Genomic DNA, 53,198 nt, shown 5'->3' with positions numbered 1-53,198 from the left:
CCGCAGAAGCCGCAGAAGCCGCAGAAGCCGCAGAAGCCGCAGAAGCCGCAGAAGCCGCAGAAGCCGCAGAAGCCGCAGAAGCCGCAGAAGCCGCAGAAGCCGCAGAAGCCGCAGAAGCCGCAGAAGCCGCAGAAGCTGCGGAACCAGAAGCTGAAGCCCCGGCAGCACCCGCGAAGTCCTCCCGCGCGAAGGCCGCCGTTGCGGGCGAGCACGCCGCGCCCGCGAAACCCATGCGTGCGGCGCGCGCCGGCGTGAAGGTGAAGGCCGCGGAGCCGGCCGACGCGAAGAAGGCGCCGGCTGCCGCCAAGACGGCGGCGCGCCGCTCGCGCGCGGCATCGACGCCCACCTCCACGCGGGCCGCGGGCACGACGGCCACGCGCCGCCGCGCGACGCGCAGCGCGGGCGAGTAACGAAGCCCGTTCCCGTGTCACCCCGCACGCGCCGCATCCCCACCGATGCGGCGCGTCGCTTTGAGGCCGACACATCGGCAGCCAGATCGGCAACTGCATTCGCGGCCATCACCGGCCGTCTTCCACTGCGAGGTCAGCCATGCATACTCCTCCTGAACGGCCGCTTGCCGGCATGCGCGCGCTCGTCACCGGCGTGGCGAACGCCGATTCGATCGCTTACGGCTGCGCCCGCGCGTTCGCCGATCTCGGTGCGCAACTCGCCGTCACCTATCTCAACGACAAGGCCAAGCCCTACGTCGAGCCGCTCGCCAACGAACTGGGCGCGCAATTGCTGCTGCCATTGAACGTCGAGGAAGACGGCCAGCTCGACGCCGTGTTCGACGCCGTGCGCGATACGTGGGGATCGCTCGACATCGTGCTGCACTCCATCGCCTATGCCCCGAAAGAGGATCTGCAGGGCGGCCTGCTCGCTTCGTCGGCGCAGGGCTTCGCGTATGCGATGGACGTGTCGTGCCACTCGTTCATCCGCATGGCGAAGCGCGCCGTCCCGCTCATGCCGCACGGCGGCACGCTCTTCGCGATGAGCTACGACGGCGCGAACCGCGTCGTGCCCAGCTACAACCTGATGGGCCCGGTGAAAGCGGCGCTCGAAGCGTCGTGCCGCTATCTCGCGTACGAACTCGGACCGATCGGCATCCGCGTGCACGCGATCTCGCCCGGGCCGCTCAAGACGCGCGCGGCCTCGGGGCTGCCCGACTTCGACCGCATGCTCGCTGAGGCCGTGGAGCGCGCGCCGCTCGGCGAACTCGTCGACATCATGGACGTGGGCTACGCCACCGCGTATCTCGCCACGCGCTACGCCCGCCGCATGAGCGGCAACACCGTGTACATCGACGGTGGCGCGCACATCATGGCTTAGCACGAAAGCCGCAAAGCAAAGCTCGCATCGGTATAAGCCGTGCGCCCCGGCTCGCTAGAATCGAGCGTTCGGTCTGCTTACGAAAATCATGCAGGCAGGCCGAAACGCCTTTCAACGACAGACGGGGATCACCATGGCAGGGTTGGGACGCACGGCGCGCTGGTTCGGCGCGGGCATCATCGCATTGAGCGCGGCGGCGGCGCATGCAGAAACGTCGCTGCTGAACGTCTCGTACGACGTGACGCGCGAGTTGTACAAGGACATCAACGCGAGCTTCATCGCCGACTACCAGAAGAAGACCGGCGAGACCCTGGCGATCAAGCAGTCGCACGGGGCGTCGAGCGCGCAGGCGCTCTCGGTGCTGCAAGGACTGCAAGCCGACGTCGTGACGATGAACCAGCCCAACGACATCGACCTGCTCGCGCAGCAGGGTCATCTCGTGCCCGCCAGCTGGCGCACGCGCCTGCCCGACGCGAGCGCGCCCTACACGACGACGATGGTGTTCCTCGTGCGCAAGGGCAACCCCAAACACATCAAGGACTGGGACGATCTCGCCAAGCCTGGCGTACAGGTCGTGATCGCCAACCCGAAGACGTCGGGCAACGGACGCTACGCGTATCTGGCCGCATGGGGCTACCGCAAGCAGCAGGGCGCAAGCGACGCCCAGGCGCTCGACTTCGAACGCGCGCTGCTGAAGAACGTGCCGGTGCTGGACGCGGGTGGCCGGGGCGCCACGACGACCTTCACGCAGCGCGGCATCGGCGACGTGCTCGTGACCTTCGAAAACGAAGTGGCGCTCATCGATACGGGTGTGGGGGCGAAGGACTTCGAAGCCGTCTATCCCTCGGTGAGCCTGCTGGCGGAGCCGCCGGTGACGATCGTCGACAAGGTCGTGGACAAGCGCGGCACGCGCAAGAGCGCGCAGGCGTATCTCGACTATCTGTATTCACCCGCCGCGCAGGAGATCATCGCGCAGCATCACCTGCGTCCGCGCGATGCCGCGGTGCTCGCGAAGCACGCAAGCGAGTTCAAGCCGATCAAGACCTTCACGGTCGAGCAGGTGTTCGGCAGCTGGCAGAACGCGCAGGCGACGCATTTCGCCGATGGCGGCACGTTCGATCAGATCGTCGCGAACCGCAATTGATCCGGGCGGCACGTAAGGACAGCGCATAAAACAAAAGCGCCTCGCAATTGGCGAGGCGCTTTGCATTTCTCAGGCTATGGGTTTAGTACCAGCCGCGACGGCCATGCCATTCGTTGCGGCCGTACCAGCGGCGGCCGTCCCAGTAGCGGTCGCCGTGCCAGCCGATCACGACAGCCGGCGCGTAGGCCACGCGCACGGGCGGCGCGACGTAGACCGGGCGCGGCGCGACATAAACAGGCTGCGGCGCGACATACACCGGCGCGGGAGCCACATAAACCGGAGCGGGCACGCCGACGTTCAGGCCGACCACCACGCCGGCCATCGCGGTTTGCGAGGCGGCCAGGACGAGCGCTCCAGCACCCAGCGCGGCAAAGAGTTTGGTTTTCATTTTGAGCCCCTTCGGTTGAAGATTCGATGGCTTCAATGTAGCCGGGCGCTCGCCGGCTTGAGTTACCAAACTGCAACAAACTGCGCGCGAATTTTACGGGCGGTAATGGGAGGAAAGGGCGCTCGCCCGCCTGTCGCGGGCTTCCCGCATGTTTGGCGCAGGCGGGCCTGTTTCAATTCGTGATCGTGAGGGCAGGCCTGTCAACGAACGGCGCGCCGGGCGCGGAAGCCCGGCGCGGTTCCAGCCGTTACTGCACCGCGACGCTCGCGAAGTTCTGGCGTCCGAACGGGCTCACCTGATAGCCGCTCACGGTTGTGCGCGTGATGGCGGAGGCGGTCGGGTAGCCGAGCGGAATCCACAGCGCCTGGTCGCGGATGATCTGCTGGGCGGCTTCGTAGAGCTTCACGCGCTTCGCCTGGTCGGCGGTGGCCTTGCCTTCGGCGATCAGCTTGTCGAGCTGCGGGTCGCAAAAGCGCGCGAAGTTGATGCCCGACTGCACCGCATTGCAGCTGAAGAGCGGCGAGAGATAGTTGTCAGGGTCGCCGTTGTCGCCGGCCCAGCCCATGAAGAGCGTGTCGTGCTGGCCCTGCTTTGCCTGCTTGATCAGCTCGCCCCACTCGATCACCTTGATCTCGGCCTTCACGCCGATCTTCGCGAAATCGGCCTGCAACAGCTCCGCACCCGCGCGCGGGTTCGGGTTCAGCACGCTGCCGTTCGGACGCACCCAGATCGTCGTCGCGAAGCCGTTGGGGAAGCCCGCGTCGGCGAGCAGCTGCTTCGCCTTCGCCGGGTCATACGGATACGGCTGGATCGATTTGTCGTAGCCCCAGGTGATGGGCGGCCAGGGGTTGGTCGCGGGCGTGGCGGTGTTGTCGAAAATCGCCTTCAGGTACGTCGTGCGGTCGAACGCCATGTTCAGCGCCTGGCGCACCTTCTGGTTGTCGAGCGGCTTCTTCTGCGTATTGAGCGCGACGAACGCCGTCATGAACGCGGGCGTCTCCACCACCTTGAGCGACTTGTCGTCCTTCGCGGCGGCCACGTCCTGGGGCTTGGGCGAGAGCGCGATCTGGCATTCGCCGGCCTTCACCTTCTGCGCGCGCACGGCGGCGTCGGGCGTGATCGCGTAGATCAGGCGGTCCACCTTCGGCTTCGGCCCCCAGTAGGTCGGGTTCACGTCGTAGCGGATCACCGCGTCCTTCGTGTAGCTCTTGAGCACGAACGGGCCCGTGCCCACCGGCTTCGCGTTGAGGTCGACCTGCTTGCCGGCCTTGAGCAGCTGGTCGGCGTACTCGGCGGAGTAGATCGACGCGAAGCCCATCGTGAGGATCGAGAGGAAGGTGGCGTTCGGCTCGTTGAGCTCGAACTTCACCGTGTTCGCGTCGACCTTCGTGACCGCCTTCACGAGCTTCACGAGGCCCATCGACTGCGCGTGCGGGAAGCCGCTCGCGCCGGCCACCTTGTGCCACGGATTGTTCGCGTCGAGCATGCGGTCGAACGTGAAGACCACGTCGTCGGCGCTGAGCGTGCGCGTGGGCTTGAACCATTCGGTCGTCTGGAACGCCACGTCGGGCCGCAGATGGAACGTGTAGGTCAGGCCGTCGGCGCTCACTTCCCACTTGTCCGCGAGCGCGGGCACGACCTTCTTCTGCGTCTCGTCATAGGCCACGAGCGAATTGAAGATGACGTCGGCGGACGCGTTGGTCGTGACGAGCGAGTTGAACTGCACGACGTCGAAGCCGTCGGGACTCGACTCGGTGCAGACCGTCAGCGGTTTGGCGAGCGCGGGCGTGGCCGCGAACGCGGCGCCAAGCGCGGCCGCGAGCACGAAAGCAGGCACGAGCGTGCGCGCGGAGGGCGAGGTGAAGCGCATGGGATCTCCGTGGTTCTTCGGTGGCGGGCGGCGCCCCGTTTTGTTCGATTCAGGAGAGGCGAGAAGGCTCAGAAGGGCGCCCGGACGAGCCAAGCTTATCGAAGGGAAATTGCCGAGACAACAATTTAATCGACATACCCATATGGCATGGGGGCGCCGCGCGGTGAGCCGGGGCGGCTCAGTGGCTCGCCGTGCGCGGCTTGCGCGGCGCCTTTTCGAACACGCGGTCGTAGACCCAGCGCGGCAGCGCGCGCAGCATCGTGGCGGCCACGCGCATCGGCCAGGGGAACACCGCGAACGACGTGCCGCGCGCGATCGCTTGCGCGGTCTTCGCGGCGAACTGGTCCGCGTCCATCAGGAAGGGCATGCGGTAGGGGTTCTTCGCCGTCATCGGCGTGCGGATGTAGCCGGGCGCGATGGTGACCACGGGCACGCCGAACGGACGCATTTCCACGCGCAGCGCTTCGAGATAGGCGAGCGCCGCGGCCTTCGAGGCGCTGTAGGCGCCCGAGCCGGGCAACCCGCGCACGCCGGCCACGCTCGCGATGCCCACGAGCGTGCCGCGCCTTGCCTGCGCCATGGCCGAGGCGAACGGCTCGAAGGTGGCGACCATGCCGAAGTAGTTGGTGTCCATCACGTCGCGGAACGTGGCGAGATCGCCTTCGCCCGTCAGCACGCCGCGGCTCACGCCCGCATTGGCGATCACGATGTCGGGCATGCCGTGCCGGGCGATGAAGTCGCGCGCGGCGGCGGCGAGCGCATCGGCGTCGCGCACGTCGGCGGGATAGATCGAGACGGGGTGGCCGGGGTGGGACTGCCGGAAGCCGGCAAGGGCCTCGCCGCGGCGCGCGACGAGCCCGAGGACGGCGCCCTGCCGCGCGTATTCGGCAGCGAGCGCGGCGCCAATGCCGCTCGACGCGCCGGTGATGAAGACCTTCAGTGGCGCGTCTTGCATGGCGCGGTTCCTCACATCTTCTTCGCGCGGATCTGCGAGATGATGTAGTCCATCACCTGTGCCGTGCCCGGCAGTGCCTTGTCTTCCGGACCCTGGACCATGGCCGGGCCGGTCTCGTACTTGCCCTGGATCGCGATGGTCGGCACGCCGTCGATCTTGTAGGCATCGAGCAGGGCCTTGTCGCGCTGCAGCGCGCTCTGCGTCGAGAACGAGTTGTACGCTTCCATGTACTTCTTCGCATCCACGCCTTGCGTGGCAAGAAACTTCGCCTGGTCTTCCGGCGTGAGCAGGTAGTTCTTGTTCACGTGGATTTCGTGGAACACGACCGGCGTGAGCTTCTGGGCGAGGCCGAGCGCGTCGAGCGCGTAGTACATCTTCGAGTGCGGGATGAAATCGTCACGGAACGCCACCGGCACGCGCTTGAACACGACGTCCGGGCCCTGCTTCTTGATCCATGCCTCGAGATACGGGTCGAACGCGTTGCAGTGCGGGCAGCCGTACCAGAAGAACTCGATCACTTCGATCTTGCCTGCGGGCACGTCGAGCGCCTGGGGGGCCTTCAGGACCGTGTAGTCCTTGCCGGCCACGGGTGCCGCGGCCGAGGCGTGGGCCACACCGGCGATCAGCGAAAGCGAGAGAAAAAGCGTACCGAGAAGTCGTTTCATGGCGTTGGAATCCACTGTTCTTGGACCGGCGGCGGCCGGTTGTCTGCCGCAGGACGCCGTTGGCGCGAACCAGGCGCGTGCGGGTGCTGCGCGGGTATTGCTTGTTGATGGACGCCGCGCCGCGCGCCGCGGCCAGGCCTCACGCGAACGCCGCGCTGCTGCGGCTTCGGCGGGCGGGCGCGCGGTACGCGGCGCGGACGACGATTACTGCTTCGTGAAGCGGATGACGGCCGTATCGATACCGGCGTCGGACAGGCGCTGACGCGTCGAGTTCATGTCGTCGAACTTCGTGAACGGACCGATGCGCACGCGGAAATAGGTCACGCCGCCGGCGTCGCGCTGCGTCACCTTCGATTCGAACCCCTGGAACGCGAGGCGCGCACGCTGCTGCTCGGCGTCGCCGGACGTCTTGTACGCGCCCACCTGCAGGAAATAGCCGGTGTTGGCGTCGCCCGGTGCGGGCGCGTCGCTGCCGGGCTTGGCGCCCGGGGGCGTCGGCACCGCGTTGGCGGGCTTCTGCGGCTGGTTGTTCGCGAGGATCTGCGCCGGGTTGCTCGTCGAGTTGCTGGCCGACTGCGGCTTCTTCGCGATCGCTGTGCCGCTCGTGACGTTTTCACCGGTCGACGGTTGCGGCGCGACGGCCACGCCGTTGTTGGTGGCGTTGCTGTTCGAGCCCGAGGGCGGCACTTCCACGATCTGCGGCTCTTCGAGCATGCCAGAGGACTGCGACTGGTTCGTGGTCTGGCCTGGCGCCGTGTTGGGCGGCGTGCTTTGCGCGGCTTGCGGCACCGGCTGCCCCGGCGACTTGCCCTGCAGCGCGCGGTTCGGGTCGACCTGCTCGTTGTTCTGGCCGACGTCGGAAGCGGCCGGCGGCGCGACCTTCGAGACGAACGGCGTGGGCGCGCGCGTGATGTACAGCGCCACCACCACCGCGATCGCAAGGCCGACGATCAGGCCCAGCACGATGCCGAGAAAGGTTCCCCCGGACTGCTTCGACTGCTGTTTTGTAGTGCGGCGCGGTTTTGCCATCGTCTGAATCACCTGCAAACAAGAGAATCCTGGAATGGCCGTCCGCGCGAGGCGGCGGCCCCAAACAAGCTGCTGCGCGCGGGTCTCGCGCGTCTCGTTACATGCGCTCCGGCGCGGACACGCCGATCACGGCGAGGCCGTTCGCGAGCACCCGGCGCGTGGCCGCGAGGAGGGCGATGCGGGCGTCGCGTTCGGCGACGTCATCGACGAGAACGCGTTCGGCATTGTAGAACGAGTGAAACTCAGCGGCGAGTTCGCGCAGGTAGAACGCCACCGCGTGCGGCGCGAGTTCGCTGGCCGCATGCGTGAGCATGTCGGGGAATTCACCGAGTTTCGCGATGAGCGCGAGCGCGCGCTCGCTCGCAAGCGGCGCGAGATCGACCTTGGGCAGCGCGGCCGGATCGCCGCCGAACTTGCCCTGCCAGTCGCCGAGAATCGACGAGATGCGCGCATGCGCGTACTGCACGTAGTACACCGGGTTCTCGTCGTTTTCCTTCAACGCGAGGTCGATGTCGAACACGAATTCGGTGTCGGCCTTGCGCGAGATGAGGAAAAAGCGCACGGCGTCGCGGCCGCGGCGGATGGTCGCCTCGTCGAGCAGGTCGGGCGAGACTTCGCTGCCCGGGTTCGCGCCGCCAGACCATTCGATCAGGTCGCGCACCGTCACGTAGCTGCCCGCGCGCTTGGAGATCTTCACCTCCTGGCCGTCGCGCATCACCGTGACCATCTTGTGCAGCACGTAGTCGGGATAGCCCTTCGGAATGCCGATGCCGAGCGCCTGCAGGCCCGCGCGCACGCGGGCGATGGTGCCGTGGTGATCGGAGCCCTGGATGTTGATGACCTTCGTGAAGCCGCGCTCCCACTTCGTGACGTGGTAGGCCACATCGGGCAGGAAGTAGGTGTAGGTGCCGTCGGACTTGCGCATCACGCGGTCCTTGTCGTCGCCGTAGTCGGTGGTCTTGAGCCACAGCGCGCCTTCCTGCTCGTAGGTCTGTCCCGACGCGACCAGCGCCTCGACGGTCTTCTCGACGCGGCCTTCCGTGTACAGCGACGACTCGAGGTAGTAGCGGTCGAACTTCACGCCGAACGCCTGCAGGTCGAGATCCTGCTCGTGGCGCAGATAGGCCACGGCGAAACGGCGGATCGCTTCGAGGTTCTCGGGGTCCTTCTCGCCCGTCACGGGCTCGCCGTCCTTGGCCGCGACCGTTTCGCCCGCAAGGTAGTCGCGCGCGATGTCGGCGATGTATTCGCCGTTGTAGGCCGCTTCCGGCCATTCCGCGTCGCCGGGCTTGAAGCCGCGCGCGCGTGCCTGGGTGGAGACGGCGAGGTTGCCGATCTGCACGCCCGCGTCGTTGTAGTAGAACTCGCGGTGCACGTCATAGCCCTGCGAGCCGAGCACGTTCGAGATGGCGTCGCCGAGTGCGGCCTGGCGGCCGTGGCCCACGTGCAGCGGGCCCGTGGGGTTGGCGGAGACGAATTCGACGAGCACGTGCTTGCCGGCTTCGCGCTGCGAGCGGCCGAATGCCTCGCCCTGCTCGAACACGGCGCCGATCACGGCACGCTTGGCGCTGGCGGTCAGACGCAGGTTGATGAAGCCGGGGCCGGCCACTTCGGCCGCCTCGACGAGGCCTGCGGCCTCGGGCTGGGCGAGCACGGTGTCGACGATCTGCTGGGCGAGCTGGCGCGGATTCGCGCGCATGGGCTTGGCGAGCTGCATCGCGACGTTGCAGGCGACGTCGCCGTGGGCGGCGACCTTCGGGCGCTCGAGCGTGATCGCGGGCACGACGAATGCGGCTTCGCTCGCGCCTTCGGTGGCCTTCGCCACCTGGGCTACGGCTTGCGCGAGCAGGGTCTCCAGGGTGTGTTTCTGTGCGGGCAGCATGCTGGTTGCAAGTCCTGTGCGGGTAATGGGATGCGGGGCCGGCGCCTGGGGGCGTAACCGGGGGCATGGCCCCTGGCTTGCCGGCGCTGACCGCCAAATACGGTAAGGGCGCCAGCCTCGCGGCGGGCCACCTGCCATGCGCCAATGCACGGGGGGCCTCGTTGCGGCAGGCGGCGTGGCGGCGTACCTGACGCCAGAACGTCCGGGCGCCGCACCCTGCGGGTAATTCCGTCCTGAGGGATTTTAGCAGGTGCTAATATGTGAAATGAGGTAGCGCGACAGGGACCGCCTTGGCCCATCTGGCTTCGCAGGCCGGAACGTCACGCGCAGATCCAAAAAATCATAAAGGGAACAGACATGCTGGTTACTTTTAAATGCCACGCGGCGCCTGACGTCACGATGCTGGAGAACCTCGCACAGTACCTTCTCGGCATCATCGGCAAGCGGCTTGGCCCGCGCGGCGTGATTACCCACGACGAACTCGATACCGCCATCACCAAGCTCGAAGCGGCCATCGCCACGGACAAGAAAGAGCGCCACGAGCAGGAAGGCCACTTTCACGAAGGCGAGGATGACCACATGCATCACGAACTGCCGGTCGGCCTCGCGCAGCGCGCCTTTCCTTTCCTCGATATGCTGCGCGCCGCGAAGAAGGAAGACAACGACGTTTTGTGGGGCATTTGAGGTCCGTGCCTGAGGCCCGTGTTTGACGTCCTTGCGCGACGTGACTGGGCAGCGAGCGCGGTGTCGCGCCTGGCTGCCCGCCAATTCGACGTTCCAAAAGCAAAGAGCCCGCAATGTTGCGGGCTCTTTGCTTTTGTACACCGTCGGCTCACCTTACTGGCTGGCGGCCGCCGGTTCGGCAGCGGAAGCCTCCGGCTTCATCTTCTTTTTCTTCGGCTTCTTCACGTGCTTTTCGGTGGGCGCCGAATACGACGTCGCCGGGCTTGCCTGCTCCGGCGCGGCCGGCTGGGCGAACGACGGCTGCGCAAGCGCCGCGACGCCGAAGGCGGTCAACATCAACATCAGCTTCTTCATACGATTTCTCCGTCGAGGTTGCTTCGATTTTGCGTTTTAAGGATTTGCTGATGATCGAGCCGGCGCGGCGTTGCCGCATGGGGCCGGGTGTCATGCAGGTGATACCGGGTCTTGCCGGGCCATCTTACAAAGCCGAAAAATCGCGCGCGCGTAATCTTCACCTTGCCGGATGGCGTATGTCGGGCGGCGACAACAGGGGGTAGCGCGACGGGAGAAAGCGCGCCGCCCGCGGCGGCGCGCCGTGCGGCTTAGAGCTGCGGCGCGAGTGCGCGGCGGGCGTCTTCGTCGGAGAGCGACATACGCTTTGCATAGTCGGCGAGCTGGTCCTGGCCGATCTTGCCCACCGAGAAATAGGTGCTGTCCGGGTGCGCGAGATAGAAGCCCGACACGCTCGCGGCCGGCAGCATGGCGAGCGATTCCGTCACGCTCATGCCCACCTCGCCCGCCTGCAGGAAGTCGAACATGTCGCGCTTCACGAGGTGATCCGGGCAGGCCGGGTAGCCGGGCGCGGGGCGAATGCCCGCGTACTTTTCGGCGATCAGCGCGTCGTTGTCGAGCGTTTCGCTCGCCGCATAGCCCCACAGGTCGCGGCGCACGCGTGCGTGCAACGCTTCGGCGAACGCTTCCGCGAAGCGGTCCGCGAGCGCCTTGAGCATGATCGCGCTGTAGTCGTCGTGGTCCTTCTCGAACTGCGCTTCCTTCACGTCCACGCCAATGCCCGCGGTCACCGCGAACATGCCGATATAGTCCGCCACGCCCGAGTCCTTCGGCGCGATGAAGTCGGCGAGCGAGCGGTTCGGACGCATCACGCCGTCCACCACGGGGCGCACCGACTGCTGGCGCAGGTTGCGCCACGTGAGCGCGACTTCGCTGCGCGACTCGTCGGTGTAGATCTCGATGTCGTCGTCGTTCACCGTGTTCGCGGGCAGCAGTGCGATCACGCCGTTGGCCTGCAGCCAGCGGCCCTGAATCAGGCGCGAAAGCATCGACTTCGCGTCGGAAAACACGCGGCGCGCCGACTCGCCCACGATCTCGTCGTTGAGGATCTGCGGATAGGGACCGGCGAGATCCCACGTCTGGAAGAACGGACCCCAGTCGATGTAATGCGCGAGTTCGTTCAAGTCGAAGTTCTTGAACAGGCGGCGGCCGATGAACTTCGGCTTCACGGGCTGGAAGTTCGCCCAGTCGATCTTCGTCTTGTTCGCGCGCGCTTCTTCGAGCGTCACGAGCGGCGTGGCCTTCTTGTTGGCGTGCTGGTCGCGAATGCGCTCGTAGTCGGCCTTGAGTTCGTCGAGGTACTTCGCTGCACCTTCATCGGAAAGCAGGCTCGACGCGACCGACACCGAACGCGAAGCGTCCGGCACGTACACGACCGGACCTTCGTAGTGCGGCGCAATCTTCACGGCCGTATGCACACGCGAGGTGGTCGCGCCGCCGATCAAGAGCGGAATCTTCTTGATGCGGAAGTAGTCGTCGCGCTGCATTTCGCTCGCAACGTACGCCATTTCCTCGAGCGACGGCGTAATGAGCCCCGAGAGGCCGACGATATCCGCGCCTTCGACCTTGGCCTTCGCGAGGATCTCGTTGCACGGGACCATCACGCCCATGTTGACCACTTCGAAGTTATTGCACTGGAGCACCACCGAGACGATGTTCTTGCCGATGTCGTGCACGTCGCCCTTCACGGTCGCGATGACGATCTTGCCCTTCGCGCGCACGTCGGCGCCCGATTCGGCGAGCAGGCGCTTTTCTTCCTCGATGAACGGAATCAGGTGCGCCACGGCCTGCTTCATCACGCGCGCCGATTTCACGACCTGCGGGAGGAACATCTTGCCCTGGCCGAACAGGTCGCCGACGATGTTCATGCCGTCCATGAGCGGGCCTTCGATCACGTTGATCGGCCGGCCGCCGCCGCCCATGATCTTCTCGCGCGCTTCTTCGGTGTCCTCGACAATGAAGTTCGTGATGCCGTGCACGAGTGCATGCGCAAGACGCTTTTCCACGGCCTGGTTGCGCCACTCGAGGTTCTCTTCCTTCTTCGCGGCGCCGGTCTTGAACTTGTCGGCGATTTCGAGCAGACGGTCGGTGCCGTCGGCGCGGCGGTTGAGCACCACGTCTTCCACGCGCTCGCGCAGCTCGGCGTCGAGGTCGGCGTACACGCCGAGCTGGCCCGCGTTGACGATGCCCATGTCCATGCCCGCCTGAATGGCGTGGTAGAGGAACACGGTGTGGATTGCCTCGCGCACCGGGTCGTTGCCGCGGAACGAGAACGACACGTTCGACACGCCGCCGCTGATCTTCGCGAAGGGCAGGTTCTGCTTGATCCAGCGCGTGGCGTTGATGAAGTCCACCGCGTAGTTGTTGTGCTCCTCGATGCCCGTGGCCACCGCGAAGATGTTCGGGTCGAAGATGATGTCCTCGGGCGGGAAGCCGACTTCGTTTACGAGGATGTCGTAGGAGCGCTTGCAGATCTCGGTCTTGCGCGCGAACGTGTCGGCCTGGCCCTGCTCGTCGAACGCCATCACCACGCTCGCCGCGCCGTAGCGGCGAATCAGCTTCGCGTGATGCACGAACTGCTCCTTGCCTTCCTTGAGCGAGATCGAGTTGACGATGGCCTTGCCCTGCACGCACTGCAGGCCCGCCTCGATCACGTCCCACTTCGACGAGTCGATCATGATCGGCACGCGCGCGATGTCGGGCTCGGAGGCGATCAGGTTCATGAAGCGCACCATCGCCGCCTTCGAGTCGAGCATGGCTTCGTCCATGTTGACGTCGATGACCTGCGCGCCGTTTTCGACCTGCTGGCGCGCCACCGCGAGCGCCTCGTCGAACTGGCCGTTGAGAATCATCCGCGCGAAGGCCTTCGAGCCGGTCACGTTGGTGCGCTCGCCCACGTTGATGAACAGCGTGCCTTCCGTCACGTTGAAGGGTTCGAGGCCGGAAAGGCGCAGGGTATGGTCAGTCATGGCGTGGGACCGGATCGTAGGGTGTGGGAGCGGGACTCGGAAGCGGCGATCGAATGTGGCGTCAGGCGGCGTCGCGATACTGGCCGGGCCAGCGGCGCGGCTTGATCTCAGCGAGTGCCCTGGCGATGGCCGCGATGTGCTCGGGCGTCGTGCCGCAGCAGCCGCCCGCCACGTTCACGAGGCCGGCGCTCGCGAATTCCTTGAGCAGTGCCGAGGTATCGGCGGGCGTTTCGTCGAAGCCCGTGTCGCTCATCGGGTTCGGCAGGCCCGCGTTCGGGTAGCACGAGACGTAGGTGTCGCAGAGCTTCGCAAGCTCGGCGATGTACGGGCGCATGAGCGCCGCGCCCAGCGCGCAGTTGAGGCCGAACGTGAGCGGCTTCGCGTGGCGCAGCGAGTTCCAGAACGCTTCGACGGTCTGGCCCGAGAGAATGCGGCCCGAGGCGTCGGTGACAGTGCCCGAGATCATGATCGGCAGATTCTCGCCCGTGTCTTCGAAGAGCTGGTCGAGCGCGAACAGGGCGGCCTTGGCGTTGAGCGTGTCGAAGATCGTCTCGACGAGGAACAGGTCGCAGCCGCCGTCCATGAGCGCCTTCGCCTGCTCGTAGTACGCATGGCGCAGCTCTTCGAACGTCACGTTGCGCGCGCCCGGATCGTTCACGTCGGGCGAGATGCTCGCCGTTTTCGGCGTCGGCCCGATCGCGCCCGCGGCGAAGCGCGGCTTGTCCGGCGTCGAATACTTTTCGCACGCGGCGCGCGCGAGCTTCGCCGACTCGACGTTCATCTCGATGGCGAGATCGCCCATGCCGTAGTCGTCCTGGGCCACCGTGGTCGCGCCGAACGTGTTGGTCTCGATGATGTCCGCGCCCGCCGCGAGATACTGCTCGTGAATCTCGCTGATGATCTGCGGCTGCGTGAGCGAGAGCAGTTCGTTGTTGCCCTTGATATCGCGCGGGTAGTCCTTGAAGCGTTCGACGCCGCCTTTACCTCGATAGGCGGCTTCGTCGAGCTTGTAGCGCTGGATCATCGTGCCCATCGCGCCGTCGAGGATCACGATGCGCGAGGCGAGCAGCGCGGGAAGCGCTGCGCCGCGCGTGTATTTGGCGTCCCCGGCGGGGCGCGAGGCAAGGGCTGCGGGCTGGTTCATGGATCGCGAGCGGGCGTGGTGCCGGTTGAACTGGGAAACTCCACATTGTAGCCGCTGCGGCAACCCGCCGCTGCGGGCGGCGTCGCGTGCCGGCAACCGCTGTGGCGCGCGCCGGACGGCCAAAAGAAAACCCCGCCCGGCAAGCCGGACGGGGTTTCGTGTGAAGGACGCTGCGCGTTGAGTGCCGCGGGGTGCGCTAGCGTCAGTGAAGCACGACGGGTTGCTGCATGAGGCTGTCGAACTGTCCGAGGAATTCGTCGACTTCGTCGAGCGACTGGTCTTCGTCCATCAGCTTTTGCACGTCTTCGCGAAAACGTGCCGCCATCACGCCGTCGATGAAGATCTCGCGGCGCGCGTTTTTGTCGACGATCTCGTAGCCGCCTGCGCGCATCGCGCTGTGGCCGTCCTGCGGTGGGAACTCGACGACGCAATAGTTGGGACTGTTGTAGATCATTTGCATGGCGACACTCCTTTTTCCTGTGCTCCCTGACCTTCTCAGGTCAATACATGGAGCGTTCGTTCTGGAATTCAAGGGGTGGGTCCCGCATCACCTCTTATGTGGACTGCTCTCCCTTTTTACTTCACTTCTCAACTGTGTCTGCTGCCACTGCCATGATGCTTTTACTTCGAACTACTTAGACCAACTGCTTGAGAAACGTTTCTAGCAAAGCGGTGAAACGGTGCGACTCCTCTACCGGGGCCAGATGCGCGGCATCGAGCACCACGAAATGCGACCCTTCTATCGCGCTTGCAAGGGCCTGCGTCATGGCCATCGGCGTGCCGCTGTCGTGGCGGCCCGCGACTGCGAGCGTCGGCACGCGCAGTTGCGCGAGCCTCTTGTGCACGTCGAAATCGCGTAGCGCCTCGCAGGCCATCGCATAGCCTTCTGAAGGGGTCCGTAATAAAACGTCACAAATGCGCTCGACAGTCGGCGCATGCGCGTGCCGGAAGTCGGCGGTGAACCAGCGTGCCATCGTCGCGTCGACGAGCGCCCCGAGACCCTCGTTGCGTACTGTGGCGGCGCGATCATTCCATGTTTCGCGTGCTTGTAGCGGCGTATGGCTCGCGGTGTCGCAAAGCGTGAGCGTCGTCACGCGTTCCGGATAATCGAGCGCGAACTGCTGCGCGATCATGCCGCCCATCGACATACCGACGAGATGCGCATGCTCGATGCCAGTGGCGTCGAAAAGCGCATCGAGGTCGGCGGCGAGATCTGCGAAGCCGAAGGGCTCGCTCGCGACGGCGCTCGCGCCGTGGCCGCGCACGTCATAGCGCAGCACGCTGTGGCGATGGCGGAAATGTCCGGCGAGCGTGTCCCACACGCCAAGGTCGCCGCCCAGTTGGTGAATGAACGCCAGCGCGGGCCCACCGCTCCTGTCGTCGAAGACATAGTGCGTATCGATGCCGTTGACAGTCACTTGCATGGGTTCCTCCTTCGCCTTCCAGGCTGGGAGTCAAGCCGTTTGCGAGGTACTGCATGCACGCGATGCTGGTGGAGCAATCCGCGCGCCTGGAGCGCGCAGACGATGCGCGATGCGATGTTCGTTAGCTTGTGTGTCGCGTCCCTGTTTGCTGCGCTGTTTATTGTGCCGTGCCGATTTTGTCCGTCTTGTGCAGCGTTGTATCGGTTTGTTCGTGCTGGTCCGTTTGTTGGTCCGTTCGCTGGTCCGTTGTCTGCGCGCCGTGTCGTGCTGCCGTGTTTCGTCTGCTTGTTCTTTGGCCCTTCGTGCTGCGCGCGATGCCTTGCGATCCTTGACGCATGGCTCGAGTCCAGTATGCGCTATTCCGCGAATTTGTGTTGCGAAGCGGGCCGTTCGGATCGCGCGCTGCGTGCGCTTGCGCGCTCAGGGATGCTCGGGCGCCGGGCCCGGCGAAGCGGGCGACGGTGGCGCGTCGCCGGTGGACGGTGGCGGCGGTGCTTCGGCTGGCGTTTCTGTCTGCATATTGGCGGGCGGCGCCGGCTGCGCCGACGGTTGCGGTTGCGGTTGCGACGCAGCGGGCGCAGAAGCCGGCGCCGCTTCCGGCGTTGCGGATTGTGCCGAGGTTGTGTCGGATGCGGCGCCGGGCGTCGTGGCGGTCGCGGCCGCTGCGGAGTCGGGCGCCGGCGCGGGCGCGTTCGATGTGTCCGGCACCGTGAGCGCGCCACGCCACACCAGTTCGAACTGGTTGCCATTCGGTTCGGTTTGCACGAGGCGCACGGGCAACCAGCCGAGCGACTGCGTGAGCCACACGTCGATGCGCCGCTTGTCGCCCTCGCGGCGCGGCAGACGCATGAAGTGGCGCGCCGTGACGTAGCCATGATCCGTGCTCACGGTTTCGTCGCCGATCGTGGTGATGGGCCAGGTCTCGCCGCTGTCGTTGTCCGCGACATAGAACTCGCGCGTGACGCCGGGCTTGTACGCATCGGGGTCGCCGCGCACGAGGCTCGCGAGCTGCATCACCATGCTGAAGCGGTCCTGCGCGCCATCGGGCAGCGCAAGCGAATTGGGTGTGCGCGTGAACACGATCTGGTTGTCGGTGCGGTTGAAAACCGTCACGTCCGAAGGACGATGGCCGCGCTTTTCGATGTACTGATCGGGCGCGAGGCCGAAGGCGTCCACGCGGCCCTTGCTCGTCCAGCTGAACTCGCCGACGAAGGGCAGCGGCACACGCACGATCATCTCGTAGCGCTGCCCGTCGCTCGACCAGTGGATCGTGCCGGGCTGATTGCGCACGCCGTTATAGAAGGTGTCGTACTGCAGCTCGCCCGATGGGGGCACCGAAAACTTCAGTCCATGCGAGGCCTGCGTGGCTTGCGCCGAAGGCTGCTTGCCGTTGCCCGGCGCAGTGCTGGCTGTCCCGCTGGTGCCGGCGGCGCTCGCGCTGGCTGGCGATGCGGCTGCGGGCGCGGACGCCGCCTGCGTATCCGGCGGCGAGGCCGGCGCTTTGGGATGCGGTTTGGGCGGCGTCACCGCGTGCAGCGTATGCGGCTCGGCGGGCCTGGGCGCCGGTTTGGGCGCGGCATGCGCGGGCGCCGCCGCGGGGCCCGCGGGCTTGGCCTCGCGCTCGATGCGCTCGGGTTTGAGCAGCGCCACTTGCACCGGCACACGCACATGCGCGACAGGCGGCGGCGCGCCGTGATGCCGCTCGAACCATTCGGCCGCGAGCCAATGCAGCGCCGTGACCGCGACGAACACACCGACCCAGCGCCACGCGCGCAAGCGCTGCGGCGTGCGTGAGTCGGTGTCGAGGCGGCGTGCCTCGCGCGGGGCGGCGGGAGTGGACATCGGTGGTTCGTGGGTCGGTATCGGTCGTACGTTAATGTGACACAACCCGCCGGGTGCCTGCAGAAACGCGGACGCGCACGAGCGGGGTCACATGTGTGCCGGCCCAGACATACAGCCCTCAGCGCGGCGTTGGACTGTACCCCAATTCGTACGACAATTTTTCGGCGCATGCGCGCAGCGCGGTGTCCACGGCGCCGTTCCAGGCGATATCGAACGCGCCTTCGTGACCGAGCGCGATGAGCCCGAGCGCGAGTTCGCCGCTCGCGTCGAAGACAGGCGTGCAGAACGCGTGGATGGTCGGCAGCAACATGCCCTCCACGCGGGCTGCACCATGCTCGCGAACTTCGGCGAGCGCCAGTTCGAGCGCTTCGGCCGTACGCGGCGTCGAGCCGTACGAGTAGTGCTGCGCGCCCGCGAGTTCGCGCTCGATCATCGGGGCGGTCTTGCTGCGCGGCAGGTAGGCGGCGAACAGCAGGCCGGTGGCGGAACTGAGCATCGGCATGACGTCGCCGAGCTTGAGCGATGCTTTCGCGGGGTGGCTCGACTCCAGCCAGTGCACGACGGTCGGCCCCTGGTTGCCCCACACGGCGATGCCCACGGTGATGTCGAGCGTGTCGCGCAATTCGGTGAGCGCGAGGCGCGCGAGCTTGACGCCGTCCACGCGCGCGAGGCGCGCGAGTCCGAGCTGCAACGCGAAGCCGCCCAGTTCGTAGCGCCCCGAGAGCGGGTCCTGCGCGACCACGCCGAGGCGCATGAAGCTCACGAGATAGCGGTGCGCCTTCGCCGGGCTCATGCCCGCGCGCTGCGCGAGGTCGCGCAGCATCATCGCGCGCGGCTCGCTGGTGAGCACTTCGAGCAGGCGAAAACCCACTTCGATCGACTGGATGCCCGAGCGCAGTTTTTCTTCGCCGGCTTCGGCGCCTTCCGCAGCGTCGGCGGTGTCGAGGGTGTCGGCGAGATCGTCGGCGTTCGTGGCGTCTGGGGCGCTCGCGCGCGGCGAGGCGGATCGGACGGTTGGCGGCATGGATGCGTTGTGGTGTTCAAACGTACGGCGACTGAGGGCATGTGGCGCGCCCGCTTGGGGCCCGCCGATTCACCATCGTAGAATACATTTCCCTTATCGTCACTCACGTCTGATTCCATGAAACTTGCCACGCTGAAGGACGGCACCCGCGACGGCCAGCTGATCGTCGTTTCCCGCGACCTGCGCAGCGCCGCCATCGCCGACGCGATCGCACCCACGCTGCAGCGCGTGCTCGACGACTGGCGCTTCTACGCGCCGCAGCTCGCCGAGCTGTACGACGCGCTCAACTACGGGCGCGCGCGCAACGCGTTCAGCTTCGACGCGCGCGATTGCATGGCGCCGCTGCCGCGTGCGTACCAATGGGCAGATGGCTCGTCGTACGTGAATCACGTCGAACTCGTGCGGCGCGCGCGCGGCGCCGAGATGCCCGCCGAATTCTGGACCGACCCGCTCATGTACCAGGGCGGCAGCGACGACTTCATCGGGCCGTGCGACGACATCGTGTGCGCGTCCGAGGCGTTCGGCATCGACTTCGAGGCCGAAGTGGCCGTCGTGACCGGCGACGTGCCGATGGGCGCGAGCCCCGACGAGGCGCTGCGGGCCGTGCGCCTTGTCACGCTCGTCAACGACGTCTCGCTGCGCAATCTCATTCCCGCGGAACTCGCGAAGGGCTTCGGCTTTTTCCAGAGCAAGCCGGCCAGCGCATTCGCGCCGGTGATGGTCACGCCCGACGAGCTCGGCGAGCACTGGCGCGGAGGGCGCGTGCACCTGCCGCTTATCGTGCACTGGAACGGCAGGAAGGTCGGCCAGCCCGATGCCGGCACGGACATGGTGTTCCACTTCGGCCAGCTGATCGCGCACGCCGCGAAGACGCGCAATCTGCGCGCGGGCGCCATCGTGGGTTCGGGCACGGTCTCGAACAAGGATGCAAAGCGCGGCTACTGCTGCATTGCCGAGAAGCGCTGCCTCGAAATGATCGAAAGCGGGCAGGCGAGCACCGAATTCATGAAGTTCGGCGACAGCGTGAAGATCGAGATGCTCGACGAAGCGGGCAAGTCGATTTTCGGCGCGATCGATCAGGCTGTGGCGTCGCTGCACGGCGAGCAGTGACACACAAACGCTGAAGGGTTTCGCCGGATGCCGCGCGCCACGCGTGCGGCTACACTGGCGAACGCCCTTTTTCTGCGAGGGCATCGGGCAGACCAGTCAAGGTACGAGCCGTAGAAGCACGCAGCATCCGAACGTAAAACGACAAGGAGACACCGTGAACGCTTCTCGCCCCAGCCGTCTTGCTGTACGCATCGCCCTGCTTTTCAGCATCTGTGCGCCCACGCTAGCGCTCGCGCAGGTCAAGATCGGCCTCGTGCTTTCGCTCACGGGCCCGGCCGCCTCGCTCGGCATTCCCGCGCGCGATACCGCCGCGATGTTCCCCACCGAGATCGCGGGCCAGAAAGTCCAGTACATCGTGCTCGACGACGCCTCCGACACGACCCAGGCCGTGCAGGACACGAAGAAGCTCATCGACGAACAGCACGTCGATGCGATCATCGGCTCGTCGATCACACCGAACTCGCTCGCGATGCTCGACGTGATCGCGCAGGGCGAGACGCCCACCATCTCGCTCGCGTCGTCGGCGAAGATCATCGAGCCCGTCGACGACAAGCGCCACTGGATGTTCAAGACGCCGCAAACCGACGCGATGATGGCCGGCGCGATCATGGATCACGCAGCCGCGCACAACGTGAAGACGCTCGCCTATATCGGCCAGGCCGACGCGCTCGGCGAGACCTTCTATGCCGAGATCGCGAAGGCCGCGCAGCAGCACGACATCAAGCTCGTCGCGAACGAGCGCTTCAATCGCACCGATCCGGGCGTGACGGGGCAGGTGCTCAAGATCGTCGCGGCGCACCCCGATGCCGTCGTGGTGGGCGCGGCCGGCACGCCCGCCGCGCTGCCGCCCAAGGCGCTCAGGGAGCGCGGCTACAAGGGCGTCGTCTATCACAACCACGGCGTGGGCAACCGCGACTTCCTGCGCGTGTGCGGCGCCGACTGCAACGGCACCTTCCTGCCCGCAAGCCCGGTGCTCGTGGCCGCGCAGTTGCCCGAGGACCAGCCCGGCCGGCGCCACGCGCTCGACTATATTTCGCGTTACGAGACACGCAACGGCGCGGGCACCGTGTCGGCGTTCGGCGCATATACGTGGGACGCGGGGCTCTTGCTGCAGAACGCGATACCCGTTGCGCTCAAGTCGGCTGCGCCCGGCACGCCCGCGTTTCGCCACGCGCTGCGCGACGCACTCGAAGCGACGCACGGGCAGCATGACACCAATGGCGTCGTCAACATGAGCGCCACCGATCACCTCGGCCTCGACGCGCGAGCACGCGTGATGGTCGAGATCCGCGATGGCAAGTGGGCATATCAGCCGCATTGACGAGGCGCACTGCCAGCGCATTTACGTAATCAGCAATGCGAAGCAAAGGAGGTCCGCCCATGAACGATCCTTTTTACGCCCGCTATCACGCGCTGCGCGTGCGGCGGCACGAGCACGGCATCGTCGAGATCGTGATGAGCGGCGAGGGCACGAACAAGAGCAGTCTCGCGACCGCCGACGCCAACATGCACCGCGAACTCGCCGAGATCTGGCGCGACGTGGACCGCGATCCCGACGCGCGCGTCGCCGTGATTCGCGGCGAGGGCAAGGGCTTTTCGGCGGGCGGCGACCTGCAGCTCGTCGAGGACATGGCCACGCATTTCGACGTGCGCGCGCGCGTGTGGCGCGAGGCGCGCGACCTCGTCTACAACGTGATCAATTGCGGCAAGCCGATCGTCTCGGCCATGCACGGTCCGGCGGTGGGCGCGGGGCTCGTCGCGGGACTGCTGGCCGACATTTCCATCGCCACCAAAACGGCGCGCATCATCGATGGCCATACGCGCCTGGGCGTCGCGGCGGGGGACCACGCGGCGATCGTCTGGCCGCTGTTGTGCGGCATGGCGAAGGCGAAGTACTACCTGCTGCTGTGCGAGCCGGTGAGCGGCGAGGAGGCGGAGCGCATCGGCCTCGTCTCGCTCGCCGTGGGCGAGAACGACCTGCTGCCGAAGGCGTTCGAAGTGGCGAAGCGCCTCGCCAACGGTTCGCAAACCGCGGTGCGCTGGACCAAGTACGCGCTCAACAACTGGCTGCGCATGGCGGGGCCGAACTTCGACACGTCGCTTGCGCTCGAATTCATGGGCTTCGCGGGACCCGACGTGCGCGAGGGCGTGCAGTCGCTGCGCGAGCGGCGCGCGCCGCAGTTTCCGGGCGGCGATCCGTTCTGACGCATTTTGGTTCGTGCTTTGTGCCGATTTCTGCTTTTACGCGCGCTATCATCGAAGAGATCGTTTCGAGCCGCCCACGCGCGCGCATTTGACCACCTATCTATGCGAGGGAGTACCGCATGACCGACTCAGCAGGCACCATGCCGCCGTTCCCGGGTTTTCCAGGCTTTCCGCCCGCCGAAATGCTCGACCAGATGTGGGGGATGATGCGCCTCACGCCGTTCGGCGGCGCGTTTCCGGGCGGCGAACCGGGCGTGGCGCAAGCCTTTGGCCCGCCGCTTTCGATGATGACAGACATGATGACGCCGCTCACCAACATCGAGGAGCTCGACAAGCGCATTACCGATCTGCGCGCCGTCGAGCAGTGGCTCAAACTCAATCTCGGCATGTTGCAATCCGCCATCCAGGCGCTCGAGGTACAGCGCGCCACGCTCACCACGCTGCGTGCGTTCAGCGCGTTCGCGCAGGCGCAGATGACCCCGACGCACGCCGAATCCGAAGCGCCGAGAGCGGGCGCCGCACGCGAGCGGGCCGCCGAACCGGAGGCCGCGAACGCAGGCGCTGCGTCCGAGGGTGCGGCTGCCGCGCCGCCGGGTTTCGACGCCGCTTCGTGGTGGAATCTCGTGCAGGCGCAGTTCAACCAGCTCGCGCAATTCGCGATGGCGCAGCCCGCGGCCGCGGCGCAGGCCGCGCAAGCGGCGGCGGAAGCGGTGAACGAGGCGCAGGCGAAGACCGAAGCCGCCACGGCCAAACGCAGCAGCACCGCCAAGCGGAGCAGCAACACCGGCAACGCCAGCAACGGCAATGGCAACAGCGGCGGCGCGGGCCGCAGCGCGCCGCGCGGCGCGAAGAAGGCGCCGGCGCAGCCGGAATAGGGCGCGCCGCGTCACGTCACGAAGAACCGTCGCACGGGACGGACGCAACAGCAAGGCAACAGAAGGCCGACTGCGGGACAAAAGCGAAACCAGCAACGGGGAGCGTCGGCATCATGCGGCTTGCGCTCGTGATGATGGGCGGCGGCGCGCGGGCGGCCTACCAGGCCGGCGCCTTGCGCGCGCTTGCCGAACTGGCCGGCCAGGCCGCGCCGGCGCGCCGCGCCATGCCCTTCACGGTGATTTGCGGCACCTCGGCGGGCGCGATCAATGTCACTTCGATCGCCAGCCACGCCGACCAGTTCGCGCACGGCGCGCACGCTGCGCCGCGCACCTTGTTCGACAGCACGCCGCTCGCGCGGATGCTCCCGCACGCGCTCAATTTCCATCGCATCGAGCAGATGCTCGATGAGCGGCTGCTCTACGCCCTCGCCGTCACGGCGTTGATCGAGCTGGGTTACCGCGACACGCTCGCGCAAGGCGATGTTCTTTTGACTTGGCTCAAAGCTCCGACAGACGGCGCGAGCACCGATTTTGGGGCGCGGCGGAACTGAAACACCGGCATGCTATTATTGTGTAAGGTTTTTCTGGTCATTTGTGGGAGTTGCGGGCGGCGTTGCGGCGCTTCGCCGCGCAGGTTCCACGGCCTTGACGGGCGGGCTGTTTGCCCATTGAAAAATCAGCCAGCGAGGTGTGTCAAAAGGACGTCGACGTGGGGTGCTAGAGTGCGGCATTGTGTCGCAAAGGCCCGCGGCGATGGCTTGCACGCCTCGCGGGTATCGGTGGTGATCAGCGGTATCAGGCGGCCGGGTTCGAGGAACGGAGCAGCTACCCAGAATCCACGACGGCGCCTTCATTCCGGTTGGCTGGATTGTCGTGGGGCAACGCGTGTTGCGTTCGCCGGTCTGCGATTGCGTCCAGAGGGCCGGATACCGCGTAAAATTAAATGCTTTTTGCCTGCGCGGCCGCGTTGTATGCGGGCACGCGGCACGCTACGAATTCGTCATGCGCGCGTTTTGCGCAGATCAGGGGCGGGACTATGAACACGATGCTTTATCCGGAACTTTACAAATCGCTCGAATCGGTCCGATGGGACATGGAAAAGGACATTCCCTGGGACAAGTTCGATGCGTCGCTCCTTACCGATGAGCAGGCCGCGACCATCAAGATGAACGCGATCACCGAATGGTCGGCGCTGCCGGCCACGGAAATGTTCCTGCGCGACAACCATCACGACAGCGACTTTTCGGCGTTCATGAGCGTGTGGTTCTTCGAGGAGCAAAAGCATTCGCTCGTGCTCATGGAATACCTGCGCCGCTTCAAGCCGGAAATGGTGCCGACCGAAGAAGAGCTGCACGCCGTGCGCTTCGAGTTCGATCCGGCGCCGCCGCTCGAAACGCTCATGCTGCACTTCTGCGGCGAAATCCGCCTGAACCACTGGTATCGCCGTGCCGCCGAATGGCACACGGAGCCGGTCATCAAGGCCATCTACGAAACGATTTCGCGCGACGAAGCGCGTCACGGCGGCGCTTATCTGCGTTACATGAAGAAGGCGCTCAACAATTTCGGCGACGTCGCGCGTGCGGCGTTTGCAAAGATCGGCGTGCTGATGGCTTCGGCGCGCCGCACCGAAAAGCCGCTGCACCCCACGAACCTGCACGTGAACCAGGCGCTGTTCCCGCGCGACACCGTGCAGTCGCGCCTGCCCGACCCGGAATGGCTCGAGCGCTGGCTCGACGAGCAGATCCGCTTCGACGACGGCTGGGAAAAGAAGGTGATCGAGCGCATTCTGCACAACCTCTCGATCCTGTTCGAGCGCACGTTCACCACGGCACAGGAGCTGAACCGCTATCGCAAGGAAGTAGTGCAGCGCCTGCAAGCCGAGCAAGGCACGCAACTGCCGGCCTGACGCGCCGGGACATCTCGCGTGCGTGCCTGGTGGCGCGCCGCGACCGGGACGGCCCGAAGCGCTTCTCGCGTGACGGGCCGTTTTCATTGGCGCGCGTCTCAACGGCTTGCCCCATGCGGCTTGACCCATGCGGCTTGCCCGATGCGATCCGCGCCCATTTTTTATCCGAGCCTCATTCCATGCCCGCTTCCTTCGAACGCAAGATCATGACCCGCGAGGCGCTCGCGCAACTGCGCGCCTCGCTGCCCGGCCCGGTGGTGTTCACCAATGGCGTCTTCGACATCCTGCACCGCGGACACGTCACCTATCTCGCCGATGCGAAGGCGCTGGGCGCCACGCTGATCGTCGGCGTGAACAGCGACGCTTCGGTGAAGATGCTCGGCAAGGGCGACGACCGCCCCATCAACAACGAGAACGACCGCATGGCGCTGCTGGCGGCGCTGGAGAGCGTGGACTGGGTCGTGCAGTTCGGCGAGCAGACGCCCGTCGAGCTGATCGGGGCCTTGCGCCCCGATATTCTCGTGAAGGGCGGCGACTACGACATGGACGCGCTGCCCGAGTCGGCGCTGGTGCGCGGCTGGGGCGGCCGGGCGCTCGCGATCGCTTTCGAGCACGACCGCTCCACGACGAAGCTGCTGCAGAAAGTGCGCGCGCAGGAAGGATCGAAGTAAGTTCTGACGACCGTCCGCACCGTGCGGCGGACGATGCAAAACCGGCCGCAGGCCGGGCCGCCCAAGGTTTGGGCGTGCCCAGCCTGCGGCCGGTTGCGTTTGAAGCGTGGCTTACTGCGTGAGGGTCGACGCCTGCACCGACGGATCCGCCACCGGGCCGCCGACGGTCGGCACGTCGGCCGACTCGGAGGGCCGGATTGCCTTCACAACCAGCCGCTCGGGGTGGATCTGCCGGTTCAGGTGCTGGGTTTCGCGCGTACCCGACGAGGGCGTCGGGCCGAACACGCCGCCAATGGCGGCAAAGGCCAGCCCGTTGGCGAGAATCAGAATGGCGATCAGCCAGCGCAGCATCGTGTGAAGCTCCTTCGAAATCGTTCGTTCAGGTTCAGGGCCAGATGTGGGCGGCGCGTGGGCCGCGCGCGTCTCAGGACTGCGCCGCGATGAGCGCGAGGCCCGACAGCACCAGTGCATCGTGGCGAGTATGCGGCACCTTGAGCGCCGCTGTCACTTCGGCCGCCGCGCCGCCGCTCACCACGAGCCGCACCGGCATCCTCCACGCATCCTGCAGATCGGCCCAGGCGCGCTCGATGAGCGCGGCCTGCGCGAGCGCACAGCCCGCCGAGATCGAGCTTCGCGTGTCGGTGGCGAAGGCGATGCCGGGGTGAGCAGCATTCGCCATGCCGCCGGCGACCACGGGCAGTTGCGCGGTGTGCTCGCCGAGCGAGCGCATCATGAGCGTGAAACCGGGCGCGATCATGCCGCCGACGAACGTGCCGTCGGCGCGCAGCGCTTCGAGCGTGGTGGCCGTGCCGAATGTCGCGATCAGGAGCGGCTCGTCCGGATACGCGGCGTGCGCGCCGATCATGCCGGCCCAGCGGTCGCTGCCGAGCGCGTCGGGCGTGGCATAGCTGTTCGTCACGCCGCACTGCTGCGCGCAGGCCCGCACCACGGTGCGCGAGAGGCCGGGCCAGTGCGCCTCCACCAGCGCGCCGAGGCGTTCGCCGACTGCCGCGCCCGCGACGTTCGAGATCCACGCGCCGGCGGGCCGGGGCAGCGTCGCCCAGTCTTCGCTTCCGGTTTGGCGTGCGGCCTTGGTGGATTGCGCATCGTCGTCGCGCACATGATCCATCGTTCCCGCGTGCAGGCGCGACCCGTCTGGCGCGACGAGCGCCCATTTGATCCGGCTGTTGCCTGCGTCGATCAGGAGGAAGGGGCCGCGGCTCATGCACCGCTGTCCGCGAGCCGCAGCGACACGTCGCCGGCCGTGACGGTCTCGCGCCCGCCCGGCGTATCGAGGAGCAACTGGCCGCGCTCGTCCACGCCGGCCGCCGTGCCGCGCAGCAGCTCCTTGCCTTGCTCGTAGATGGCGACCTCGCGGCCTGCGTACGCGTGGCACGCATTCCAGCGCGCCTGGAAGGGCGCAAAGCCCGCCGCGCCGAAGCGTTGCAGCGCGGCTTCGAGCGCGTTGAGTTCGGCGGCGAGCGTGTCGGTGAGGTTGGCGTTCGGCCACGCGCGCGACAGCGCCGTGGGCGTCGTGCCGGGCACGACCGCCGCGCTGCCGCCCGCGGCGTTGAGCGCCTCGACGCTGGCGGCGAGCGCATCTTCGCCGCGCACGTTCGTACCGATGCCGATCACGACCGCCGTGGCGTCGGCGGTGGTCCAGGCGGTCTCCACGAGGATGCCCACCAGCTTGTCGCCTTCGAGCAGCACGTCGTTGGGCCATTTGAGCGCGATTTGTCCGGGCGCGGTCACGGGCAGCGTACGCAGGCCGTCCACCAGCGCCGAGCCGACGGCGAGGCTCAAGCCCGCGAGCCCTTCGATGGGGCGCGGCAGCACGCAGCCGATCGAGAACAGCAGCGCGTCGCCGGGCTGCGCGACCCAGGTGCGGCCGCGCCGGCCCCGGCCGGCCGTCTGCAGATAGGCCACGCGCACGATCGGGCGGGCGAGCGCGTCGCGCTGTTGCGGCAGCGCCTTCAGGCGCGCCATGAGGTCGGCGTTGGTCGAGCCGGTTTCCTCGACGATCTCGATGGGCCAGTCGTGTGCGGCCGGGCCGAACAACGTGATCGCGCGGTTGCGGTCGATGCGCCAGTCGCCGGCGCTCGGAGTCTCGGGGGTGGGGGGCGTCGCGTTCATGTCTCATATTGTAGTGGCTGGGGCGCGGGTAGCAGCCCGCCACGCTGGTTTCGACCCGAAATGTGGGCAATCCACATGCCACCCACAGGCGGCCCACAGGTTATCCACGGAATCGTCCACAGGGTCGAAGGTGCCCGAAGGGATCGGAAGCTGACAATCACCACGCCGATTTCCGCGCAATTTGCCTAATCTTTGGGCAATTCACAGGCCGCCCACAGGCAGTCCACAAGTTATCCAGAGGGTTGCCCACAGTTCGCCTCGTGTCTGAAAGCCAACCGTGCGCTTTCGGACCGACGAAACGGGGCGCGTTCGCTACAATGTTTGCTCACCCCGTCCGTCGAGTGCTTACCCTTGAATCAAGACACGCCGCCCGGCCTTGAAGTCTCGGCCGGCACCCACGGAAAGACCGTGCGCCTGTCTGGCCAGTGGACAGCGCTCGCGCTCGCGCGCGACCGCGATCAGGGCGGCGCCGCGCGCCGTCTGCGTGCGCTCGCCGAAGAGCGCATCGGCGAATGGGACCTCTCGGGCGTGGAGCGCATGGACCACGTAGGCGGCCAGGCGCTCTGGCGCGTCTGGGGCCACAAGCTGCCCACCGACCTCGTCGACCTCACGCAAACGCAGCGCGACATCTTCGAGCGCATCGCGCTGCTCGACTCCGTGCGCGAGCCGGCGGAGCGCATCGTGCGCATCGATCCGGTCACCCAGCTCGGGCTCGCGATTTTCTCGTTCTTCGACCACCTGTACGGCGGCATCGCCATGTTCGGCCGCGTGATCCTCGATCTGCTGCTCGTGGTGCGCAAGCCCAGGGTCACGCCGTGGATCGAGATTTCGGCGAACATCTACAACGCCGGCGCGCGCGCGCTGCCGATCACGGCGCTCGTCGCGTTTCTGATCGGCATCGTGCTGTCGTACCTCTCGGCGCAGCAATTGCGCCTGTTCGGCGCGAACCAGTTCATCGTCAATATCCTCGGCCTCGCCGTGATCCGCGAGCTCGGGCCCGTGCTCTCGGCGATTCTCGTGGCGGGACGCTCGGGCTCGGCCATTACGGCGCAGATCGGCGTGATGCGCGTGACCGAGGAACTCGACGCCATGCGCGTGATGGGCATCTCGCACGGCCTGCGCCTGATCCTGCCGCGGGTGATCGCGCTCGGCATCGCGATGCCGCTGCTCGTGATCTGGACCGACATCATTGCGTTGCTAGGCGGCGCGATCGCGGCGAAGATCGTGCTGGGCATCGACATTTCGTGGTTCATGCGCTCGATGCCCAGCGTCGTGCCGATCGCCAATCTGTGGATCGGCCTCGGCAAAGGAGTGGCGTTCGGCATGCTGGTGGCGATCGTGGGCTGTCACTTCGGCTTTCGCATCAAGGCGAATTCGCAGAGCTTGGGCGAGGGCACGACCACGTCGGTCGTCACGTCGATCACGATCGTGATCCTCGCCGACGCCGTGTTCGCGATCCTGTTCCAGAACGTGGGGCTTTCATGAGCACGACTGGCACGACGGTTACGACGATCGAGACGAAAACGACCGGCACGATCACCACGCCGCTCAAGGAGGTCGCGCAGGATCTGCCGCTGCCGACCATCGGCGAGCCGGTGATCGAGGTCCACAACCTCTCGAAGCGCTACGGGCGCAACGTCGTCCATCAGCATCTGAACCTCGAAATTCGCCGTGGCGAGATCGTCACGCTGGTGGGCGGCTCGGGCTCGGGCAAGACCACGCTCGTGCGCCAGATTCTCGGGCTCGAGAAGCCGACCTCGGGCACCATCAAGATGTTCGGCGAGAACATCACGACCATCGACGCCGAGCGTGCCCGCCTCATGCGCACGCGCACCGGCATGCTGTTCCAGCAGGGCGCGCTGTTCTCGTCGCTCACGGTGTTCGACAACATCGCCCAGCCGGTGCGCGAACTCGGCAAGGTGCCGGCCGCCCTGCTGCGCGACATCGTGATGCTCAAGCTCGAAATGGTCGGGCTGCCGTGCAAGCACGCCTCGAAAATGCCGGCCGCGCTGTCGGGCGGCATGATCAAGCGCGTGGGTCTCGCGCGCGCGATCGTGCTGGAGCCGGAGCTGCTCTTTCTCGACGAGCCCACGGCCGGGCTCGACCCGCGCTCCTCCGACGAAGTGGTGGAGCTCATCAGCACGCTGCACCGGGCGTTGGGGCTCACCGTGGTGCTCGTCACGCACGACCTCGACGCCATGGTCGCGCTGTCCACGCGCGTGGCCGTGCTCGCCGAGCGCCGGGTGCTCGTGGCGGCGCCCGTGGAGGAGGCGGCGAGCGTCGATCATCCGTTCATCCGCGAGTACTTTCTGGGCATGCGCGGTCGCCGCGCGCTCCAGGCGCTGCCGCCCGAGCGGCGCGCAAAGCTGCCGCCGGCGGCGCTCGCCCCCGCAGCCGTGGGGTACAAGCCGTGGTAGGGCCCGCGCTCGCCTCTATCCGGCCTGACCGGCTCAACCGGCGCGCCGCAGCCGCCAAAGAAGGAATCTGACGATGGAAAACAAACCGCATGCGTTCTGGGCGGGCATGTTCACGATAGGGCTGCTGATCGTGATCGCGCTTGTCGTCGTCTTCTTCAGCGCCGATCGGTCCGTGCGCGTGCCGTACGACCTCATCTCGCGCTCGAGCGTGACGGGCCTCTATCCGGACGCGGCGGTGCGGTTTCGCGGGATCGACGTGGGCAAGGTGCAGTCGATCAAGTTCGATACCCAGCATCCGGGCCAGATCCGCATTCGCATTCTCGTCGACCAGAAGGCGCCGATGACGCGCTCCACCTTCGGCTCGCTCGCGCTGCAGGGCGTGACGGGCATTGCGTTCGTGCAGCTCGACGACAACGGCGTGGACCTCTCGCCGCTGCATTCTTCGCCAGCGCGCGTGGCCGAGCTGCCGCTGCGCCCGGGCTTGCTCGACCAGCTCCAGCGCCGCGGCGACGCGCTCCTGCGCAAGCTCGACAACATTGCCGGCGACATCGACCAAATGCTCTCCGAGGACAACCGCAAGCAGGTGATGCAGGCCGTGAACAGCCTGCAGCAGGCCGCGAGCAGCGTGAACGTGCTCGCCGGGCAACTCCAGCCCGCCACGAAGCAGTTGCCGGGCGCGGTGGCGGAACTGCAGCACACGCTGCAGTCGACCAACACGCTGATCACGAGCATGAACCGCCCGGACGGCCCGTTCCAGACCAACCTGAACAAGGCCGGCACGGCGGCGGCCCAGGCGGGCGCGGCGCTCACCTCGATCGACGTTTCGATCCAGGACCTGTCGGCGCGCGTGGGCTACGACACGCTGCCGCGCGTCGACTCGCTCACCGACGACGTGCGCTCGGCCATGCGCGCCGTGGACCGCGCGGCGGGCGCCTTCAGCACGAGCCCGCGCAGCGTGCTGTTCGGCGGCGCGCCGCAGCCGGCGCCGGGGCCCGGCGAGGCGGGCTTTGCGTGGCCGTCGGCTGCGGGGACGAAGTAGGCCGCGCCGCTGCCCGACGGCCTGACGCGGCACCATTCGATGCAGTTTCGCGCGGCGCATGCGCCGCGCGCCAAAGAAGGAAACGCAATGTCACGCACATCACGCCTGCCACGATCGATGCAACGCGCCGCAACCGCCGGCTCAGCCTGGCTGGCGGCGCTCGCGCTCGGCGCGCTGCTCGCCGCCTGTGCGAGCAATCCGGCGATCAACGAGGCTCGCTACGACCTCGGGCTGCAATCGTCGCAGGAAGCGCCAGGCGCTCAGGCCGCCTCCGGGGCGCCTGGCGCGCCGCGTGCCAGGCCGCTCCTGAAGGTGCTGGCCGTGAGCGCGCCGCCGCCGCTCGATAACGACGGCATCCTCTACCGGATGAATTTCGACTCGCAGCGCACGGCGCGTTACGCGAACAGCCGCTGGACGATGTCGCCGGCGCGCCTGCTCACGGAACACCTGCGCACGTCGCTCGGCGCACACGCGACGGTGCTCGCGGGCGGCGACGCCGTGCAGGCGCCGATGCTCAAGGTCGAGCTGTACGAGTTCGAGCAGGTGTTCGAGAGCCCGACGCAAAGCGCGGGCGTGCTGGCGGCGCGCGCAACGCTCATGCAAGGCGGCAGGGTGCTGGCGCAGCGCTCGTTCGCCACGCGCGCGCCGGCGCCTACGCCGGACGCCGCGGGCGGCGTGCGTGCGCTGCAGGCGGCCAGCGACGATTTCGCCAATCAGGTGGGCGCGTGGCTGAGCACGCAGTCGTTCGCGGGCACGCCTTGAGGGGCATGGAGAGGCGTCGCGCGATCACAATGCGCGGCGTGACATTGGGGGGCAAGGGCGGGATAGCGGCATGATCGAAGCGGGACGGCTCCGGCTGCGCGCCCCGCACGGCGGGCGGCGCGGGATGGACGGCGACGAGGGTGGTCAAAGCGGTGGCCAGAGCAACGGCCAGGGCGCTGGCGACGAACGCGGTGCGATCGCCAGCGGCGACACGCCCGCGCCCGCGTCATCAGCGTCATCGCCAGCCGCCGCGCGCGAGTCGCTGCCGAGCCAGGCCTCGACGCTCTCGCGCCAGGCGCTCGCGCTCTACACGGCGCTGATCGTCTACGGCTCGTGGTATCCGTTCACCGGCTGGCGCTCGCTCGGCCTCAGTCCCTTCGCCTATCTCGGCGATCCGTGGCCGCGCTACTGGACGGTGTTCGACATCGTCACCAACGTGCTCGGCTACATGCCGTTCGGCGCGCTCGTCGTGCTCGCGGCGTGGCCGCGCTGGCGCGGCTGGCTCGCGGTGCTGCTCGCCGCCATTGCGGGCACGCTGCTCTCGGGCGTCATGGAGGCCGTGCAGACCTGGCTGCCCACGCGCGTTGCGTCCAACCTCGATCTCGCCTCGAATGCGCTCGGTGCCTTGCTCGGCGCGCTCGTGGCGGCGCCCGCCACCGGCGCGCTGCTCGAGCGCGGCTTCCTGCGCCGCCTGCGCTTTCGCTGGTTCGAGCGCGACGCGGCCGTGCTGATGGTGCTCGCGGGGCTTTGGCCGTTCGCGACGATGTACCCTACGCCGCGCCTCTTCGGCTTGGGCGAGTGGGCGCGCGCGCTCTGGCAGCGCCTCGACGGCTCGATGCAGGACGCCGTGCTCGCCTGGACGCCCGCCGCCTGGCATCTGCGCTCGCTGCCCGACATGCTCGCCGCGCGCTTGCCCGATAGCGGCTGGGAAGCGATCGTCACGACGCTGAACCTGTTCGGTGCGGCGGCGTTCGCGACGCTCCCCATGCGCTCGCGGGCGCCGCGCGCGCGGCTCGTCATCGCGCTGATCGCGGTGACGCTCGTCGTCAAGGTCGGCGCGACCTTTCTGCAGTCGCAAAGCGGGCTGATCTTCGACTGGGCGACGCCGGGGGCGCTCGCGGGCCTCGTGTGGGGCACGCTGCTCGCGTTGCTCGCCTTGCGCCTGCCGCGCGCCGTGCGCGCCGCAGCGGCGACGCTCGCGCTCGCGGTGGCCCTCGTGTTCGTGAACGTGCTGCCCGTGAACCCGTACTTCGACGTCGTGCTCGCGGACTGGCGGCAGGGCCGCTACCTGCACTTCAACGGCCTCGCGCGTTGGCTCGCCTGGACATGGCCCTGGGCCGCGCTCGCGTGGACGGCGTTCTCGCTCGAACGCGCGTGGCTCGTGCGGCGCGCGCGCCGCGCCGCGAAGCGCGCTCGCCAGGACCGGTGAGGGCGCGCGGCGCTGGCCTGAGCGTTCACGCCGCGCTCGTTATAATCGACCGGATCGCCGCGCTGCCACGCTCGCGCGCCACGCAATCTATTGCCGCCAAGGCGGGCCACACGCTTTCGGCAAGCCTGCGCTCCCTGCACGACACTCACCGGTGCCTCACGCCATGACCGATTCGTTCTACAAGTACCACGTCTTTTTCTGCCTGAACCAGCGCGACCCCGGCGCGGACCGCCCGAGCTGCGCGAATTGCAACGCCCAGGCCATGCAGGAATACGCGAAGAAGCGCGTGAAACAGCTGGGCCTCGCGGGCCCGGGCCAGGTGCGCATCAACAAGGCGGGCTGTCTCGACCGCTGCGAGGAGGGCCCGGCCGTCGTCGTGTATCCGGAAGGCACGTGGTACACGTATATCGACGAGAGCGACATCGACGAAATCGTCGTCTCGCATCTGCAGAACGGCCAGGTGGTCGAGCGCCTGAAGATCGATCGCTGATTGCCCCAATGCACGGCCAAACAGTACCCGTAAGGACTGCCGCACGATGAACGCCCAGATACAAAAATTCCAGATCGACGGTCCCGTCGGCAAGATCGAATGCGCGCTCGACGTGCCCGACGCCGGCACGACGCCGCGCGGCATTGCGCTCGTCGCGCATCCGCATCCGCTCTTTGGCGGCACGATGGACAACAAGGTTGCGCAAACGCTCGCGCGCACGCTGGTGCAGCTCGGCTACACGACCTACCGCTCGAACTTTCGCGGCGTGGGTGAAACGGCGGGCACGCACGACAACGGCATCGGCGAACAGGACGATCTGCTCGCACTCATCGCCTACATGCGCGCGCAACCGGGCCAGGCCGACGTGCCGCTCGTGCTCGCGGGCTTTTCGTTCGGCACCTTCGTGCTCTCGCACGTCGCGAAGCGCTATCTCGAAGCGGGCGGCGCGATCGAGCGCATGGTGTTCGTCGGCACGGCCGCGAGCCGCTGGGAAGTCGCGCCCGTGCGCGACGACACGCTCGTGATCCACGGCGAACTCGACGACACCGTGCCGATTCTCTCGGTGTACGAATGGGCGCGTCCGCAGGAATTGCCGATCGTCGTGATTCCGGGGGCAGAACATTTCCTGCACCGCAAGTTACATATCCTCAAGCGCATCATCGTCGAAGCGTGGCGCTGAAGCGTCGGCCCGCAGTTGGCCCCGCAGTCGGCCCCGCAGTCGGCCCCGCTGTTTCGGGGCCCGATGCAAGCCGTTCGTCACCACGCGTATGCCCGGCGAAATGCGTGAAAAATGCACGACAGGTATGCGCAAACGTGTGACTTAGCGAAAATTCGCCACGACGTGACGCGTATAATGTTCGCCAATTTTGTGCTTGCTGCGCCGCGACCGGCGCATGCACGGCACCCGCATTCCGGCTTTCACCGACCGTGCGCCGCATGGCGCGCTACGTTCATCCCGTCCCAATTCAGCCCGACCTGAACCTATGCGTTTTCTCTCCTCCGGCCAACCGTCTTCTTTCGTTCCTTCCTCCGTCGTTCGCAATGTCACGCTCGCAGCGCTGCTGCCCGCCACGCTCCTCGTGAGCGCGAGCGCGTTTGCCCGCACGCCCGCACCCGCCGGCGCGAAAGTGCAGGCACAGCCGCAGGCGCAGGTGTCTGCCGGCGCGGCTGCAGACCAGGTGCTTGGCGGCCTGCCGCCGCCCGCGGTGAACGCGCGCTCGTGGGTGCTCGTCGATGCAACGGCGAACCAGGTGCTCGCCTCCGGCAACGCCGATGAGCGCGTCGAGCCCGCATCGCTCACGAAGCTCATGACCGCGTACCTCGTGTTCGAGGCGCTGCAGACGAAGAAGATCTCGATGGACCAGATCATCGAGCCGAGCGAAGCCGTGCGCCGCGTGAAGAACGACGAGTCGCGCATGTTCATCGAAGCGAACAAGCCGGTCTCGGTGCATGACCTCGTGTACGGCATGATCGTGCAGTCGGGCAACGACGCGGCCATCGCGCTCGCCGAGCTCGTGGGCGGCAGCGAGGCGAACTTCACCAACATGATGAACGCCGAGGCGCAAAAGCTCGGCATGACGCACACGCATTTCGCCGACGTGAACGGCATGCCCGACCCGAATCACTACACGACGGCCGGCGACCTCGCCAGGCTCTCCGCGCGCCTGATCCGCGACTATCCCGAGTACTACGAAATCTTCTCGGTCAAGGAATTCAAGTACAACAACATCAAGCAGCCGAACCGCAACCGCCTGCTGTGGATCGACCCGACCGTCGACGGTCTGAAGACCGGCCACACCGAAGCTGCGGGTTACTGCCTGATCGCATCGGCCAAGCGTCCGATCGCGGGCGGCGCCTCCCGCCGTCTCGTTTCGGTGATGATGGGCGAGCCGAAGGAACACGACCGCGTGCAGGACAGCCTGAAGATGCTGAACTACGGCTATAGCGCGTACGACACCACGCGCATCTATCAGGCGAACCAGGCCGTGGCGACGCCGCGCGTCTACAAGGGCACGCTCGACGCCGTGAAGGTCGGCGTGCAGAAGGATCAGTTCGTCACGCTGCCCAAGGGCGCCGCCGACAAGGCCAGGCCGCAGGTCGAACTCAGCGGCCCGCTGATCGCGCCGCTCGCGGTCGGCCAGCAAGTCGGCTCGGCGAAGTTCGTGGGCGCGGACGGCAAGGTGCTCGCGCAGGTTCCGCTCGTCGCGCTCGAAGCCGTGCCGCAGGCCGGTGTCGTCGGCCGCGTGTGGGATTCGCTCATGCTCATGGTCAACAAGAAGAAGTCATGACGTCTGCTTCAGCGACCCAGGCGGGCGAGCCGCTCGTCTGGCTCAACGGCGAGATCACGCCGCTTGCCGAAGCACGCATTCCCGTGCTCGATCGAGGCTTCATCTTCGGCGACGGCATTTACGAAGTCGTGCCCGTCTATGCGCTCGCCGATGATGAAGGCACGGTGCGCGTGCCGTTTCGCATCGCGCAGCATCTGGCGCGTCTGAAGCGCTCGCTCGAGAAGGTCGGCATTGCGAACCCGTTCGACGAAGCGGGCTGGCGCGCACTCGTCGCGCGTCTGATCGAGGCGAACGAAGCGGCGGGCGCGCTCGCGCGCGATGCGCACGCCAACTTCTACGTGCAGGTGACGCGCGGCGTGGCGCCGCGCGGCCACGCCTTCCCGGCGGCGGCCACGCCCACCGTGTTCGCAATGGTCAATCCGCTCAAGCTGCCGGGCGTTGCGCAGCGCGAGCAAGGCGTGCGCTGTGTGACGGCGGAAGACAAGCGCTGGCTGAATTGCGACATCAAGTCGACCTCGCTGCTCGGCAACGTGCTGATGGCGCAGCACGCGGCGGAAAACGACGCGTTCGAAACGATCCAGCTGCGCGACGGCTGGCTCACCGAAGCGTCGTCGTCGAACGTGTGGATCGTGAAGGGCGGCGCGCTCTTTGCGCCGCCGCGCAGCAACCGCATTCTCGAAGGCATTCGCTACGGCCTGATCGAGGAGCTGGCCGGGGAATGCGGCGTGCGCTTCGAAGCGCGCGAGATCGCCGAAGCCGAGCTGCGCGAGGCGGACGAGATTCTCGTGACCTCGGCAACCAAGGAAGTGCTGGCGGTCGTCGCGCTCGACGGCAAGCCGGTAGGCGGCGGCAAGCCGGGCCCGGTCTACGCGGCACTTCACGCGGCGTACCAGCGCGCGAAGCAGCGCGAGGCGCAGGCATGGCGCGCATCAGCCGCCGAGCTACAGGAAGTGGAGAAATGAACGTGACACAACAGGCAAACCACCCCGCAGCGAAAGAATCGCTGATCGAATTCCCCTGCGACTTCCCGATCAAGGTGATGGGCAAGACGCATCCGGAATTCCAGGACACCATCGTGACGGTGCTGCGCGAATTCGACGGCGGCTTCGACGCCACCACCATCGAGACGCGTCCGTCGAGCGGCGGCAACTACACGGGCCTCACCGTGACGGTGCGCGCCACGAGCCAGGCGCATCTCGACGACATCTATCGCGCCCTCACCGGGCATCCGATGGTGAAGATCGTGCTGTAAGCGAGCAGAAGGCGTTCGCATGAAGAGGGCCGCAACGTGCGGCCCTTTTTGCATCCGGCGCCCACCCAGTGGGTCGTCAGGGCATGTCGCCCACGCGCGCGCGTTGCGCCGCGGCGGCCGCCGTCATCAGCGGACCGGCTTCGCACGCGTCCTCGTAGAGCCGCCGAAAGCGCGCGACCTCGTCAAACACCCAGTCGCGAAACGCCTGCACGCGCTCGGTCTGCATGCGTTGCGGCGGGCAGATGAAGTAGTAGCGCCACGGGCTCGGACCGTCGATGTCCTTGAAAAGGCGCACGAGGCGCCCGAGCGTGATCTCGTGCATGGCGAGCGAGCGGCGCACGAGCGCGATGCCCTGGCCGTCCATGGCCGCCTGAAGCAGGTTCGACGAATCCTGGTAGAGCACGCCGCGCTTCGGTTCCGGCAGGTCCTGGAGGCCCGCGGCGTCGAACCACGGCCGCCAGAGTTCGTCGTCCGAGCGCAGCAGCGGCAGCTTCGCGAGTTCGCACGGGTCGGTGGGCAGCTTGCCGCCGTTGAAATCGGGTGAGCAGGCGGGAAAGAAGATCTCGTCGAGCAGCAGCTCGGCGTGCAGTCCCGGATAGTGTCCGTAGCCGAAGCGGATGGCGACATCGACGTCGTCGCGCGCGAAGTCGGTGAGCGAATTCGTCGATTGCAGTTCGACGTCCCACTGCGGATGCGCCTCGATGAAGCGGCCGATGCGCGGCGTGACCCAGCGCGCCGCGAACGACGACAGCATCGAGACCACGAGCCGCCGGTCGCGGTCGCCGGCGCGGATCTCCTGGGTGGCGTGCGCGAGCTGGCTGAGCGCGTCGCGCACCTGGCCGGCGTAGCGGCGGCCGGTGTCGGTGACGCGCACGCGTTTGCCGTCGCGGGCGAAGAGCGCCACGCCGAGTTCCGCTTCGAGCGCGCGGATCTGGTGGCTCACGGCGCCGTGCGTGACGAAGAGTTCGTCGGCGGCGCGCGAGAAGCTCTCGTGGCGGGCGGCGGCTTCGAAGGCCTTGAGCGCATTCAGCGCGGGTAGCTGACGCAGATCCATATCGTATTTTTTCTCACATAGCCGTGAAAATTGATCGTTTTGCTCGATCCCTTATGGTGTCTACGATTGTAGCTATCGGAGCAGGTCATTCGGAGTCGGAAATGAGAGAAATTTCTTCGGATATCACGTTTGAAGTGGCGGCCGACCAAACGGCCTCGGTGCGCGTCACGCGCAGCACGCGGCTGACCGTCAAGTGCGGCACCGTCTGGGTCACGCGCAGCGACGACACCGCCGACTACTGGCTCGAGCCCGGCCACACGCTGCGGCTGCGGCGCGGCGAGCGCCTGTGGATCGGCGCGGAAGGCGGCGCGGCTGCGTGGGTGGGCTTCGCGGCGCCGGCGCGCCTCGGTGAGCGCGTGGTCGATCTGGCCGCGCGCGCCGCACAACGCGCAGGCGTTCACATCGGCGACGGCTGGCGCACGGTTTGACCTGACGGCTAGCAAGTCAAAGGCGGCGGCGAAGGGAGCCCACCCATCGCCGCCGTTATCCGCAGCATGCCCGGCGCGCTCGTCCCGAATTCGGTAAACTCCCGAAATCATGTGCGCCACCCCGGTTTCACCCTCGCAAATTCCTTCCGACCCCGGCGCGGCCGCGGTCGCGTCTCAAACGGCAAGTTCGCCCATCGTCGTGCGCTGGCGCGGCAACGAGGCTTATCAAGCAAGCTTCGACGCCATGCGCGAGTTCACGGCCGCCCGTGACGCCAGTACGCCCGACGAAATCTGGCTCGTCGAGCATCCGCCCGTGTTCACGCTCGGCCAGGCCGGCAAGCCCGAGCACCTGCTCGTGGCGAACAGCGGCATCCCGCTCGTACAGATCGATCGCGGCGGGCAGATCACGTATCACGGGCCGGGCCAGGTGGTGGCCTACCTGCTGCTCGACCTGCGGCGCCGCAAGCTGATGGTGCGCGAGCTCGTCACGCTCATCGAGGACGCCGTGATCGAAACACTGGCGGCGTATAATCTCGCGGGCGAGCGCAAGCCCGGCGCGCCCGGCATTTACGTGCCAGAAGGCGCCAGCGGTGCGAGCGCTTTGCATGTGGGCGCCAAGGTCGCCGCGCTCGGCCTGAAGATCCGCAACGGCTGCAGCTATCACGGCGTGAGCCTGAACGTGTCGATGGATCTGAGCCCATTTCTCGCGATCAACCCGTGTGGATACGCAGGTCTCGAAACCGTCGATATGGCGACGCTCGGCGTTCAGGCAAACTGGCGCGACGTAGCCGGCACGCTGGCGGCGCAGCTCGAGGCGCATCTCACGGCGCACGCAGCAATACTTCCGACGGTAGCCGAAGCGGCTGCCACAGACCCTTCAGCCGAAGCGGCCGTGATGAACCCGGCCGCAGACGCGGCTGAAAAGGAAGCGGCCGCTTACGCGGCCGCGATGGACCCGGCCGAAGCGGCCATATCAGGCGGGCAACCGCCGCAACCGCAGGCTGACGTCGCACCGGCGGCCTGACTGGATCGAAAGCATGACTGACGTAACCGCGAACCCCGCCGCAAACTCCGCTGGCACGAGCGCCGACGCCGTTGCCTACGACGCCACCGCAAAACAGAAGGCGCAGGCCAAGACCTCGCGCATTCCGATCAAGGTCATTCCCATCGAGAAGCTCAAGAAGCCCGAGTGGATCCGCGTGAAGGCGGCCACGGGCAACTCGCGCTTCTACGAAATCAAGAACATCCTGCGCGAGCACAACCTGCACACGGTGTGCGAGGAAGCGAGCTGCCCGAACATCGGCGAATGCTTCGGCAAGGGCACCGCGACGTTCATGATCATGGGCGACAAGTGCACGCGCCGCTGCCCGTTCTGCGACGTGGGCCACGGCCGCCCCGATCCGCTCGATCCGGACGAACCGGCCAACCTCGCGCGCACCATCGGCGCGCTCAAACTTAAGTACGTCGTGATCACAAGCGTGGACCGCGACGACCTGCGTGACGGCGGCGCCGGCCACTTCGTGGAGTGCATCCGCCAGGTGCGCGAGCAGTCGCCCGAAACGCGCATCGAGATTCTCACGCCGGACTTCCGAGGCCGTCTGGATCGCGCGCTGCAGATCCTCAACGCCGCGCCGCCGGACGTGATGAACCACAATCTCGAAACGGTGCCGCGCCTCTACAAGGAAGCGCGCCCGGGTTCGGACTACGCGCACTCGCTCAAGCTGCTGAAGGACTTCAAGGCGCTGCATCCCGAAGTCGCGACGAAGTCGGGCCTGATGGTGGGCCTCGGCGAAACCGAAGAGGAAATTCTTCAGGTGATGCGCGACCTGCGCGCGCACGATGTCGACATGCTGACGATCGGCCAGTATCTTCAGCCTTCGGAGCACCACCTGCCGGTGCGTTCGTACGTGCATCCCGACACCTTCAAGATGTACGAGGAAGAGGCGTACAAGATGGGCTTCACGCACGCGGCCGTTGGCGCGATGGTGCGTTCGAGCTATCACGCCGATCTGCAGGCGCATGGGGCAGGGGTGGTTTAAACATCCCCCGCTTTCTCGCAAGCACGCAATCGAAAAGCCCGCTGAAAAGCGGGCTTTTTGCTTTTTTGCATCGCGCTGCGCTCGAACAGCGCGACACACCCATCGATTCCAGCGCCATCCATCTCAACGCGAAAAGCAATGCTCCAGCAGCGCCATTAGCTAACGCGGATAAGTTAGAACCGCCCGCCGCCAGACTCCCTATAGTCGGAACCTTCATTCACTCGAACGTCGTTCCGCCGGAGTCTCTCGATGAACCCTCGCGCCATCCCTGCATTCGCACGCCGCCCGCACATCGCCGCCGTCGCATTCGCCGCCGCCTGCCTCGCCAGCGCGTTTGGCGTGCCGCGCGCGCACGCCGAAACGCGCGAGGTCGTGATCGCGTATCAGGACATGGTGGTGCCGTGGCGCTACGCGCAGGCGACGGGCGAGGTCGAGAAGGAAACGGGCTACAAGGTCACCTACCGCAAGCTCGCGAGCGGCGCCGACGTGATCCGCGCGCTCGCCTCGGGCTCGGTGCAGCTCGGCGAGGCCGGTTCGAGCCCGATCGCGGCGGGCCTCTCGCAGGGCGTGGATCTCTCGCTGTTCTGGATTCTCGACAACATCAACGACGCCGAAGCGCTCGTCGCGCGCGACGGTGCGGGCGTGACGAGCATCGCGGGTCTGAAGGGCAAGACGATCGGCGTGCCGTATGTGTCGACCTCGCACTTTCACGCGCTCGTCGCGCTGCAGAACGCGGGCGTGAATCCCGCCGACGTGAAGATCGTCAACCTGCGTCCGCCCGAGGTCGCGGCCGCCTGGCAGCGCGGCAACATCGACGCGACTTACATCTGGGACCCCGTGCTCGCGCAGGTGAAGAAGAACGGCAAGGTGCTGGTGACTTCGGGCCAGGTAGCGAAGGCCACGGGCAAGGCGACCTTCGACGGCTTCGTGGTCGACCGCAAGTTTGCCAGGGACAACGGCGATTTCGTCGCGAAGTTCGTGAAGGTGCTGGCTGCCGCCGACGCCGATTACAGCGCGCATCGCACGGCATGGAACGCGGCCTCGCCGCAGGTGCTCGCCGTGGCGAAGGAGTCTGGCGCGAATGCCGCCGAAGTGCCCGCGAGCCTCGCGCTCTACGCGTTCCCCACGCCCGCCGAGCAGGCCTCGAAGGTTTGGCTGGGCGGTGGCGCGCAGTCGGGGGCGGCGCAGTCGCTGCTCGCCACGGCCGCCTTCCTCAAGGAGCAGGGCACGATCCAGAACGTGCTGCCCGACTACTCGGTAGGCGTCGATCCGCAGTACGTGCAGCGCGCCGCTGCGCATTGAACGCAAGGAGCTACGCATGAGCGCGCTCGCGATCCGTGATCTCACCGTCATCTACGAAGGCGCGCGGCGTGACGCGGCGCCGAACGTCGCGCTCGCCAACGTGAACCTCGACGTGGCGAGCGGCGAGTTCGTCGTGGCGCTCGGCGCTTCGGGCTGTGGCAAGACCACGCTGCTCAACTGCATCGCGGGCTTCATCGAGCCGGCGCTTGGCGAGGTGCGCGTGAACGGTGCGCGCGTGGAGGGGCCGGGCGCGGAGCGCGGCGTGGTATTCCAGAAGCACGCGCTCCTGCCGTGGCTCGACGTGCTGGATAACGTCGCGCTCGGCTTGCGCTTTCGGCGCGTGCCGAAGGCGCAGCGCGAGCGCATCGCGCGCGAGAATCTCGCGCTCGTGGGCCTGGAGCGCCAGGCGCGTGAACGCGTGTATGCGCTCTCGGGCGGCATGCAGCAGCGTGTGGGCATTGCGCGCGCGCTCGCAAGCGATCCGCAGATCCTGCTGATGGACGAGCCGATGGGCGCCCTCGACGCCATGACGCGCGAGCAGGTCCAGACGCTCGTGCTCGACGTCTGGGCGCGCACGCAGAAGACGGTGTTCTTCATCACGCACAGCGTGGAGGAGGCACTCTTTCTGGCGACGCGCATCGTCGTCATGACGCCGGGGCCGGGCCGCATCGAGCGCGAGTACGAGGTGCCATTCGCGCGCCAGTTTCTCGCCACGCGTGACGCGCGCGCCGTGAAGTCGTCGCCGGAATTCATCGCGTGGCGCGAGCGGTTGGTGGATTTGCTGCACGCGGACGCCGGCGCGCACGCACACGAGGAGCCGGTATGAGCGTGCCGCACGAATCGTTGAGAGAGGTCGCGCTGAAGGCACGCCGCGTCGATGCACCCGCCGCGCGCGAGGCGCAACCGGCGCGCTCGAAAGTCTGGCGCATGCCCGGCGAGGGCCCCACCGCTGCGCTGAGCGCGGCCTCGGTGGCGGCGCTCGCGCTGCTCTGGTGGCTCGCGACGCACCTGCACTGGCTGCCGCCGCTCTTCCTGCCGACGCCCGAAGCCGTCTGGCAAGCTTTCACCGATGCGCTGCACGGCCGCATCCAGGGCGGCCTGCCGCTCTCCGAGCATCTGTTCTGGAGCGCGCTGCGCGTATTCGGCGCGTTCCTGCTGGCGGTGGTGACGGCCGTGCCCGTCGGCATTCTGATGGGCGTGTCGCGCGTCGCGCGCGGCCTGCTCGATCCGCCGCTCGAGTTCTACCGGCCGCTGCCGCCGCTCGCCTATCTGCCGCTCGTGGTGATCTGGTTCGGCATCGACGAGACGGCCAAGATCGTCGTGATCTGGCTCGCCTGTTTCGCGCCCATCGCCATGGCCGCGCGCGCCGGCGCGAAGAGCGCGAGCGTCGAGCAGATCCGCGCGGCGGCGTCGCTGGGCGGCGGCTTCGCGCAGATCGTGCGCTTCGTCGTGCTGCCGGCCGCCCTGCCGGAGATCCTCACAGGCCTGCGCATCGCCATCGGCTTCGGCTGGACCACGCTCGTGGCCGCCGAGATGGTCGCCGCCACGGCGGGCTTGGGCCAGATGGTGCTCAACGCGTCGAGCTTCCTGCGCACCGACGTCGTGGTGATGGGCATCGTGCTGATCGGGCTGATTGCCTGGGGCTTTGATCTGGGCATGCGTGCGCTCGAGAAGCGGCTCGTGCCGTGGAAGGGACGCGGCTAAGGCGGCTGCCGTCTTTCTGGAAATCCAAACACCCAAAGGGCGCGATTCTGGAAAACCAGATTCGCGCCTTTGTTCGCTGGATAAAAGTCCTTATAAATCAATGCTGTGAGCGATTGCGCTAGCTGGCATTCTCCTTGCAATTAAGAACGCGCGGCCACCCCGGCCGCGACAAAAAAACAGCAGCTATGCATGGGGCCGGAGTAAGCGCTAAAGCGCTAACACCGGTCGCAAGGAGACAGCCGATGTCCGATCCCATCTTCCGGTTTCGCTGATCCCCAGTTTCGACCTGTCGCGGCCCGAACTCGCTTCGTTCGGCCATTGGCTTAACTCATTTGCAGGAACCATCGTGAAGAAACCTCTCCACAAAGTCCTCTATTTCCAGGTGATCGTGGCGATCGTCATCGGCGTGATTCTCGGCCACTACTGGCCTGCGATCGGCATCGACATGAAGCCGTTCGGCGACGCCTTCATCAAGCTCATCAAGATGGTGATCGGGCCGATCATCTTCTGTACCGTCGTGACCGGCATCGCCGGCATGGAGGACATGAAGAAGGTGGGCCGCGTGGGCGGCAAGGCGCTGCTCTACTTCGAAATCGTCTCGACCTTCGCGCTCGTGCTCGGCCTGATCGCCACGCACGTGCTGAAGCCGGGTGCGGGCTTCAACGTCGACGTCCATTCGCTCGACGCCAAGGCCGTGGCCAGCTTCGCCGAAAAGGCCCATGGCCAGAGCAGCGTCGACTTCCTGATGCACATCATTCCGGACACGATCACCTCGGCGTTCGCGCAGGGCGAAATCCTCCAGATCCTGCTCATCGCGCTGCTGTTCGGCGCCGTGCTCACGCAACTGGGCGAGCGCGGCCGCGTGGTGACCGAGTTCATCGACAGCATCTCGGGCGTGCTGTTCGGCGTCGTGAAGATCGTCACGAAGCTCGCACCGATCGGCGCGTTCGGTGCGATGGCGTTCACCATCGGCAAGTACGGCGTGGGCTCGCTGATCCCGATGCTCAAGCTCATCGGCACGTTCTACCTCACGTCGATCGTGTTCGTGCTCGTCGTGCTCGGCGCGATCGCGCGCTTCACGGGCTTCTCGATCATCCGCTTCGTTTCCTACATCAAGGAAGAGCTGCTGATCGTGCTCGGCACGAGCTCGTCGGAATCGGCGCTGCCACAACTGATGCAGAAGCTCGAGCGCCTTGGCTGCTCGCGCTCGGTCGTCGGCCTCGTGGTGCCGACCGGCTACTCGTTCAACCTCGACGGCACCAACATCTACATGACGATGGCGGTGCTCTTCATCGCCCAGGCGACCAACACCGACCTCACGTGGACACAGCAGCTCACGCTGCTCGCGGTGACGATGCTCACCTCGAAGGGCGCGAGCGGCGTGACCGGCGCGGGCTTCATCACGCTGGCGGCCACGCTCGCCGTGGTGCCGACCATTCCGCTCTCGGGCATGGTGCTGATCCTCGGCATCGACCGCTTCATGAGCGAGTGCCGTGCGCTGACCAACATCGTCGGCAACGGCGTGGCGACGGTCGTGGTCTCGGCATGGGAAAAGGAGCTCGACCGCAACAAGCTGCGCGCCGTGCTCTCCGGCGAAGTCGAAGAAATGAAGGAAAGCGCAGGCGCATAAGCCGCGCTGGGCGGGCGCGCGCAAGCCGCAAGGCGCGCCGCCCGCCGATGTCTGTTCTCTCGATGTTTCGCGGCGATGGCCGCTGGGCGGCGCAAGCGTTTCCCCTGCGCGAGCGCCGTCCGTTTTTGTTTTCCCGTCTGACCTGGCGGCAGTCTGGCCGGGTGGGCCCGAAGCGCGCTGTCCGACCCGGACGCCCCGGCGCGGCCGTGTGCCACAATCTCCCTCATCCCCTCGACCGTCTGGAAGCCGCTCACGTGACGCGCCGCCTCATCATCCTCTTCGCGCTCGCAGCCGGCCTCGTCGCGGTCTGCGCGCTGACGTGGGCGCTCACGTGGCAGGCCGGCATCGACGCGCTGCGCCGCAACGCCGCCGTGCGCGGCGATCGCACCGCGGCTTCGCTCAAGAGCACGCTGGAGCGCTACGATTCACTGCCCTATATCGTCGGCGAGCATCCGCTCGTGCAGGACGTGCTGGTCGAACAGCGACCCGAGTGGGTGGCCGCCGCCAACCGCTATCTCGAAGACGTGAACCGCCACGCGCGCGCCACGACGACCTACATCATCCGCGCCGACGGTATGAGCATCGCGGCCAGCAACTGGCGCGACCCCGATAGCTTCGTGGGCGCGGATTACCGCTTCCGGCCGTATTTCATCGACGCGATGAACGGCCGCGTGGGGCGCTTCTTCGGCATCGGCACGATCTCGCACGATCCGGGCTACTACGTGTCGCAGCCCGTGCGGCGCGACGGCAAGATCGTCGGCGTGGCCGTGGTGAAGCTCAATCTCGAATGGTTTCCGGGCACCGATGCCTCGGAGCCGCTGCTCGTCACCGACGACCACGGCGTGATCTTTCTCTCCTCGGTGCCCGCGTGGAAGTACCGCACGGTGCGCCCGCTGCCGCCGGCCGTGGTGGCCTCGATCGATGCCACGCGCCAGTATGCGAGCGAGCCGATCGCGCCGCTGCCGACGAGCGTCGAACGCGTATTGCAGGGCGGCGCCGACATCGTGCGCATGGGCGCGGGCATCCGCGCGCCGCGCTACCTGGAAACGCGCCGCTCGCTCGTCGAGCCCGACTGGCATCTCGTCACCATGTCGTCGATCGACCCTGTGCTCGAAGCCTCGCGCAACGCGACCATCATGACGGGCTTCGGCTACGTTTCGCTGTGCCTGTTCGGCTTCTACTGGCGCATGCGGCGCGCCCGCGTGAGGGAAGTGATGCGCAGCCGCGCGATGCTGCAAAAGGCCTACGCGATGCTCAACGAACGCGTGGCCGAGCGCACCGCCGATCTCTCGCAGGCCAACGAGCGCCTGCAGCGCGAGGTGGCGGAGCGCACGCGCGCCGAGGCGGAACTGCGCGCGACCCAGGACGAGTTGATCCAGGCGAGCAAGCTCGCCGCACTCGGCCAGATGGCGGCGGGCATCACGCACGAACTGAACCAGCCGCTCGCGGCGCTGCGCAGCTTCTCGGACAACACGCGCGTGTTTCTGGAGCGCGGCCAGTACGCGGCGGCGACCGAAAACCTCGAGGCGATCGGCTCGCTCACCGAGCGCATGGGCAAGATCGTCAATCAGCTCAAGCTGTTCGTCGGACGTGCGCGGCCCAGGAGCGCGCGCGCGCCGGTCGCCCGCGCGCTGCGCAACTCGCTCGCGCTGCTCGGCAAGCGGCTCGACGGCGTGCGCGTCGATCTCACGTTGACGGAAGACGGCGCGCCGACCGTGCCGCTCGACGTGGACGCCGGGTACCCGGACCTGAGCGCGCAGAGCGACGACCTGCGGCTCGAGCAGGTGCTCATCAACGTGCTCGGCAATGCGCTCGACGCCGTGGCGGGCCTGCCGTCGCCGCGCATCGCGATCGACGTGCAGGCGAGCGCCGCGACGCTCGCCATCGCGGTGAGCGACAATGGGCCGGGCATTCCCGAAGAGGTGCTGCCGCGCCTCTTCGAGCCGTTTTTCACGACGAAGGAAATGGGGCAGGGGCTTGGCCTCGGACTCGCGATCTCCTCGTCGATCGCACGCGACTGCGGCGGCTCGCTCACGGCGAGCAACGTGCCGGAGGGCGGCGCACGCTTCGTGCTGACGTTGCGCCGCGCGCGTGCGGATGCCGCGAGCGCGGCGCGTGCCGCCGGGTTGTGACGCTGGGTTGTGACGCTGGGTTGTGTGGCTGGCTTTTGAATCAGGATGACGAACGAACATGGTGAACACCACGCCCGGCCGGGTGCTCTACGTAGAGGATGACGAACTCGTGCGCCGCGCGGGCGTGCAAAGCCTGCAGCTCGCGGGCTTCGACGCCGCCGGTTTCGCCAACGCGGAAGGCGCGCTGCCGCTCGTCGATGCCGACTTCGCGGGCGTCGTGGTGAGCGATATCCGCCTGCCGGGCATGAGCGGGCTCGATCTGCTCGCCCAATGCCACGAGCGCGCCCCCGAGGTGCCGATCATCCTCGTGACGGGCCATGGCGATATCTCGATGGCCGTGCAGGCCATGCGCGACGGCGCCTACGACTTCATCGAGAAGCCGTTCGCCTCCGAGCGCCTCATCGAAACGGTGCGGCGCGCGCTGGAGCGGCGCCTGCTCGTGCTCGAAAACCTCGCGCTGCGCCGCGAACTGGCGGGGCATGACACGCTCGCGCCGCGCATCATCGGCAAGAGCCCGGCGATCGAACAGGTGCGCAAGCTCATCGCGAACGTCGCGCCGACGGACGCCTCGGTGATCATCAACGGCGACACCGGCGCGGGCAAAGAGCTGATCGCGCGCAGCCTGCACGAGCTTTCGCCGCGCCACGACAAACCATTCGTCGCCGTGAACTGCGGCGCGCTGCCCGAGCCGATGTTCGAATCGGAGATGTTCGGCTACGAGGCGGGCGCGTTCACGGGCGCAGCCAAGCGCCGGATCGGCAAGCTCGAGCACGCGAGCGGCGGCACGCTCTTTCTCGACGAGATCGAGAGCATGCCGCTCTCGCTGCAGGTGAAGCTGCTGCGCGTGCTGCAGGACGGCGTGCTGGAGCGCCTCGGCTCGAACCAGCCGGTGCGCGCCGACTTGCGCGTGGTCGCGGCGGCCAAGGGCGACATGAGCGAGCACGTCGCGGCGGGGACCTTCCGGCGCGACCTGCTGTACCGGCTGAACGTCGTGACGATCGCGCTGCCGCCGCTGGCCGAGCGCCGCGAGGACATCGTGCCGCTCTTCGAACACTTCCTGCTCGACGCGGCGGTGCGCTACCAGCGTCCCGCGCCGCTGCTCACCGAGCGCGACCGCATGCGGCTCGCGCAGCGCGACTGGCCGGGCAACGTGCGCGAGCTGCGCAATGCGGCGGACCGGCGGGTCCTCGGGATTCCCGACGATCTGACGGCCGGCGCGGCGGCCGGCGAGGACGACGCGTTGCCGCTCAAGGAGCGCGTGGAGCAGTACGAGCGCGCGCTGATCGCCGACGCCCTGCAGCAGAGCAACGGTGCGGTCGCCCAGGCCGCCGAGCGGCTGCAGATGGCGAAAGCGACGTTGTACGAGAAGATTCGCCGCTATGGGCTGGTGGCGCGCGGCGAGGCGTGAAGCGGCACAAGGAGGCATAAAAAAAGCAGCGGGATATCCGCTGCTTTTTTATTGGCTACGCGAATCGCGTATCAGGTCGACAGCGCCTTCTGCAGCAACTGGTCGAGTTCGGCGAACTGCGGCTCGCCCACGTAGCGCTTGAGGATCTTGCCGTCGCGGCCGATCACGAAGGTGGTGGGCGTGAGCTGGACGTTGCCGAACTGCTTTGCCGCCGAACCATCGTCCATTGCCACCTTGAACGGCAGCTGGCGCGTCTGCGCGTAATTGGCGACGTACATCGGCGCGTCGTAGTTCATCGCCACCGCGACGAACTCGAGACCTTCACCCTTGAAGCGGTTATAGGTCTGGACCATCTTCGGCATTTCCGCCATGCAGGTGGTGCAGCTCGTCGCCCAGAAGTTGACGAGATAGACCTTGCCCTTTAGGTCGTGCGTGGAGACCTTCTGGCCGGACAGCAGCGTGAAGGTCGCGTCGGGCACGCGCTGCTGGCTGCCGAAGAACGCGAAGTAGCCGGCCACGGCGATCGCGACGACGACCACCGCCGCGCCAATGCGCATGAGTGCGCCGGAACGCTTGTTCGAGGAATTCGGGGATGCAGCGGTCATGAGCCTTGCCTCGTGCGCCAAAGGACGCGGGTGTTGAGCGCAAATATTGTAGCGCCGAATTTCCCGGCATAGCGGTTGCGAGACAACATCGGGGTATGCGCCGACGGATAATGTCGCGCACCTTTCACTTCCGTGACGAACCGCGCCCCATGGTCCTGGACATCCTTCGCCGTGCCCGACTCCCGTTGAATCTACCGATCCGCGCTTTCGTTCCGGCCCGCGTGGCGGCGCTGGGCGTACTTGCCGCCGCGTTCGCGCTGGCCGCCTGCTCGCCCACTTACGACTGGCGCACGATTTCGAACGACGCGAGCGGCTACACGATCGATCTGCCGGCCAAGCCCGACAAGGACGAGCGCAGTATCGACGTGAACGGCACACCGATGCGCATGCGCGTGCAGACGGCCGAAGTCGCCGGCGACGTGTTCGTGGTCGGCGCGCTCGATCTGCCCGACGCGCAGCCCGCGACGCAGCAAAAGGCGCTCGACTTCCTGCGCGCGGGCCTCGCGCGCAACGTGGGCGCGCCGGCCGAGGCACACGCGGTGGCGGTGCCGCTTGCGACGGGCGGCTCCATCGAGGGCGTGGAGATGCGCATGGCCGGCAAGGCGGGCGCCAACGGCGAAGCGCGCACGATCCACGCGCGGCTCGTCGCCAAGGGCGCGCGGGCCTACCAGGTGGCGATCGTCGGGCGCAGCGAGCCGCCGATCGAGCAGATCGACCAGTTCTTCGGATCTTTCAAGCTGTACTGAGTTTTGGGACTCCGCAGTACGCCTCGCGCCGCCATGTTTCGCTCACGCAGCGGCGGGCGTTTGCGCGACGAAGTGAAGGTTGCGCTGCAGGTAAACACGCTAATTAACGGATTTGATTGAGGGTTTACTGGTTACCCACAGGAGCTGTGGGTAACTTTGTGGAAAACAGCGCGCCGTTGGCCGGAAAGGGCCGTCCTGTGGGCTTTCTGTTAGTTTTGGCCGCTTTTCTGTAAATCCAGAAGGGTAGAAGAATCAATGGGTTACCAAAATGCCCCCGGCGTAATGCGAACCATGCACAGAACCGGGGTCAACACGACGAAATGTGCATAAGTCAAGTCTTGACTTCGACTTATTGGCGCTATTCACATTCCCCGCAGCGCAAAGCGGCGGCATTTTCCGGCGAAATGGCGCTGTGCATGGCTATCGCTCGGCAAACACACGCCGGTACTGCACGGCCTCCGCCACGTGCGCGGCTTCGGGCATCGCGGCGCCCGCGAGATCGGCGATCGTGCGCGCGACCTTGAGCACCCGGTAGTGCGCGCGCGCCGACCAGCCGAAGCGCTCGCCCGCTTCGCGCAGCAGCGCTTCTCCGGCGGCGTCCGGCTGGCAGACTGCATCGGTTTCGCGGCCGGTCAATGCGCGATTGGTTTTACCCTGGCGCGCCAGCTGGCGTTCGCGCGCCGCCTGCACGCGCGCGGCGATCGCGGCGCTCGGTTCGGCGTTCGCGCTCGCGCGGGCGGCCAGTTCGGCGGGCGGCAGCGCCGGAATCTCGATCTGGATGTCGATGCGGTCCAGCAGCGGCCCCGACAGCTTGCGCAAATAGCGCGCGGCGCTTTCGGGCGTGCAGCGGCAGCGCCCGGCGGGGTCGCCGCGCCAGCCGCACGGGCAGGGATTCATCGCGGCGACGAGCTGACACGCGGCCGGAAAGTCGGTCTGCCAGGCGGCGCGCGAAATCGTGATCGCGCCCACCTCGAGTGGTTCGCGCAGGGTCTCGAGCACGTGGCGATCGAACTCGGGGAGCTCATCCAGAAATAGCACCCCTAAATGGGCGAGCGTGATCTCGCCCGGCTGCGGCGGATTGCGCCCGCCGATCAGCGCGGCCGCACTCGACGAATGATGCGGCGCGCGAAACGGCCGCTTGCGCCACTGCTGCGGCGTGAAGCCGACTGCGCTGGCGGAGAGCAGGGCGGCGGAGGCGAGCGCCTCGTCGTCCGTCATCGGCGGCAGGAGCCCGGGCAGGCGCGCGGCGAGCATCGACTTGCCGGCGCCCGGCGGCCCCACCATCAGCAGATGGTGGCCGCCGGCCGCCGCGACTTCGAGCGCGCGGCGCGCGCCGCGCTGGCCGACCACGTCGGCCATGTCGGGTGGCGCGGCGGCCGGTGCGGCGTCGAGGGCGCTCGCGCGCACGGGGGCGAGGCGCGCTTCGGGATCGGCGCCCGCAAGGTGGGCACACAGGGAGCGCAGATCTGCCGCGCCGTACACCGCGACATCGGGCACGAGCGCCGCTTCGGCGGCGTTCTGCGCAGGGAGATAAAGCTCGGGCATGCGCGAGCGCGTGGCTTCGCCGGTCTCAGCATCAGGAATCCGAAGGATGTCGCTCGCGACAATGGTCTGAAGGCTGGAGGCTACCGCTTCGTCGACACGCGCTACGCGCTCCCTATGCGCGCGTGCCGTGCCACATGCCATGGCGAACGCGCCGCGCATGGGCCGCACGGCGCCGGTGAGCGAAAGCTCGCCCGCGAACTCCCGGTGCGCGAGCGCCGCAACCGGAAGCTGCCCGCTCGCCGCGAGAATGCCGAGCGCGATCGGCAGATCGAAGCGGCCGGATTCCTTGGGCAGATCGGCGGGCGCGAGATTGACGGTGATGCGCCTCACCGGGAAATCGAAGCCGCAGTTCGAGAGCGCGGCGCGCACGCGCTCGCGGCTTTCGCGCACTTCGAGGTCGGGCAGCCCGACGATGGAAAACGACGGCAGCCCGTTGGCGAGATGAACTTCGACAGTGACTTCGGGCGCGCGGCCAGCAGCCGGCGCGCGGCTGCGCACCACGGCAAGCGACATGGGATTCTCCGGAAGGCTCGCGTGCGGGGAGTGGCGCGCGTGGTACGAAGCTTTGGTCCGGGCTTCGTACATGTTTCGCGCGCCGTGCATGCGCCAGGCTGGTGAGGCGTCTGCCCCTTTACGGTTCCATTGCGATCACGCTACGGATCGCTTGCGGCGGTGCGGCATGGGGGCTGCACTCGATTGCGCACAGGAGTGCGCAAGGAATTGATCAGGAGGACTGGCTGGTCACCGGCAGCTTCTGCTCGAGCTCGGCGACGCGGCGCTCGAGTTCTTCGAGACGCTGGCGCGTGCGCACGAGCACCTGCGTTTGCGCATCGAATTCCTCGCGCGTGACGAGGTCCAGCTTCGAAAAGCCTTGCGACAACATTGCGCGAACATTGCGTTCGACATCGCGCGCCGGCGAGTTCTTGAGCAGATCGCTCACGCGCGACTGCAGATCATTGAATACGTCGTTAGGTTGCTTCATTCGATTCCCCTTCGCTGCACAAAAAATGTGCAAGTTTTGTTTCGCATGTGCCCCGCGACGGACAGTGATCGATCTTGGTGCGAACTCGCAGGGCCACGGCCAGGTGTGCGCGCAAGTGGTGCGCACCGCAGGCCCGTGTGCTTCGCGCTGTGGCGCGGCGGCCATTTCCAGCCGCCATGCGGCGCCCAGCGCGGCAGCGATGCCTGAGAACACTGTAGCAACGTTCCCCCCGCCACGCCACCGCGCGCGTGCCACGCTGGCCGTTCGGCCAGGGCCTTGCACCGCGCGCCTCAAGGCGCGGACCGCATTGTCCACGGCTTTGAGCGCGCTTGCATCGAAGTCCATC

General features: G+C 67.1%; 49 protein-coding genes and 2 pseudogenes. 31 read left to right on the top strand and 20 right to left on the bottom strand.

Annotation, left to right across the window (positions count from 1 at the left end):
- The 3 genes and pseudogenes from AB4Y42_RS26180 to AB4Y42_RS26170 all read left to right on the top strand — a co-directional run.
- A pseudogene (locus tag AB4Y42_RS26180) lies at positions 1-410 on the top strand (hypothetical protein); the annotation flags it as partial.
- A gap of 139 nt (positions 411-549) precedes the next feature.
- Positions 550-1,329 carry an enoyl-ACP reductase FabI gene (gene fabI, locus AB4Y42_RS26175; protein ID WP_368695771.1) on the top strand — a complete coding sequence of 260 codons (780 nt, stop codon included), beginning with the start codon at positions 550-552 and terminating at the stop codon, positions 1,327-1,329.
- A gap of 133 nt (positions 1,330-1,462) precedes the next feature.
- Positions 1,463-2,473: a sulfate ABC transporter substrate-binding protein gene (locus AB4Y42_RS26170; RefSeq protein ID WP_368695770.1), complete on the top strand. Its 1,011-nt coding sequence runs from the start codon at positions 1,463-1,465 to the stop codon at positions 2,471-2,473.
- A gap of 82 nt (positions 2,474-2,555) precedes the next feature.
- Here AB4Y42_RS26170 and AB4Y42_RS26165 read toward each other — a convergent pair whose 3' ends face one another.
- From AB4Y42_RS26165 to argS, 6 genes are all read right to left on the bottom strand, one after another.
- Positions 2,556-2,861, bottom strand: coding sequence for a hypothetical protein (locus tag AB4Y42_RS26165; protein WP_368618081.1), 306 nt, complete (start codon positions 2,859-2,861; stop codon positions 2,556-2,558).
- 247 nt (positions 2,862-3,108) lie between these two features.
- On the bottom strand, positions 3,109-4,731 hold the full coding sequence (locus tag AB4Y42_RS26160; RefSeq protein WP_368695769.1) for an ABC transporter substrate-binding protein: 1,623 nt from the start codon (positions 4,729-4,731) through the stop codon (positions 3,109-3,111).
- Between the two features lie 178 nt (positions 4,732-4,909).
- Entirely contained in the window at positions 4,910-5,686 is a 777-nt protein-coding gene (locus tag AB4Y42_RS26155; RefSeq protein WP_368689356.1) for an SDR family oxidoreductase, read from the bottom strand.
- 11 nt (positions 5,687-5,697) lie between these two features.
- Positions 5,698-6,351, bottom strand: coding sequence for a thiol:disulfide interchange protein DsbA/DsbL (locus AB4Y42_RS26150; RefSeq protein ID WP_254314667.1), 654 nt, complete (start codon positions 6,349-6,351; stop codon positions 5,698-5,700).
- Positions 6,352-6,555: 204 nt separating this feature from the next.
- Complete coding sequence (locus tag AB4Y42_RS26145; RefSeq protein WP_368695768.1) at positions 6,556-7,380, bottom strand: SPOR domain-containing protein; 825 nt, start codon at positions 7,378-7,380, stop codon at positions 6,556-6,558.
- Between the two features lie 97 nt (positions 7,381-7,477).
- Positions 7,478-9,262: an arginine--tRNA ligase gene (gene argS, locus AB4Y42_RS26140; protein WP_368695767.1), complete on the bottom strand. Its 1,785-nt coding sequence runs from the start codon at positions 9,260-9,262 to the stop codon at positions 7,478-7,480.
- Positions 9,263-9,619: 357 nt separating this feature from the next.
- Here argS and AB4Y42_RS26135 point away from each other — a divergent pair, with 357 nt between their 5' ends.
- On the top strand, positions 9,620-9,946 hold the full coding sequence (locus tag AB4Y42_RS26135; protein WP_368689353.1) for a DUF1840 domain-containing protein: 327 nt from the start codon (positions 9,620-9,622) through the stop codon (positions 9,944-9,946).
- Between the two features lie 153 nt (positions 9,947-10,099).
- On the opposite strand, the gene AB4Y42_RS26130 is transcribed toward AB4Y42_RS26135, so the two are convergent.
- From AB4Y42_RS26130 to AB4Y42_RS26100, 7 genes are all read right to left on the bottom strand, one after another.
- Positions 10,100-10,300 (bottom strand): acid-shock protein, encoded by a 201-nt coding sequence (locus AB4Y42_RS26130; RefSeq protein WP_342919521.1) that lies wholly within the window; start codon positions 10,298-10,300, stop codon positions 10,100-10,102.
- A 248-nt stretch (positions 10,301-10,548) separates the two neighbouring features.
- Positions 10,549-13,266: a methionine synthase gene (metH, locus tag AB4Y42_RS26125; RefSeq protein WP_368695766.1), complete on the bottom strand. Its 2,718-nt coding sequence runs from the start codon at positions 13,264-13,266 to the stop codon at positions 10,549-10,551.
- A 61-nt stretch (positions 13,267-13,327) separates the two neighbouring features.
- Positions 13,328-14,410, bottom strand: a complete 1,083-nt coding sequence (locus tag AB4Y42_RS26120) for a homocysteine S-methyltransferase family protein (protein WP_368695765.1) — start codon at positions 14,408-14,410, stop codon at positions 13,328-13,330.
- 202 nt (positions 14,411-14,612) lie between these two features.
- Complete coding sequence (locus AB4Y42_RS26115; RefSeq protein WP_028201771.1) at positions 14,613-14,870, bottom strand: DUF3567 domain-containing protein; 258 nt, start codon at positions 14,868-14,870, stop codon at positions 14,613-14,615.
- A 175-nt stretch (positions 14,871-15,045) separates the two neighbouring features.
- Complete coding sequence (gene pcaD / locus AB4Y42_RS26110; protein WP_368695764.1) at positions 15,046-15,834, bottom strand: 3-oxoadipate enol-lactonase; 789 nt, start codon at positions 15,832-15,834, stop codon at positions 15,046-15,048.
- Positions 15,835-16,254: 420 nt separating this feature from the next.
- Positions 16,255-17,676 (bottom strand): DUF3108 domain-containing protein, encoded by a 1,422-nt coding sequence (locus tag AB4Y42_RS26105; RefSeq protein WP_368695763.1) that lies wholly within the window; start codon positions 17,674-17,676, stop codon positions 16,255-16,257.
- A 118-nt stretch (positions 17,677-17,794) separates the two neighbouring features.
- Positions 17,795-18,700 carry an IclR family transcriptional regulator gene (locus tag AB4Y42_RS26100; RefSeq protein WP_368695762.1) on the bottom strand — a complete coding sequence of 302 codons (906 nt, stop codon included), beginning with the start codon at positions 18,698-18,700 and terminating at the stop codon, positions 17,795-17,797.
- A gap of 117 nt (positions 18,701-18,817) precedes the next feature.
- On the opposite strand from AB4Y42_RS26100, the gene AB4Y42_RS26095 reads away from it, so the two are divergent.
- The 7 genes and pseudogenes from AB4Y42_RS26095 (at position 18,818) to rfaE2 (ending at position 25,467) form a co-directional block, all read left to right on the top strand.
- Entirely contained in the window at positions 18,818-19,810 is a 993-nt protein-coding gene (locus AB4Y42_RS26095) for a fumarylacetoacetate hydrolase family protein (protein WP_368695761.1), read from the top strand.
- A gap of 190 nt (positions 19,811-20,000) precedes the next feature.
- Positions 20,001-21,131 (top strand): ABC transporter substrate-binding protein, encoded by a 1,131-nt coding sequence (locus AB4Y42_RS26090; protein ID WP_368695781.1) that lies wholly within the window; start codon positions 20,001-20,003, stop codon positions 21,129-21,131.
- 59 nt (positions 21,132-21,190) lie between these two features.
- The gene (locus AB4Y42_RS26085; protein WP_368695760.1) at positions 21,191-22,015 is read left to right on the top strand and encodes an enoyl-CoA hydratase/isomerase family protein; all 825 of its coding nucleotides are present in this window, start codon (positions 21,191-21,193) and stop codon (positions 22,013-22,015) included.
- Positions 22,016-22,134: 119 nt separating this feature from the next.
- Complete coding sequence (locus AB4Y42_RS26080) at positions 22,135-22,890, top strand: PhaM family polyhydroxyalkanoate granule multifunctional regulatory protein (RefSeq protein ID WP_368695759.1); 756 nt, start codon at positions 22,135-22,137, stop codon at positions 22,888-22,890.
- A 113-nt stretch (positions 22,891-23,003) separates the two neighbouring features.
- Positions 23,004-23,333 (top strand): annotated as a pseudogene (locus AB4Y42_RS26075) (patatin-like phospholipase family protein); the annotation flags it as partial.
- 593 nt (positions 23,334-23,926) lie between these two features.
- Entirely contained in the window at positions 23,927-24,796 is an 870-nt protein-coding gene (locus AB4Y42_RS26070; RefSeq protein WP_368692512.1) for a ferritin-like domain-containing protein, read from the top strand.
- Between the two features lie 179 nt (positions 24,797-24,975).
- Positions 24,976-25,467 carry a D-glycero-beta-D-manno-heptose 1-phosphate adenylyltransferase gene (gene rfaE2 / locus AB4Y42_RS26065; protein WP_368692513.1) on the top strand — a complete coding sequence of 164 codons (492 nt, stop codon included), beginning with the start codon at positions 24,976-24,978 and terminating at the stop codon, positions 25,465-25,467.
- Positions 25,468-25,578: 111 nt separating this feature from the next.
- Here the strand turns inward: rfaE2 and AB4Y42_RS26060 are convergent, their stop codons facing one another.
- The 3 genes from AB4Y42_RS26060 to AB4Y42_RS26050 form a co-directional block, all read right to left on the bottom strand.
- Positions 25,579-25,818 (bottom strand): hypothetical protein, encoded by a 240-nt coding sequence (locus AB4Y42_RS26060; protein WP_133185352.1) that lies wholly within the window; start codon positions 25,816-25,818, stop codon positions 25,579-25,581.
- Between the two features lie 73 nt (positions 25,819-25,891).
- Positions 25,892-26,692, bottom strand: a complete 801-nt coding sequence (locus AB4Y42_RS26055) for a type III pantothenate kinase (protein WP_368692514.1) — start codon at positions 26,690-26,692, stop codon at positions 25,892-25,894.
- Positions 26,689-27,600: a biotin--[acetyl-CoA-carboxylase] ligase gene (locus AB4Y42_RS26050; RefSeq protein WP_368692515.1), complete on the bottom strand. Its 912-nt coding sequence runs from the start codon at positions 27,598-27,600 to the stop codon at positions 26,689-26,691. Before AB4Y42_RS26050 ends, AB4Y42_RS26055 begins: the two co-directional genes overlap by 4 nt.
- Before the next feature lie 351 nt (positions 27,601-27,951).
- Between AB4Y42_RS26050 and AB4Y42_RS26045 the strand changes: the two genes are divergently transcribed.
- From AB4Y42_RS26045 to AB4Y42_RS26000, 10 genes are all read left to right on the top strand, one after another.
- Positions 27,952-29,085, top strand: coding sequence for an MlaE family ABC transporter permease (locus tag AB4Y42_RS26045; protein ID WP_368695758.1), 1,134 nt, complete (start codon positions 27,952-27,954; stop codon positions 29,083-29,085).
- Entirely contained in the window at positions 29,082-30,017 is a 936-nt protein-coding gene (locus AB4Y42_RS26040; RefSeq protein ID WP_324155968.1) for an ATP-binding cassette domain-containing protein, read from the top strand. Before AB4Y42_RS26045 ends, AB4Y42_RS26040 begins: the two co-directional genes overlap by 4 nt.
- Before the next feature lie 73 nt (positions 30,018-30,090).
- The gene (locus tag AB4Y42_RS26035; RefSeq protein WP_368692517.1) at positions 30,091-31,056 is read left to right on the top strand and encodes an MlaD family protein; all 966 of its coding nucleotides are present in this window, start codon (positions 30,091-30,093) and stop codon (positions 31,054-31,056) included.
- A gap of 87 nt (positions 31,057-31,143) precedes the next feature.
- Positions 31,144-31,818, top strand: a complete 675-nt coding sequence (locus AB4Y42_RS26030) for an ABC-type transport auxiliary lipoprotein family protein (protein WP_368695757.1) — start codon at positions 31,144-31,146, stop codon at positions 31,816-31,818.
- Between the two features lie 70 nt (positions 31,819-31,888).
- The gene (locus tag AB4Y42_RS26025) at positions 31,889-33,247 is read left to right on the top strand and encodes a VanZ family protein (protein ID WP_368695756.1); all 1,359 of its coding nucleotides are present in this window, start codon (positions 31,889-31,891) and stop codon (positions 33,245-33,247) included.
- Between the two features lie 163 nt (positions 33,248-33,410).
- A complete protein-coding gene (locus AB4Y42_RS26020; RefSeq protein WP_069265095.1) occupies positions 33,411-33,737 on the top strand; it encodes a ferredoxin in 327 nt (108 codons plus the stop codon).
- A gap of 46 nt (positions 33,738-33,783) precedes the next feature.
- Positions 33,784-34,416, top strand: a complete 633-nt coding sequence (locus AB4Y42_RS26015; protein WP_368695755.1) for an alpha/beta hydrolase — start codon at positions 33,784-33,786, stop codon at positions 34,414-34,416.
- A gap of 304 nt (positions 34,417-34,720) precedes the next feature.
- The gene (locus AB4Y42_RS26010; RefSeq protein ID WP_368695754.1) at positions 34,721-36,025 is read left to right on the top strand and encodes a D-alanyl-D-alanine carboxypeptidase family protein; all 1,305 of its coding nucleotides are present in this window, start codon (positions 34,721-34,723) and stop codon (positions 36,023-36,025) included.
- Complete coding sequence (locus AB4Y42_RS26005; protein ID WP_368695753.1) at positions 36,022-36,987, top strand: D-amino acid aminotransferase; 966 nt, start codon at positions 36,022-36,024, stop codon at positions 36,985-36,987. Before AB4Y42_RS26010 ends, AB4Y42_RS26005 begins: the two co-directional genes overlap by 4 nt.
- Positions 36,984-37,277, top strand: coding sequence for a DUF493 family protein (locus tag AB4Y42_RS26000; protein ID WP_368692523.1), 294 nt, complete (start codon positions 36,984-36,986; stop codon positions 37,275-37,277). Before AB4Y42_RS26005 ends, AB4Y42_RS26000 begins: the two co-directional genes overlap by 4 nt.
- Positions 37,278-37,353: 76 nt before the next feature.
- Here the strand turns inward: AB4Y42_RS26000 and AB4Y42_RS25995 are convergent, their stop codons facing one another.
- Positions 37,354-38,331 carry a transcriptional regulator GcvA gene (locus AB4Y42_RS25995; protein WP_368692524.1) on the bottom strand — a complete coding sequence of 326 codons (978 nt, stop codon included), beginning with the start codon at positions 38,329-38,331 and terminating at the stop codon, positions 37,354-37,356.
- 101 nt (positions 38,332-38,432) lie between these two features.
- Between AB4Y42_RS25995 and AB4Y42_RS25990 the strand changes: the two genes are divergently transcribed.
- The 9 genes from AB4Y42_RS25990 to AB4Y42_RS25950 all read left to right on the top strand — a co-directional run bounded on the left by AB4Y42_RS25990 (position 38,433) and on the right by AB4Y42_RS25950 (position 48,974).
- Positions 38,433-38,759, top strand: a complete 327-nt coding sequence (locus tag AB4Y42_RS25990; protein WP_368692525.1) for a DUF2917 domain-containing protein — start codon at positions 38,433-38,435, stop codon at positions 38,757-38,759.
- A gap of 109 nt (positions 38,760-38,868) precedes the next feature.
- Positions 38,869-39,783, top strand: coding sequence for a lipoyl(octanoyl) transferase LipB (gene lipB, locus AB4Y42_RS25985; RefSeq protein ID WP_368695752.1), 915 nt, complete (start codon positions 38,869-38,871; stop codon positions 39,781-39,783).
- A 13-nt stretch (positions 39,784-39,796) separates the two neighbouring features.
- A complete protein-coding gene (lipA, locus tag AB4Y42_RS25980) occupies positions 39,797-40,798 on the top strand; it encodes a lipoyl synthase (RefSeq protein ID WP_342949553.1) in 1,002 nt (333 codons plus the stop codon).
- 249 nt (positions 40,799-41,047) lie between these two features.
- Positions 41,048-42,100 carry a taurine ABC transporter substrate-binding protein gene (gene tauA, locus AB4Y42_RS25975; protein WP_368695751.1) on the top strand — a complete coding sequence of 351 codons (1,053 nt, stop codon included), beginning with the start codon at positions 41,048-41,050 and terminating at the stop codon, positions 42,098-42,100.
- A gap of 16 nt (positions 42,101-42,116) precedes the next feature.
- Positions 42,117-42,926 (top strand): taurine ABC transporter ATP-binding protein, encoded by an 810-nt coding sequence (locus AB4Y42_RS25970; protein WP_368695750.1) that lies wholly within the window; start codon positions 42,117-42,119, stop codon positions 42,924-42,926.
- Positions 42,923-43,804, top strand: coding sequence for an ABC transporter permease subunit (locus tag AB4Y42_RS25965; RefSeq protein ID WP_368695749.1), 882 nt, complete (start codon positions 42,923-42,925; stop codon positions 43,802-43,804). Before AB4Y42_RS25970 ends, AB4Y42_RS25965 begins: the two co-directional genes overlap by 4 nt.
- A 343-nt stretch (positions 43,805-44,147) precedes the next feature.
- Positions 44,148-45,434 (top strand): dicarboxylate/amino acid:cation symporter, encoded by a 1,287-nt coding sequence (locus AB4Y42_RS25960; protein ID WP_165822738.1) that lies wholly within the window; start codon positions 44,148-44,150, stop codon positions 45,432-45,434.
- Positions 45,435-45,481: 47 nt separating this feature from the next.
- Entirely contained in the window at positions 45,482-47,566 is a 2,085-nt protein-coding gene (locus AB4Y42_RS25955) for an ATP-binding protein (protein ID WP_368695748.1), read from the top strand.
- A gap of 58 nt (positions 47,567-47,624) precedes the next feature.
- The gene (locus tag AB4Y42_RS25950; RefSeq protein WP_368692531.1) at positions 47,625-48,974 is read left to right on the top strand and encodes a sigma-54-dependent transcriptional regulator; all 1,350 of its coding nucleotides are present in this window, start codon (positions 47,625-47,627) and stop codon (positions 48,972-48,974) included.
- 71 nt (positions 48,975-49,045) lie between these two features.
- Here the strand turns inward: AB4Y42_RS25950 and AB4Y42_RS25945 are convergent, their stop codons facing one another.
- A complete protein-coding gene (locus AB4Y42_RS25945) occupies positions 49,046-49,579 on the bottom strand; it encodes a TlpA disulfide reductase family protein (RefSeq protein ID WP_368695747.1) in 534 nt (177 codons plus the stop codon).
- Between the two features lie 185 nt (positions 49,580-49,764).
- Between AB4Y42_RS25945 and AB4Y42_RS25940 the strand changes: the two genes are divergently transcribed.
- A complete protein-coding gene (locus AB4Y42_RS25940) occupies positions 49,765-50,325 on the top strand; it encodes a hypothetical protein (protein WP_368695746.1) in 561 nt (186 codons plus the stop codon).
- 420 nt (positions 50,326-50,745) lie between these two features.
- Here the strand turns inward: AB4Y42_RS25940 and AB4Y42_RS25935 are convergent, their stop codons facing one another.
- Both AB4Y42_RS25935 and AB4Y42_RS25930 read right to left on the bottom strand, forming a co-directional pair.
- Positions 50,746-52,383, bottom strand: a complete 1,638-nt coding sequence (locus AB4Y42_RS25935) for a YifB family Mg chelatase-like AAA ATPase (RefSeq protein ID WP_368695745.1) — start codon at positions 52,381-52,383, stop codon at positions 50,746-50,748.
- Between the two features lie 211 nt (positions 52,384-52,594).
- Entirely contained in the window at positions 52,595-52,852 is a 258-nt protein-coding gene (locus tag AB4Y42_RS25930) for an accessory factor UbiK family protein (RefSeq protein ID WP_028201802.1), read from the bottom strand.
- Positions 52,853-53,198 lie beyond the last annotated feature (346 nt).

It is taken from the genome of Paraburkholderia sp. EG286B (assembly GCF_040965655.1).
In the GTDB taxonomy this organism is placed as follows: domain Bacteria; phylum Pseudomonadota; class Gammaproteobacteria; order Burkholderiales; family Burkholderiaceae; genus Paraburkholderia.
The sequence above is the reverse complement of the archived record's forward strand: the minus strand, read 5'-3'. Positions and strand labels throughout refer to the sequence as shown.

What these genes read in the sequence shown, in the direction of transcription:
- fabI (WP_368695771.1), top strand. Translation starts at nt 550, where the DNA reads ATGCATACTCCTCCTGAACGGCCGCTTGCCGGCATGCGCGCGCTCGTC.
- AB4Y42_RS26170 (WP_368695770.1), top strand. Translation starts at nt 1,463, where the DNA reads ATGGCAGGGTTGGGACGCACGGCGCGCTGGTTCGGCGCGGGCATCATC.
- AB4Y42_RS26165 (WP_368618081.1), bottom strand. Translation starts at nt 2,861, where the DNA reads ATGAAAACCAAACTCTTTGCCGCGCTGGGTGCTGGAGCGCTCGTCCTG.
- AB4Y42_RS26160 (WP_368695769.1), bottom strand. Translation starts at nt 4,731, where the DNA reads ATGCGCTTCACCTCGCCCTCCGCGCGCACGCTCGTGCCTGCTTTCGTG.
- AB4Y42_RS26155 (WP_368689356.1), bottom strand. Translation starts at nt 5,686, where the DNA reads ATGCAAGACGCGCCACTGAAGGTCTTCATCACCGGCGCGTCGAGCGGC.
- AB4Y42_RS26150 (WP_254314667.1), bottom strand. Translation starts at nt 6,351, where the DNA reads ATGAAACGACTTCTCGGTACGCTTTTTCTCTCGCTTTCGCTGATCGCC.
- AB4Y42_RS26145 (WP_368695768.1), bottom strand. Translation starts at nt 7,380, where the DNA reads ATGGCAAAACCGCGCCGCACTACAAAACAGCAGTCGAAGCAGTCCGGG.
- argS (WP_368695767.1), bottom strand. Translation starts at nt 9,262, where the DNA reads ATGCTGCCCGCACAGAAACACACCCTGGAGACCCTGCTCGCGCAAGCC.
- AB4Y42_RS26135 (WP_368689353.1), top strand. Translation starts at nt 9,620, where the DNA reads ATGCTGGTTACTTTTAAATGCCACGCGGCGCCTGACGTCACGATGCTG.
- AB4Y42_RS26130 (WP_342919521.1), bottom strand. Translation starts at nt 10,300, where the DNA reads ATGAAGAAGCTGATGTTGATGTTGACCGCCTTCGGCGTCGCGGCGCTT.
- metH (WP_368695766.1), bottom strand. Translation starts at nt 13,266, where the DNA reads ATGACTGACCATACCCTGCGCCTTTCCGGCCTCGAACCCTTCAACGTG.
- AB4Y42_RS26120 (WP_368695765.1), bottom strand. Translation starts at nt 14,410, where the DNA reads ATGAACCAGCCCGCAGCCCTTGCCTCGCGCCCCGCCGGGGACGCCAAA.
- AB4Y42_RS26115 (WP_028201771.1), bottom strand. Translation starts at nt 14,870, where the DNA reads ATGCAAATGATCTACAACAGTCCCAACTATTGCGTCGTCGAGTTCCCA.
- pcaD (WP_368695764.1), bottom strand. Translation starts at nt 15,834, where the DNA reads ATGCAAGTGACTGTCAACGGCATCGATACGCACTATGTCTTCGACGAC.
- AB4Y42_RS26105 (WP_368695763.1), bottom strand. Translation starts at nt 17,676, where the DNA reads ATGTCCACTCCCGCCGCCCCGCGCGAGGCACGCCGCCTCGACACCGAC.
- AB4Y42_RS26100 (WP_368695762.1), bottom strand. Translation starts at nt 18,700, where the DNA reads ATGCCGCCAACCGTCCGATCCGCCTCGCCGCGCGCGAGCGCCCCAGAC.
- AB4Y42_RS26095 (WP_368695761.1), top strand. Translation starts at nt 18,818, where the DNA reads ATGAAACTTGCCACGCTGAAGGACGGCACCCGCGACGGCCAGCTGATC.
- AB4Y42_RS26085 (WP_368695760.1), top strand. Translation starts at nt 21,191, where the DNA reads ATGAACGATCCTTTTTACGCCCGCTATCACGCGCTGCGCGTGCGGCGG.
- AB4Y42_RS26080 (WP_368695759.1), top strand. Translation starts at nt 22,135, where the DNA reads ATGACCGACTCAGCAGGCACCATGCCGCCGTTCCCGGGTTTTCCAGGC.
- AB4Y42_RS26070 (WP_368692512.1), top strand. Translation starts at nt 23,927, where the DNA reads ATGAACACGATGCTTTATCCGGAACTTTACAAATCGCTCGAATCGGTC.
- rfaE2 (WP_368692513.1), top strand. Translation starts at nt 24,976, where the DNA reads ATGCCCGCTTCCTTCGAACGCAAGATCATGACCCGCGAGGCGCTCGCG.
- AB4Y42_RS26060 (WP_133185352.1), bottom strand. Translation starts at nt 25,818, where the DNA reads ATGCTGCGCTGGCTGATCGCCATTCTGATTCTCGCCAACGGGCTGGCC.
- AB4Y42_RS26055 (WP_368692514.1), bottom strand. Translation starts at nt 26,692, where the DNA reads ATGAGCCGCGGCCCCTTCCTCCTGATCGACGCAGGCAACAGCCGGATC.
- AB4Y42_RS26050 (WP_368692515.1), bottom strand. Translation starts at nt 27,600, where the DNA reads ATGAACGCGACGCCCCCCACCCCCGAGACTCCGAGCGCCGGCGACTGG.
- AB4Y42_RS26040 (WP_324155968.1), top strand. Translation starts at nt 29,082, where the DNA reads ATGAGCACGACTGGCACGACGGTTACGACGATCGAGACGAAAACGACC.
- AB4Y42_RS26035 (WP_368692517.1), top strand. Translation starts at nt 30,091, where the DNA reads ATGGAAAACAAACCGCATGCGTTCTGGGCGGGCATGTTCACGATAGGG.
- AB4Y42_RS26030 (WP_368695757.1), top strand. Translation starts at nt 31,144, where the DNA reads ATGTCACGCACATCACGCCTGCCACGATCGATGCAACGCGCCGCAACC.
- AB4Y42_RS26025 (WP_368695756.1), top strand. Translation starts at nt 31,889, where the DNA reads ATGATCGAAGCGGGACGGCTCCGGCTGCGCGCCCCGCACGGCGGGCGG.
- AB4Y42_RS26020 (WP_069265095.1), top strand. Translation starts at nt 33,411, where the DNA reads ATGACCGATTCGTTCTACAAGTACCACGTCTTTTTCTGCCTGAACCAG.
- AB4Y42_RS26015 (WP_368695755.1), top strand. Translation starts at nt 33,784, where the DNA reads ATGAACGCCCAGATACAAAAATTCCAGATCGACGGTCCCGTCGGCAAG.
- AB4Y42_RS26010 (WP_368695754.1), top strand. Translation starts at nt 34,721, where the DNA reads ATGCGTTTTCTCTCCTCCGGCCAACCGTCTTCTTTCGTTCCTTCCTCC.
- AB4Y42_RS26005 (WP_368695753.1), top strand. Translation starts at nt 36,022, where the DNA reads ATGACGTCTGCTTCAGCGACCCAGGCGGGCGAGCCGCTCGTCTGGCTC.
- AB4Y42_RS26000 (WP_368692523.1), top strand. Translation starts at nt 36,984, where the DNA reads ATGAACGTGACACAACAGGCAAACCACCCCGCAGCGAAAGAATCGCTG.
- AB4Y42_RS25995 (WP_368692524.1), bottom strand. Translation starts at nt 38,331, where the DNA reads ATGGATCTGCGTCAGCTACCCGCGCTGAATGCGCTCAAGGCCTTCGAA.
- AB4Y42_RS25990 (WP_368692525.1), top strand. Translation starts at nt 38,433, where the DNA reads ATGAGAGAAATTTCTTCGGATATCACGTTTGAAGTGGCGGCCGACCAA.
- lipB (WP_368695752.1), top strand. Translation starts at nt 38,869, where the DNA reads ATGTGCGCCACCCCGGTTTCACCCTCGCAAATTCCTTCCGACCCCGGC.
- lipA (WP_342949553.1), top strand. Translation starts at nt 39,797, where the DNA reads ATGACTGACGTAACCGCGAACCCCGCCGCAAACTCCGCTGGCACGAGC.
- tauA (WP_368695751.1), top strand. Translation starts at nt 41,048, where the DNA reads ATGAACCCTCGCGCCATCCCTGCATTCGCACGCCGCCCGCACATCGCC.
- AB4Y42_RS25970 (WP_368695750.1), top strand. Translation starts at nt 42,117, where the DNA reads ATGAGCGCGCTCGCGATCCGTGATCTCACCGTCATCTACGAAGGCGCG.
- AB4Y42_RS25965 (WP_368695749.1), top strand. Translation starts at nt 42,923, where the DNA reads ATGAGCGTGCCGCACGAATCGTTGAGAGAGGTCGCGCTGAAGGCACGC.
- AB4Y42_RS25955 (WP_368695748.1), top strand. Translation starts at nt 45,482, where the DNA reads ATGTCTGTTCTCTCGATGTTTCGCGGCGATGGCCGCTGGGCGGCGCAA.
- AB4Y42_RS25950 (WP_368692531.1), top strand. Translation starts at nt 47,625, where the DNA reads ATGGTGAACACCACGCCCGGCCGGGTGCTCTACGTAGAGGATGACGAA.
- AB4Y42_RS25945 (WP_368695747.1), bottom strand. Translation starts at nt 49,579, where the DNA reads ATGACCGCTGCATCCCCGAATTCCTCGAACAAGCGTTCCGGCGCACTC.
- AB4Y42_RS25935 (WP_368695745.1), bottom strand. Translation starts at nt 52,383, where the DNA reads ATGTCGCTTGCCGTGGTGCGCAGCCGCGCGCCGGCTGCTGGCCGCGCG.
- AB4Y42_RS25930 (WP_028201802.1), bottom strand. Translation starts at nt 52,852, where the DNA reads ATGAAGCAACCTAACGACGTATTCAATGATCTGCAGTCGCGCGTGAGC.